Genomic DNA, 53304 nt, shown 5'->3' on the forward strand with positions numbered 1-53304 from the left:
AGCACCGACAGCCACGGAAACAGCGCATAGCCCTGGAACACCACGCCCTGGTTGCGGTTGATGCCCGCGAGCGGCTGGCCGTTGATGGCGATGCGTCCGCCGGTGCGTTCGGTCAACCCGGCCAGGATGCCGAGAAAGGTCGACTTGCCGCAGCCCGAAGGCCCGAGCACCGAGAGGAATTCGCCGTCGCGCACGTCGAGGTCGAAGCCTTCGAGCACCCGCACGCGCTCGCTCGCGCCGCGCGCCGCATAGTCCATCCTCACGTCGCGGGCCGAGATCTTGATGCTCATGGCGCTTGCCGGATCAGGACTTCGCGGCCTGCTGCTGCGCGAAGGGGTTGAACTCGTTGGTGTAGACGTCCTTCACCGCGACCTTGCCGGCGGCGAGCTTGCCTTCGGACTGCAGGATGTCGATGTAGTACTGGATCGGCGGCTCGGTCACCACGAGGTCGTCGACGTAGGCGTAGCGGTCGACGTTCTTCAGGTCCATGTTGATGCGCTTGGCCACCAGCTTGCGTGCTTCTTCGGTGTTGGCGTTGACCCAGTTGCCGGCCTTGGCCAGCGCCGCGACCACGTCGCGCACCGCCTCGGGGTGCTGGCGGATGAACTGGCCGTGCGCGCTGTACGGCGCCATGCCGCCAAGGCCGCCGTCGAGGTCGAAGTCGCTCCACAGCCGCACCAGCGACTCGGCGTTGTCGGCGCGGCCCGAGAAGGGCGCGTGGATGATCGCCAGGTCGGTGTTGCCGGTCACCAGCGTCTGCTCGGCCTGCTCGTCGGGGATGACGACGAAGTTGATCTTCGTCACGTCCACGTCGTGCTGGCGCAGGTACTTCTTGGTCACGAATTCGGCGCAAGCGCCGAAGCTGTTGAAGCCGATGGTCTTGCCTTCGAGGTCCTTGGGGTTGCGGATACCCGAGTCCTTGCGGACGAAGTACTTCATGTGTGGCGCTTCCTGCAGCGTCTTGCCGCCTGCAGCCACCACCTTGAGGTCCGCACCCGACGCAATGGCCGAGATCACCAGCGGCACCATGCGGCTGCCGAAGTCGATCTCGCCCGTGCCCACCAGCGGAATGATCTGCGGCGCGGCGATCTTGCCGACGTACTCCGGGCGGGTGTTTGTGCCCTCGAAGTAGCCGAGCTCGTCGGCCAGGTAGATCAGGTCGAACGACGGGTTGTTCGGGTACTTGAACGCCACCTTGTCGCCGGTCTTCTTCACCACGGCCGGGCCGCCGGCCGCGGCGGACTTGCTGCCATCTTCGCGCGAGCAGCCCGCGAGTGCCAGGCCGCCGATGGCGGCGACGGATGCGAGAGAGGCGAAGGTCTTGAGTGCCAGGCGCCTCGAAGGCGGGGCGCTGGCAAGGGAAGTGGAGGGCGTCTCGATGGGCATGAGGGCGCGCTCCGGCACGGGAGCGGTCTGGCTGATTGCGAAGCGCCGATCGTAGGAAGCCCTGCCCGCCTCATCAACGAAGAAAACCGCGCATGGTTATGCGGAAACAAGGGGCCCCGGAATCCGCATATCCATAGCTGAAATGCTTCTAGAGCCCGTGCGTCAAAAGGTCCGCGCGGCCTGCACATTCGTGGTCTGTCTTTCTTTTCTCTTCTCACCATGACTCAAAGACTCAAGATCGTCGCCGTCTCCGGCGGCCTGCAACGCCCCTCGCGCACGCTCGCGCTGGTCGAGGAACTGCTGGAGGGACTGACCGACGCCTGGCCCGCCGAGACGCGCCTGATCGAACTCGGCCAGCTGGTGCCGAAGTTCGGCGGCGTGCTGCAGCGCGGCCAGCTTCCGGCTGAGGTCGAGCAGTCGCTCAAGGATGTGGAATCCGCCGACCTGCTGCTGGTGGCGAGCCCGATCTATCGCGGTTCGTACACAGGGCTCTTCAAGCATTTCTTCGACTTCGTCCATCACGAATCGCTGATCGACGTCCCGGTGCTGCTTGCGGCCACCGGCGGCAGCGACCGCCACGCACTGGCGATCGACCACCAGCTGCGCCCGCTGTTCAGCTTCTTCCAGGCCTACACGCTGCCCATCGGCGTCTATGCGACCGACAAGGAATTCGAGAACTATCGCGTGAGCGGCGATGCGCTGCGTGCACGCATCGCACTGGCCGTCCAGCGGGCGCTGCCGGTGCTGCGCCAGCGTGCCAGCAAACCGGTCGAGGTGCCCTCGCTGGCGATGGCCTGAACGATTCCCCGATGTCCTCCCTGCCTGAACCTCTTTCCGGTGGCCTCGCCATCCCGCGCAAGCCGCGCGACCCCGATCCCGCGCGCGTGCGGCGCATCCGCGGCGACGACGAAGCGCTGGAGGCCGCGCACCGGCTTGCCGCGCTGTTCGCCCCCGGCGCTTCCGCGCGCGATCGCGAGCGGCGCCTGCCCTGGGACGAGCTCGATCTCTGGTCCGAGAGCGGTCTCGGCGGCATCACCGTGCCGCGCGCGCATGGTGGCGCCGATGTGTCCTACGCCACGCTGGCCGAGATCTTCGTGATCCTGTCGGCCGCCGACGGCTCGCTCGGCCAGATCCCGCAGAACCACTTCGGTGTGCTGGGCGTGCTCCGCGAGATCGGCACCGAGGCGCAGAAGACCCGCTTCCATGCCGAGGTGCTGGCGGGCCGGCGCCTTGGCAATGCCGGCCCGGAGAGGCGATCGAAAACCATTGCGGGCGGCGTCACACGGCTGCGCCGCACGCCCCAGGGCCTGCGCCTGGACGGCGAGCGCTTCTATTCGACCGGTGCACTCTTCGCTCACCGCGTGCCGGCGCGTGCGCTCGACGACCAGGGCCGCGTCGTGCAGGTGTGGGTGCCGCGCGATACGCCGGGGCTCACGGTGGTTGATGACTGGTCCTCCTTCGGACAGCGCACCACCGCCAGCGGCACGGTGCGCTTCGAGTCCGTGCCGGTCGACGAGGCGGACGTGTTGCCGCTCTGGCAACTGGCCGACCGGCCCGGCCTCTTCGGGCCGGGCTCGCAGCTCCTGCAGGCGGCCATCGACCAGGGCATCGCGCAGGCGGCGCTCGCCGAGGCGATCGCCTTCGTGCGCGAGCATGCGCGCCCCTGGACCGATTCCGGTGTGGCCCGCGCGGCGGACGACCCGTACATCATCCAGGACGTAGGCCGTCTCGAGGTGGACCTGCATGCCGCACACGAGGTGTTGCTGGAGAGCGGCCGCACGCTCGATGCGGTGGCGGCACAGCCCGTCACGGCCGAATCCAGCGCGCGCGCCTCGGTCGCCGTGGCCGAGGCCAAGGTCCTGACCACGCGCATCGCGCTCGAAGCCACCGAGAAGCTGTTCGAGCTCGCCGGCTCTTCATCCACGCGGGAAGCCCGCAACCTGGGCCGGCACTGGCGCAATGCCCGCACCCACACCCTGCACGACCCGGTGCGCTGGAAGGCGCACCTGATCGGCAACTACCTGCTCAACCATGTGCCGCCGCCGCGGCATTCCTGGAACTGACCGATGCCGCTTACCGCTCTTTTTCCCGATCGCGCATCCGAGGCGCCGGCAGCGCGCGTTCCTGGCTTGCCAGTGGCAAAGCCCGCGCCCATTCCTGCGCAGAAACCGCTGCGCATCCGCGACGACGCGCAGGCCCTGGAGATTGCGTGCGAGCTCGCTGTCGACTTTGCGGGGGGCGCTGCGGCGCGCGATCGCGAGCGGCGCCTGCCCTGGGCCGAGCTGGAGCGCTTCACCGCCAGCGGCCTCTGGGCGATCACCGTGCCGCGCGAGCACGGCGGCGCTGGCGTTTCGTTGCGCACGCTGGCGGAGGTGATCGCCATCATCTCGGCCGCCGACGGCTCGCTCGGCCAGATTCCGCAGAACCACTACTACGCACTGGAGGTGCTGCGCGTCGGGGGCACCGAGGCCCAGAAAAGCTTTTTCTACCGCCGCGTGCTCGAAGGCGAGCGCTTCGGCAATGCGCTCGCGGAGATCGGCCACAAGGACTTCAAGCGTCGCACGCGCCTGCAGGAGGAAGGCGGCAGCCTTCAGATCGACGGGCAGAAGTTCTATTGCACCGGTGCGCTCTTCGCGCACTGGATTCCCACGCTGGTCGCGGCACAGGAGGGCGCCCGCGAAGTGACCAAGCTCGCCTTCGTGCCGCGCCGCGCCGAGGGCGTGAGCATCGTGGACGACTGGGACGGATTCGGCCAGCGCGTGACGGGCAGCGGCTCGGTGCGCTTCGAGGGGGTGCAGATCGACCCGGCCTGGGTCATTCCCTTCCTGGCCTCCTTCGAGCGGCCCACCACCATCGGCCCGTTCGCGCAGCTGCTGCATGCGGCCATCGACTTGGGGCTGGGGCGCGGCGCCTTCGAGGCCACGCTGCCCTTCGTGCGCGAACGCGCCCGGCCATGGATCGATGCCGGTGTGGAACGCGCCAGCGAAGACCCGCTCGCGATCCAGCTGACCGGCGAGGTGGCGGTGCGCCTGCGCGCTGCCGAGGCCTTGCTGCGCCGCGCCGCCCGCTTCGTCGAGGCGGCCCAGCGCGCACCCGGCGAGCACAGCGTGGGCGCGGCCTCGATCGCGGTGGCCGAGGCCCGCGTGCTGAGCACCACCGCCTCGCTCGACGCCGGCAACCGCCTGTTCGAGCTGGCCGGCACCAGCGCCACGCTCGACGGCCTGGGCCTGGACCGCTTCTGGCGCAACGCGCGCACCCACACGCTGCACGACCCGGTGCGCTGGAAGTACCACCACATCGGCAACTACCACCTCAACGACCGCCTCCCGCCGCGGCACGGCGCCCTGTGAGCGCCGGGCCTCTTTCTTCCCTCTTTCGTTCTTTCTTCGGAGTCTCTCTTGAGCCGTTTCTCATCGCTTCCCGCCGCGCTGTCCCGGCGCCGCCTGCTGCAGCTCGCCTCGGCCGCCGCCACGGGCAGTGCAGGCCTGCCCGTTTTCGCGGCCCTCAAGGAGCACCCCGGCACCACCAAGGTCCTGAAGGTTGGCGTCACGACCGGACCGCATGAGCAGACCTTCGAGGTCGTCAAGCGCGTGGCCGAGCGCGACTACGGCCTCAAGATCCAGATCGTCCCCTTCACCGACTACAGCCGGCCCAACGCCGCGCTGGATGCTGGCGACCTGGATGCCAACAGCTTCCAGCACCGGCCCTTCCTCGCGGCGCAGGTGCGTTCGCGCGGCTACAAGATCGTGGGCTTCGGCCGCACCTGGATTGGGCCGATCGCGATCTATTCGCGCAAGTACAAGGCCTTCAAGGACCTGCCGGAGGGCGCGAGCATTGCCATTCCCAATGACCCGTCGAACGAAAGCCGGGTGCTGTTGCTGCTGCAGAAGGCCGGCGTCATCAAGCTCAAGAGCGGCATCGACCCGATCGCGGGCATCAATGCCACGCCGCGCGACATCACCGAGAACCCCCGGAAGTTCCGCTTCGTCGAGATCGAGGCCGCCCAGCTGCCGCGCACCCTCGACGACACCGACGCCTCGGCCGTCAATGCCGACTATGCCAACAAGGCCGGCCTCAATCCGGCCCGGGACGGCATCCTGGTCGAGGACAAGGAAGGTCCCTACGCCTGCCTGATTGCGGTGCGCGAGCAGGACAAGGAGCAGCCCTGGGTCGGGCAGCTCGTCAAGGCCTACCAGACCGACGAGGTGCGCGACTTCATCGTCAAGACCTTCGCCGGCGGCGTGCTGCCGGCGTTCTGACATGGCGCAGAAGAACCAGATTCTGCTCAACGCATTCAACATGAACTGCGTAGGCCACATCAACCACGGCCTGTGGACCCATCCGCGCGACCGCTCGCTCGAGTACAACACGCTCGAATACTGGACCGACATGGCGCGAACCTTGGAACGGGGCCTCTTCGACGGCCTGTTCATTGCCGACATCGTGGGCGTCTACGACATCTACCAGCACAACGTCGACGTGACGCTGCGCGAGTCGATCCAGTTGCCGGTGAACGACCCGCTGCTGCTGGTGTCGGCCATGGCGGCGGCAACCCGGCATCTGGGCTTTGGCGTCACCGTCAATCTGACCTACGAGCAGCCTTACCTGCTGGCGCGGCGCTTCTCGACGCTGGACCATCTCACGCGCGGACGCATCGGCTGGAACATCGTCACCGGCTATCTCGACAGCGCCGCGCGCGCGATGGGCCTGGCGAAGCAGATCGCGCATGACGAGCGCTACGAACGGGCCGACGAGTACCTGGAAGTGCTCTACAAGTTGTGGGAGGGAAGCTGGGAAGATGCAGCCGTGCGGCGCGACAAGGCCGCGCGCGTGTTCGCGGACCCGGCCCGGGTGCACAAGGTGCGGCACGAGGGCCGGTACCACCAGGTCGAGGGGTATCACCTGGCTGAACCCTCGCCCCAGCGCACGCCTGTGTTGTTCCAGGCTGGCAGTTCGGGCCGTGGCCAGCGCTTTGCCGCGCGGCATGCCGAGTGCGTCTTCATCTCGCCGCCCAGCAAGGAAGCGGCGCGCAAGAGCGTGCAGGCGCTGCGGGAGCAACTGGTACTGGCCGGCCGGCGTCCCGACGACGTCAAGGTGTTCGTCGGTGCCGCGGTGGTGCCGGGCGCGAACGCGAAGGAGGCGCAGGGAAAGTACGCGGACTATCGGCACTACGCGAGCCGCGAGGCGGGCTTGGCCCATTTCTCTGCCAGCACCGGCATCGACTACGCGCGCTACGACCTGGACGAACCGATCGACTACGGGAAGACCAATGCCATCGAATCGGCCACCCGCACCGCCGAGCAGCAGGGCTGGACGCGCCGCAAGCTGCTGGACCTTTTCGAACTCGGTGGGCGCTATCCGGCCATCGTCGGCGATGCGTCGCAAGTGGCGGACGAACTGCAGTCGTGGATCGACGAGACCGGCGTGGATGGCTTCAACCTGAGCCGTACCGTGGTGCCCGAGAGCTATGAGGATTTCGTGGACCTAGTCGTGCCCGAGCTGCAGAACCGTGGCGTCTACAAGACCGCCTATGCCGAGGGCAGCCTGCGGCGCAAGTTGTTCGACGCCGGCGACCGGCTGCCCGCACGTCACACCGCAGCGCAGTTCCGTCATGGCGCCGGCGAAACCTGATCAACTTTCGGTCCGGGTCCCCACTGCCCAATAGAAGGTCGGTCGGGTCCCGTTGAGCGCGTGGTCACCGACCGTGCGCGCCTTGTAGATCACCGGGTTGTGCGAGGCCAGCGTGCGCGCGTTGCGCCAGTGGCGATCCAGCCGCCGGTCTTCCTGCAGCGCCGAGGCACCCCCGATGTCGAACAGGCGCGTCGCAGCGTTCAGCACGGTGTCGACGATGCCCACCTGCGCCTTGGCGGTGCGCAGCTCCACGTCGACGATCAGGCTTTCGGGAACGGGCTCGCCACGCTGGCGCAGGCGGTCGATGTCGCCCAGTCCGCGAGCCACTGCGGCCACGGCCGCTGCCGCCGTGAAGGCCGCGCTGGAAAGCTGCCCCACCACTTGCTGCACCAGAGGATCTTCCCGCGGTGTGGTGCCGCTGCCGTGGCTGTACACGCGCTTGCGCGGCTGCACGAAGGCCACTGCGTCGCGTTCGATCGCGCGTGCAATGCCGGCCAGCGTGGCCAGGTGGGTGAGCTGGAAATGGGCGGTGAGCGGCGTGGGCCGTTCGCGGTCGTAGGACAGCACATGGCCTGGCTCGACAGCGACGCGGCGAAAGCGCGTGGTGCCCGACCCGGTCAGGCGCTGGCCGAAACCGCGCCAATCGTCGATGCGCTCCACGCCGCGCGCCTCCGCGGGCACGAGCACCAGCACGCGGCCTTGCTTGCTCGTGTCGTCCGCGCGCTGGGCTGTCACGGGAATCCAGTCGGCGTAGAGAGTGCCTGTGCTGTAGTACTTGTCGCCATCGAGCAGCCAGCCTTTGCCGTCACGCGTGAGCTTGGTCTGCAGCGTGCCCACCTCGGCTTCGCCCAGCTCGGTGGTGGCATTGCCGAAGATCGCGCCGTCGGCGGCGCGCCGCAGCCAGGGTGCATGCAGTTCGGGATCGATCTCGGCGTAGAGCCGTTCGATGAAACCGAAGTGCGCGCGCAGGATCTGCGGAAGGTTGGAATCGGCAGCGCCAAGCTCGATGAGCAAGTCGAACAGCTGCTCGACCGAGGCGCCAAGGCCGCCGTGGGCGAGCGGCACGCGCAACGCGCCGAAGTTCGCGTCGCGCAGCCAGGTGACGGCATCGTAGGCCAGTGCGCGCTCGTTCTCGCGTTGGGCGGCATGTTCGGCGATGCGGGCGAACACGGGGCGGAAGCGCTCGGCGAGTTGTTCGTAGGCAGGGGGTTGCGGGGGCATGAACGATGGCGGAACAAGAAAGGTGGGGAACGCGGTCACGCGATAGCGGCCGGATGCGCTTGGCGGGCCGAATGCGCGCGATGCACGGGCCGCTGCAAACCCAGGTGCTCGCGCAGCGTTCGGCCTTCGTACTCGGTGCGGAACAGGCCGCGCCGCCGCAGCTCGGGCAGCACGAGCTCGATGAAGTCGTCCAGCCCGCCCGGGAACCACGGCGCCATGATGTTGAAGCCGTCCGCGCCGCCTTCCTCGAACCACTGCTGCAGCTGGTCGGCAATGCTGGCGGGCGTGCCCACCACCTGCTGGTGGCCGCGCGCGCCGGCAATGCGCAGATAGAGATCCCGGATGCTGAGGTTTTCGCGGCGCGCCAGGTCCAGCAGCAGCCGTTGGCGGCTCTTGGGGCCGTTGGTTTCCGGCAGTTCGGGCAGCGGGGCGTCGACCGGCAGGCTGGAGAAGTCGAAGCCTCCGATCACGTTCGACAGCAGCGACACGCCGACCACCGGATGCACGAGTTCCTGCAGTTGCTCGAACTTCTCCTCGGCCTCTGCCTGCGTGCGGCCGACCACCGGGAAGATGCCGGGCATGATCTTCACCTCGTCGGGGTGGCGGCCATGGCGTGGCAGCCGGCCCTTGACGTCGGCGTAGAAGGCCTTCGCCTCCTCGACGGTCTGATGCGCGACGAAGATCACTTCGGCCGTGCGCGCGGCAAGGTCCCGGCCTGCTTCCGAAGCACCGGCCTGCACCACCACCGGCCGTCCCTGCGGCGAGCGCGCGACGTTGAGCGGACCGCGCACCGAGAAGTGCGCGCCCTTGTGACCCAGCACGTGCAGCTTGTGCTCGTCGAAGTAGAGGCCGCTTGGCTTGTCGCGCACGAAGCTGTCGTCCTCCCAGCTGTCCCACAAGCCCGTGACCACGTCGTGGAATTCGGCCGCGCGCTCGTAGCGCAGCGCGTGCTCGAAATGCTCGTCGCGGTTGAAGTTCTGCGCCTCGCCGGTGCCGCTGGAGGTCACCAGGTTCCAGCCCGAGCGCCCGCCGCTGATCTGGTCGAGTGAAGCGAACTTGCGCGCTACGTTGAAGGGCTCGTTGAAGCTCGTCGACACCGTGGCGATGAGCCCGATGCGCTCGGTCAGCGCCGCGATGGCGGAGAGCAGCGTGAGCGGCTCGAAGTGGTCGGCGCGTGCCGTGCGCGAGAGCGAAGGCAGGTCGCTGTTGCGCACGCCAACGGAATCGGCGAGGAAGACGGCGTCGAACTTGGCCGCTTCCGCCTTCTGCGCGAGCTCGACGTAGTGGCGAAAGTTGCTCCCGGCATCGGCCTGCGCGCCTGGATGGCGCCAGGCCGCGATGTGGTGGCCGGTCTGCATGAGGAAGGCGCCGAGCTTGAACTGGCGCGTGGATGAAGCCATGGGGCGAATGCCTTGGAAAAAAGGGGAAGGGGTTGCGGCGCTCACCACGCCAGCTGCAGCCGCTGCGGCAGGCCGGCTTCGGCCGATTTGGGTTGTTGCGGCGCGGCGACCGGTGCGCGATCGGCACCGACGTCGAGGAAGTCGCTGAGCACGTCGTCGCGCAAGGCGATGAAGGCCGGGTCGCTTCGGTTGCGCGGGTGCGGCAGGTCGACCTCGACCGTGCGCCGGATGCGGCCGGGCGAGGGCTGCATCACCACCACGCGATCGCCGAGAAAGACGGCTTCCTCGACATCGTGGGTCACCAGCAGCATCGTGATGCGCTCCTTCTGCCAGATGCGCTGAAGCTCGTTCTGCAGCCGCGAGCGTGTGAGCGCATCGAGCGCGCCGAAGGGCTCGTCGAGCAGCAGCACGCGCGGCCGGTTCACCAGGCCGCGCGCGATGGCAACGCGCTGCGCCATGCCGCCGGAGATCTGGTGCGGCCAGGACTTCTCGAAGCCCTCGAGCCCGACCAGGGCGACGTGCTCGGCCACCCGTTCGCGCTTCTCCTTGGCGCTGAAAGGCGCATTGCGCAGGCCCACGGCGATGTTCTGCTCCACCGTGAGCCAAGGGAAGAGGCGGTGGTCCTGGAACACGATGCCGCGCTCGCGGCCGGTGCCCGAGATCGGTTCGCCATCCAGCAGGATTTTTCCCTCGTACTGCGCATCGAGGCCGAGGATGAGTCGCAGCAGCGTGGACTTGCCGCACCCGCTGGCACCGACGATGCTCACGAAGCGGCCAGCCGGAACATGCAGGTCGATGCCTTCGAGCACCTGCAGTTCGCCGCCGCTGGCCTGCGTGTTCGCATAGCGCTTGCCGAGGCCGCGAATGTCGAGTTCGTTGGAGGGGTTCGCGAGGAGGGAGGTCATGGGAGGAAAGTTCTTTCTGCGTCGTTCATGCGCGCCCGGTCCAGCGCGCCAGGCGGCGCTCCAGCGCGCGGGCCGAGGCGTTCATGAGCCAGCCGACGAGGCCGATCACGAACATGCCGAAAATGACCAGGTCCATCTGGAAATGCTCGCTGCCCTCGATCAGCGTGTTGCCGATGCCGCGGCCGGCCACCAGCAGGTATTCGGCGCCGATGGTCGCGAGCCAGGAATAGATGAGCGCCAGGTAGACGCCCGTGAAGATCGAGGGCAGGGCGGCCGGCAGCACCACCTGCGTGACGGTCTGCCAGCGCGTGTAGCCGTAGACGCGTGCCACCTCGAGCAGGCCGGCCGGTGCGGTGCGAATGCCGTCGCAGGTGTTGACCACCACTGGCACCAGCGCGGCCAGCGAGAGAAACACCACCTTGGCCACGTCGCCGAGGCCGAACCAGACAGAAATCAGCGGAATCCACGCGAACAGCGAGATCTGCTTGAAGGTGTTGAAGCTCGGGCCGACGATACGGTTGAAGAGCGGCGACAGCCCCAGCAGCGCACCGAGTACGAGGCCCGACGCGGTGCCGATCAGAAAGCCCGTCGCTTCGCGAGCCAGGCTGGCGCTGAGGGCGCGCCAGAGACGTCCGCTCGCCACCTGGTCGACCGCGGTGTCGAAGACCTTGGCCGGCGAGACCAGCAGCGCCGAGTTCACGACATCGAGCGACGACAGCAGCCACCACAGCACGACCGCCGCCACAGGCAGCACGAAGCCGCGCCAGCGGCTGCGCTGCTCCGGCCGAAGGGGCTGCACGGCGGCCAGCTCGGCCGCGTCCCGCGTGGCCGTGCTCATCGCGCGGCTCCGCCGGGTTGGCGCTGGTGCACCGCGGTTTCGAGGCGGTCGAGCAGGCGGTCGATGGCATAGCCGATGGCGCCCACCACGATCACGGCCGCCATCACCAGGTCGAGCTGGAACAGCTGCCGCCCATAGACGATGAGGTAGCCCAGCCCTTCGCTGGAAGCCACCAGCTCCACCACGACCAACGAGAGCCAGGCCTTGGTGAAGCCCAGCCGCACGCCGGTGAAGAGCGTGGGCACGGCGTGTGGCAACACGATCTCCAGCACCTGCTGGCGCCGGGTGTAGCCGTAGACCTGGCCGACTTCGCGCAGCGCGAATGAGGTCTGCCGAAAGCCCTGCAGCGTGTTGAGCGCCACCGGCACCAGCGCCGCCTTGGCGATGAGGATGTACTTCAGCGGTTCGCCGATGCCCACGATCAGCAGCACGAACGGCAGCCAGGCCAGCACCGGGATCTGCACCAGCGCATTGAAGGTGGGCAGCACATAGGCCTCGAAGCTGCGCGACAGGCCCATGGCCGAGCCCAGCGCCAGTCCCAGAAGTGTTCCGGCCGCGAAGCCGACCCCCACGCGCGTGAAACTGGTGCTCACGTGCAACCAGAGATCTCCGCTCGTGGCCAGGTCGCGCAGCGTTTCCCACACGAACTGCGGCGGCGGCAGCACCTGCGGCGAGATCCAGCCCTGCTCGGCGCCCGTGTACCAGAGCGCGAGCAGGGCAATGGGCAGCAGCCAGGGGAGCGCGCGATCGCCGATGCGGCGCCAGGGCAGCCGCGCCAGCACTGGCACGAACGTGCGCGCCGCGGACGCGGGCGCACCTTCGCGCGGACGCAAGACAGCCGCCAATTCTGCTTCCGCGCTCATCGTGAAGCGACCGACTGGCCCACCTTCGGCTGTCCCTTGGCGTCGTAGGCCGTCCAGTAGTTGTCCAGCCCTTGCTTCTTCAGTGCGTTCTTAAGGTAGCGCGTGTCGAACCAGTCGTCGACCGACACCTCGCGGCGGATCAGCTTGAGCTTGAGCGCGTCGGCCACCACGGCCTTGTAGCGCCCGATGATGAAGTCGTCGGCCAGCGGCGAGTTGCGCACCGCGAGTTGCTGCTGGTCGAACTCCGCCGCCCAGGACGCGACCGGCGTGCCGCTGCGCGCCCAGATGCGGAAGAGCTCATCGCGGTTCTTCTCGTCCGACGACCAGCGCGCCGCCCGCACGAACACGTCGACCACGCGCTGCACCTCGGCCGGGTTGGCCTGCTCGAAGTCTGCGCGCACCAGAAGCGAGGCCTGGCGTGTGAAGGCCGGATCCTGTCCCTGCGTGGAATACACGACTTTGGCCAGGCCCTGGTCGCGCACCTTGAACCACTCGTAGCCACCGAAGGCCGCATCCACGCCGTTCGACACCAGTGCGGCCTGCGCGCTGCCGGTGTCGAGGTTCACGCCCTTGATGTCGCGCTCGGCCAGTCCGTTGGCGGCCAGCACGTTGATGGCCACGAGGTGGCCGTTGGTGCCCCGGAAGATCGAGACCGTGCGGTCCTTCAGGTCCTTGATCGAGCGGATGTCGGACTTGGGCGGCGCCACCAGGTACAGGTTGTTGCGCGCGCCGCTCGCCAGCAGCAGCTTGGTCTTCAGGCCGTTGGAGCGTCCGACGATCGAGGGCAGATCGCCCTGGTAGGCGAAGTCGATGTGCTTGTTCGACAGCGCCTCGTTCACCGCCGGCCCGGCGCCCTTGAAGAACAGCCATTCGACCTTGATGCCCGTCGCCTTGAACTCGTCCTCCAGCCAGTTGTTGACGCGTGCGACGCCGCCCGGCGAGCCGCCCCAGGTGACTGGATCGCCGCCGCCCGCGGTCGCAACGCCGATGCGGATGGTGTCCGGGGCCGCCTGTGCAGGCAACGCACCGGCCATCAGCGCGAGAAGGCCAAGCGGTGCCGCCCAACGGCGCAGGCGAGCGAGCAGGGGGCGTGCCGTGCCGTTCACTTCGCGCCTTTCAGGCCGAGCTTGCGCCCGACTTCGGTGCCTTCGAAGAAGCGCGGATTGGCTTCGGTGTAGAAGCGGTGCGGGTTGTCGAAGACAAAGGCCTTGAAGTCCGCGGCCGAGATCAAGCCCTGCTGCACCAGGTCCCAGGTTTCTGCCAGCGGCTCGGTGAACTCGGGCACGTCCCAGTGGCCCACGTCGGACGACCAGATCGCGTTGATCTTCGTGCCCAGCGGATTCACCTTGGTGTTGAAGGCCGCGGCCACCGTGCGGTCGTCGGCCTCGGAGCCGAAGTAGAAGTTGTTGACCCAGCGGTCGCGGATGTCCTCGACCTTCTCGATGCCGGCGAGCGCGAAGTCGTCGATCTCCGATTCATTCGGCTCGCGGCTGTGCGGCAGCGCCGAAATGCCGAGGCTGTCGCGCAGCAGCTTCGACTTGTCGAGCGTGCGGCCCTTGAGCAAGTTGGCGCCGTAGCGTTCGAACAGCGAGGCGAGCAGCTCGACGTCGGCTTCCGCGGGATCGTAGTTGCGCACCGCCTTCTTGTTGCGCTTTTCCCAGCGGTCCACGAGGTGCGTGTAGACGTGCGCGCCCCAGTCGGCCCCGCCTTCGAGCAGGCCCACGCGCAGGCCCGGAAAGCGCCGCGTGACGCCGCCAAAAAACAGCGCCTTGGCAAAGGCCTGCGAGCCATCGGCGAAGTGGCCGATGTGGTTGTTCATGTAGTTGCTGATCGACTGCCGGCCCGTCCATCCCTGGCTGCCGTAGTGCGTGGTGACGGGCACGCCGAGCTCCACCACCTTGGCCCAGAAGGGGTCGTAGTCGTGCTCGCTGTCGATGCCGTAGAAGTCGATGTAGCCGGTCTGCTTCGCGATCTCCGGGTGCTCCTTCGCCGGATATTTCTCGGCGATGGCGCGGATCGGACGACGCACTCCTCCCGCGATGTTGATCACCTTCAGGCCGAGCGTCTTGACCGCGAATTCCAGTTCCTCGATGCCTTCCTGCGGCGTGTGCAGCGGGATGCCCGCCACCGGCGTCAGGCGGTCGGCGTACGGTCGGTACTGGTCAGCATGGAAGTGGTTGATCGCGCGGTGCAGCGGCTGGCGGTATTCGCTGCCGGCCGCGGCCGGCGAGAGCACGTCGTTGGGAAACAGGATCGAGTAGTCCGAGCCTTGCTCGCCCAGGCGCTCGTAGAGCAGCGCGGGCAATGTATAGGTAGCCAGGTCGTAGGTGTTGCGCGTCACGCGGGCCCACCACGGCGCGCGCAGCGTGCGGTGGAACTGGCGTTCCTCGGGCGTCTGCTGGTACCAGTCCTTGCCGCCGCCGTTGCGCGTGACGAAGCGCCCGCCCAGGGCCTTGCGCAGCGCGTCGACCAGCTTGTTGCCGCCGTACTGCGCCACGTAATCCTCGAGCACGGGAGCGTAGTCGTTGACGTGGACATCCGTGTCGATCACGGGATGGTCGAGGCCGGCTTTCACGGCGGCGGAGCGCGATGCGTGCACGCGGTTCAAACGATCGTTCATCTGCGGGTTCCTTGGAGGGGAAGGGGACGCCGCAGGCTACGCGCGGGCTGCGCGCTCGGCAAAGAAGGCTTTCGGAATTGCATAGCCGGCGGGCGCATAAGGGGCGGCCGCACGGCCCTTGGCTCTTCGATCGCCCGCGGGCGAGGACTGGCTATCGGCTATCGGGTCGGCCTGGTTGCGCCTGTGCTCGCGCTGCTGCTGGTGCCGCTAACCCTTGGCGTGCATGCGCCATGGCTCGCGGACGCCGCGTCGTTTCAGAGTGAGCTGAATCATTGCTTGGCCAACCTTGCGTTCATCGGTGGCTTGTTGTGCACCGCGGTCGCGCCGGTCGGCAGATTTTCCATCGATGCGCACCGACGCATCGGCGCGAACAGGAGATAGGACATGGGTAGCGGAAGTAGCGGCAATAGAGGCGGTTCTCGCAAGAAAGCGCTGATCGGCGCATTCCTCGCGCTCGGTGCTTTGACCGCAAGTGGTGTGAACGCGCAGATCATCTCTGGCGGCAACGAGACAAAACAGTTGTCGATCGCGTCTGTCGATGGCGCGGCCGGCGAGACGAAGCATCGGCAGGCCTTCGTGAACGGGGTGCGACTGCACTACTTGTATGCCGGCAAAGGACCGGCGGTCGTCCTTCTGCACGGCTGGGCCAACACCGCCCATGCCTGGCACCATGTGATTCCTGCGCTCGCCTCCCGATACACCGTGATCGCACCCGATCTGCGCGGCATGGGCGACTCCTCGAAGCCCTTGACGGGCTACGACCGGGAGACCGTGGCCAAGGACATCCTCGACCTGCTGGATCAACTCGGGGTCGAGCGTGCGCTCGTCGTTGGCCATGACCTCGGTGCGCGCGTCGGGTTCGAGCTGGCCGCACACCATCCCGAGCGGGTGAGCAAGCTCGTGGTGCTGGACGGGGTGGTTCCAGGAAGGGCTCGTCGTGCCCAAGGATATGCAACGTGTTGTGAGTCTTTCGGCCGAGTAGCTGCTTCAGACGGATGGCAGAAGGCTCGAGGCGGAGGAGACCGGTGCTTTCTCCTGGTCGAGGAGCAGGAAAGGCTGGCGCGGCTCACGCCCCGACGTGCTAACCCATCATCGCCGCAGCTGCCTTGATGGCTTCGCGGATGCGGCCGTAGGTGCCGCAGCGGCACACGTTCTCGATGGCATCGATGTCGGCGTCCGTGGGATTGCGGGTGCGCCGCAACAGATCGACTGCCGCCATGATCTGTCCTGGTTGGCAGAAGCCGCATTGCGGCACGTCGAGGTTCATCCAGGCCTGCTGTACCGGATGCAGCGTGGTTCCGTTGGCCAGACCTTCGATGGTCGTCACCTGCCGGCCACGCACGTCGGCCACCCGTGTCGAGCAGGCGGTGACCGCCTTGCCGTCCACATGACAGGTGCAGGCCTTGCACACGTTGATGCCGCAGCCGTACTTCGGGCCAGTGATGCCGAGCTTGTCGCGCAGCACCCACAGCAACGCCATGTCGTCGGGTGCCTCGACGTCGACGTTGCCGCCGTTCACCTTGAAAGATTGCACAGGCATGATGGAGCTCCTCAGGTGCGGACCGGCACGGTGACCGGCGTGGGCAGCTTGCCCGGGGGGATGGGGGTGAAATCGACGGGAAAGTTCAGCGGAAAACTTCGCGGCTTCTTGCCGGTTGCGCGTGCATAGGCATTGGCGATTGCGCCCGAGCTGGCCGACAAGCCGACTTCGCCCAGACCGCCAATGGCCTCGCCACTGCTGGGCGGCATGATGATGACCTTGACGTCCTTCGGGTAGTTCTTCATTCGCGCAAAGTGGTACTGCGAGTAGCTGCCTTCCAGCGGCAAGCCGTTCTGAATGTGCAGGCCGGCCGTCAGCACGATGGAGATCGATTCGCACAAGCCGCCCTGCATCTGCGCCTCGATGCCCGAGGGGTTGATGGGCGTGCCGACATCGATCGCGATGGTGGCGCGCGTCACCTTGAGGTCGGTCGGCACCCGCGCGTCGATCTCGACGATACAGGCCGTGAAAGACTTCGACTCCTGGTGCACACCCACGCCCTGCGCAAAGCCCGCCGGCATGGCCTTGCCCCATTGCGCAGCCGCAGCTACCGCCTTGAGCACCGCGCGTGCGCGCGGCAGGCGCAAGTATTCAAGACGGAAGGCGACCGGATCCTTGCTCAACGCCCGGGCCATCTCGTCGACCAGGATCTCTTCCACCAGGCGCGAAGGCTGGATGTGCACCGAACGGTAGGAGCAGGTGTTGATGTCCATTGCCACTGGCGTCAGCAGCTTGGTGGTGACGCCGAAGTTGTACGGCGAGCTGACCATGGTCTTGAACATGGTCTGCTCGACGGCGAAGTTGCCTACCGTCTGCGGAAAGCCATTGGGCAGCGCGATGGCCGCGGCTCCCAGCATCTCGCCGAAGCCATGGCGCGTATCGAGCCGCACGCCGGCGATGCGCTGCTCGAAAGAGATGACCTGGCCCAGCAGCATCGTCGCGCGCGCCCGATGAAACATGGGCGGGCGCACGCGGCCATGGCGCATGTCGTCGGTGCGGTGGTACATCAGGCGGCAGGGGCGGCCCAGCGCCTTGGAGATCTGTACCGCTTGCAGCGTCGCGTCCCAGAACAGCCGGCGCCCGAAGGAGCCACCCGAGGGCACAGCATGCACCTTGACCTTGTCTAGCGGCAAGCCCAGATCGGCTGCCACCGCTTGCTGCGTGACGATCGGGCTCTGCAGGCCGGACCAGATCTCGGCCCGGTCGGCGCGCACATCGGCGATGGCGCATTCTGTTTCCATCGGGCAATGCGAGACCGCCGCGAACTCGAACTCGCCCTCGACGGTCAAAGCGCCCAGCGGCGGCAGCAGGAAGGGCAGCAGCGCGGATTTCAGCTTCTGCTGGATGCTGGCGTTGGACTCGCCGGCGACCGCGCCTGCGGTCCAGGTGACGTCGAGCGCATTCACCGCGGCCCAGGCCTGCCCGAATGTCTCGGCCATCACCGCCACGCCGGGCGGCGTGGGCACGATGCCGTTCGTGGCGGGAATCGGCGCGATGCCCAGAACGCCCGGCATGCCCATCACCGCGGTCGTGTTGTTGATACGTACGAACTGGCCGTTGATGGTCGGTGGCCGGCACACCATGGTGGGCTTCGCGTCGGGCACGGCTTGGTCGAGCGTGAACTTCTTGCGTCCGGTCACGATGTCCAGCGCGTCGAGCCGCGTCACGCGCTGGCCGACCACCGCGCTTCCGGAGCCCGAGGGCTGCCCACCCAAACCGCCGAGCAGCGGCATGCCCGCATGCAGCGACCGCACGCTCGACGAGCCGCCGGTGAGTTGGTTGTAGAACAGCTCGGGGCTGGCGTCGGCGGAGCCGACCTCGATCGCGTTCAGCGGCAGCCCCAGCTTGTCCGCCAGCATCATGGCGGCGGCGGTCGCGATGCCCTGGCCCGATTCGAAGCGCGGTAGCTCCAGACGGACGCGGCCGTTCCCGATGTTGCTGACCTTGACCAGCGGCATGGTCGGCAGTGCGGTCACCGTCACTGCATCGCCGATGTCGAGCTGGTCGGTCGTGTCGGGTGGCGTCATCGGCAGTATCGCGGCGTGGGCGGACGACGGGGCAGCCAGCCCGCCGAGTCCGGCGGCGGCCGACAGCAGAGGCGCTGAAGCCGCGTAGCCCAGCAGATTGCGCCTGCGCATGCCCGGCGATTCGTCATCGTGATGCGGTGCACTCGTGGGGCCCGCGTCGGATTCCGGATGTTCCATCCTTGTCTCCTGTCTTCTGGTTGTGGCGAACAGGAGTCAATATGTCATGATCGCGGCGCCAAAAATGTCGTTTCAGAGACATTACTTACGGGCGTGCTCGCCGGCCTCCATGAAGGCCCGGCGCGCACAGAGGAGCGAGCAACCAACATGCGAGTGGGGAAGCGCGTATGCCGTCGAAGGCCATGGAGAGCATGCTCCGCGAGAGCTTATGGGCGCAGACCCTGACGGCCGAGGAGCTCGACCGCGTGGTGCGCGAATCGCACGAGCGCGAGGTGCCGGTCGGCGGCTTCGTCATGCGCCAGGGCGGGCCGGCCGATCTCTGGTTCGGCATCATCGAAGGCCTCGTGAAGATGTCGGTCTCGCAGGCGGATGGCCGCGTCTCCACTTTCACGGGCGTGACCTCCGGCGGCTGGGCCGGCGAAGGCTCGCTGCTGAATCCCGGCCCGTGGCGGTACGACGGCGTGGCCATGCGCCCGACGCGCGTGGCCTGCGTACCGCGCCACACCTTCGAGCGCCTGGTGTCGACGAACCTCGATTTCAATCGGTTCCTGCTGTCGCACATCAACGCTCGCCTGAGCCTGTTCATCGGGCTCATGGAGTTCGACCGCTTGCTGGGCCCCGACGCGCGTGTCGCCCGCTGCCTGGCCAGTCTGTTCGACCCGATTCTTTACCCGCAGGCGAACAGCTTCGTGCGCCTGAACCAGGATGAGATCGGGCTCTTGTCGGCCGTCTCTCGCCAGCGCGCCAACAGGGCGCTGCATGAACTCGAGCGCGCAGGCTTGCTGCGGGTGGAGCATGGCGGCGTCGAGGTGATCGACCTTGGAGGCCTGCGCAGCTACCTTGGGGAAGAAGGAGCCAGGAAGCTTGCCAGGGTTTACTCCAACAGATGAGTTTCAAATTTCCATTGACATGATCCGATCATCTTCTTAACCTTCAGCCTCACGACAGCAACCGGTTAGGTTAGTTTGCCGTCGGGCAGCAACAGCGCTGCTTCACATACCGGCTATTGAAGCCCTCGATTTACGCGAAAGCGTCGTCGAGGGCTTTTTCGTTTTTGGAGCTCAGATGACGATGGTTCGAACCGCCGAAGAGGCGAATGTCTTCCCAGACGTGAAGGTGGCCAGCCTCCAGATGGCACCGCGGATTGGCGACAAGGCTGCCAACCTCCAGCGGTCGGTCGCCCTCATCGAGGAGGCGGCGCGGCACGGCGCGGTGGTTGCGGTGTTGCCCGAGCTGGCGAACACCGGCTACGTGTTCGCCTCGCGGCAGGAGGCTTTCGCCCTGGCCGAGCCGGTGCCGGACGGCGAGAGCTCGCAGGTGTGGCTCGAGGTGGCGCGCCGCTGCAAGATCCACGTCGTTGCTGGCATCGCGGAGCGCGTCGGCGACCGGCTCTTCAACGCCGCACTCGTGGCCGGCCCCCATGGCTACATCGGCACTTACCGCAAGCTGCATCTCTGGGGTGACGAGCATCTTTTCTTTGAGTCCGGCGACCTCGGCCTGCCGGTCTTTCATACCGAGATCGGACGATTGGGCGCCATCATCTGCTACGACGGGTGGTTCCCCGAGGTCTACCGGCTGCTGGCCATGCAGGGCGCGGACTTCGTGTGCATGCCGACCAACTGGGTGCCCATGCCGGGTCAGGTCGAAGGGCATGCGGCAATGGCCAATACGTTGGCGATGGCAAATGCGCACAGCAACGGCCTGAACATCATTTGCGCCGACCGGGTCGGCACCGAGCGCGGCCAGCCTTTCATCGGCCAGAGCCTGATCGTCGGTGCGCAAGGTTGGCCTGTCGCAGGCCCGGCCAGCCGCGACAGCGAAGAGATTCTGTATGCGTCGATCAACCTCAGGAAGTCGCGCAGCGCGCGACATCTCAACGTCTTCAACGATGTCCTGCGAGACCGCAGAGACGACATCTACGACCCCATGCTCGGCACCGGCTGGAAACTGCCGCGCCACTGATTTCCCGTTCCACCCACTCGTCATTCAACCCGCTCTTCACTCAACGAGGTTTCGTCATGCAAACATTCCAACGCCTTTTTCGCCTGAGCGCCGTCGCCGCCATGGCCGCCATCACCGCGGGTGCCTACGCGGCGGACCCTATCAAGATTGGCGTGGCCGTCGGTCTTTCCGGTGCCAACAGTGTCGTCGCGCCGGCCGTCGTGCAGTCGTCGCAACTGGCGGTGGAAGAGATCAATGCTGCCGGCGGCATCCTCGGGCGCAAGGTCGAACTGGAGATCGTCGACGACGCATCGGGTGCCGTCGGCGCACAGAAGGCCTTCGACACGCTGGTGTTCCAGAAGAAGGTTGCCGCCATCATCGCCATGGAAACCAGCGCCGCGCGCAATGCCGCGCTGCCGATCGTGAGCAAGGGCAAGGTGCCCTACATCTACACGTCGTTCTACGAAGGCCGTTCCTGCAACAACGCGATGTACGTCAACGGCTGGGTGCCGGAGCAGCAGGTGGCGCCGGTGGTCGATTATTTCCTGGCGAGCAAGAGCGCCAAGACCTTCTTCCTCGTCGGCAACGACTATTCGTTCGGGCGTGGCATGCTGAACTTCACGAAGAAGTACATCGAGCAGAAGGGCGGCAAGGTCATTGGCGAAGAGTTCCTGCCGATCGACGGCAGCGACTGGACATCCGTCATTTCGAAGATCCGCTCGGCCAAGCCCGATGCGTTGATCAGCGCGACCGCCGGCGGTGCACCCAATGTTTCGCTGGCCAAGCAGCTCAAGGGAGCCGGCATGACGCTGCCCTACGGCAACCTGGCCATCGATGAAGGCACCGCCAAGACCATGGGCGATGCGGCCAGCGGCATGTACATGTCGGCCTCCTATCTGACGAGCATCGATACGCCCGAGAACAAGAAATTCGTGGCTGCCATGACGAAGAAATTCGGCACCGAGTTGAAGACGCCCAACGAGCTGTCCGAGCCGCAATACGAGGCGTTCTACCTGTACAAGGCAGCCGCCGAGAAGGTGGGCTCGACCGATGCGGCCAAGGTGATCCCGGCACTGGCCGAGGCGTCGTTCAACGGTCCGCGCGGCACGGTGCAGATGAACAAGAGCCGCCACACGCCGCTGTCGATGCGCCTCGGCCAGGTTCAGGCGGACGGCTCGGTCAAGATCCTCGAGACCTTCGCCAATGTCGATCCGGGCGCACAGTGCCCGAACCTCAACTGAAGCGGGAACCGTAAAAGTCGCAGGAGACATTCATGGTGCTTCTATTGGACCTGCTGACGACGGCGGCCATGCTGTTCATCGTCACGGCGGGCTTGATGATGATCTTCGGCGTGATGAAGATCGTCAACTTCGCGCATGGAGCTCTGCTCACGCTGGGCGGCTACGCGAGCTATGTCATCACGCAACTGAAGCTCGATCCGTGGCTCAGCTGGCCGCTGGCCTTCGTGGCGGGAACGGTGGTCGGCATGGCCGTCGAACAACTGATCGTTCGGCCGTTGTACAAGCGGCCGCTCGACGCCATCCTCGCGACCTGGGGGCTGGGCATCGTCATCGGCCAGTTGATCGTGATGGCATTCGGCCGTGAGGTGCAGTTCGTCGATTCGCCGATGTCGGGCACCTGGTCGTTGTTCGGCATCGACTACTCTGCGTACCGGCTGCTGCTGGTTCCCGTCGCCATCGTGATGTGCCTGCTGCTGACCGGATTGCTCAACGGCACGCGGTTCGGCATCCGGACCCGCGCCGTGATCATGAATGAAAGCCTGGCCAGCGGTCTCGGCATTCATGCAGGCTGGGTGCGCTTCGTCACCTTCAGTCTCGGCGCAGGGTTGGGCACCCTGGCCGGCACCATGATCACGCCACTGTCGAGCGTCGATCCGAACATGGGAATGACCTGGTTGGTCAGCGCCTTCATGCTGGTCATGGTTTCGGGCCACTCGATGGTGAGCCTGATGTTGACCTGCCTGGTCTTCGGCGCTTGCCAAGTGCTGGTCAGCACCTATGCCAGTCCGGTCCTCGGCGGCCTGACCATCGCGGTTCTCGCGGCCGTCACGCTGCGCATCCGCCCGAAGGGTTTCGCACATGGCTGAAGCCGATCAAAGACCTGCGCGCTCCGCGCGTGGCCTGCTGGTCCTGGGCATCGTGGGCATCCTGCTCATCGCGATCGGGCCGTGGGTCTTCGACACCTACTTGCTCAATATCCTGATCAAGTCGTTCTTCTTCGCCATCGCAGCCATCACCGTCGATGTGCTCTGGGGTTACACGGGCTACCTGACGTTCGGGCAGTCGGCCTTCTTCGGCATCGGCGCCTATGCGGCCGGGCTCGCGTTCACACATGGCGGGTTCTCCGCCTCGACGGTGTTTCTCGCCATCGGCGCGGCCGTGCTGGTGACGGCGGCCGTGGGCGCGCTCGTCGGGTGGCTATCGTTCTATCGCGGTGCATCGCCGTTTTTCGCGACGGTCATCTCTCTGGTGCTGCCGATCGTGCTGACGCAGTTGCTGCTGACCGGCGGCGAGTGGACAGGATCGAGTTCGGGGCTCACCGGCTACCAGACATTCGATCTCTCGCTGGAAGCCTGGTACTGGGTGTCCGGCGGGGTGCTTGTCGCCGCGGCGCTGCTCGCATGGAAGGTGGTTGGCAGCGATGCGGGCCGGGTCCTGGCCGCGATTCGCGACAACGAATCGCGCTGCTCCTACCTCGGCATCGATGCATCGCTCGTGAAGATCGGCCTGCTGGTCGCGACCGCCGTCATCGCGGGATTGGCCGGCTTCGGCTACGGTTCGTTCAGCGGCGTCGTGGCACCCGAACTCACGGGCTTCGTCTTCGGCACCGAACTCATCATCTGGGTGGCGCTCGGGGGGCGCGGCACGCTGTGGGGACCGTTGATCGGCGCGGTGCTGATCAACGTCGCGACCGCCTACCTGAGCGGCAGCATGCCATTCGCGTGGCAACTCATCCTGGGGGTCGCATTCGTGCTTGTCATCGTGCTGTTTCCACAGGGGCTGGTGCCCTTGCTGCTGAAGCCACTGGGCCTGGGCCGGCCGGCTGCGCGGGTGCTCGCGCTGGTCGAGCGACCGGTCCGTGCATGGACGGCAGACGCGGGCAAACAGGCGTTGACGATGCGCGGCGTGGCCAAGAGCTTCGGGAGCCTGAAGGTCTTGCAGGGCATCGACCTGGAGGCGCATGCGGGCCAGTTGGTCGGCCTGATCGGCCCGAACGGTGCGGGCAAGACGACGCTGATGCGCTGCATGAGCGATGGCGCCGATCGCAGCGCGGGTACGGTCGAGTTGTGCGGGAACGACATCGGTCTGCTGCCGCCCAATGCATGCGTGCGTTTCGGGCTGGGCCGCAAGTTCCAGAACGCGAATGTGTTCGAGTCGCTGACCGTCGCAGAATGCCTGCGCATCGCGGGCACCATCCTCGAGTCACCATCGCTCTTGCGCAATGACAGTGCGCTGCGGCTTCCGCCGTATGCACTCGACGTGGTGCGCACCACCGGGCTGGACCACAAGCTGAACGTGGTGGCCAGGGATCTCTCGCATGGCGAGCAGCAAGCGCTGGAGCTGGCGATGGTGCTGGCCTTGGAACCGCGCATCGTGCTGCTCGACGAGCCGACCGCCGGCCTGACCAAGACCGAGCGCACGCAGATCGGCAAGGTGCTCTCGTCGCTCGCGCATCGCTACCACCTCTGTTGCTTGCTTGTGGAGCACGACCTTGACTTTGTCGAAGAGATCGCCACGCGCATCGTGGTGCTGCACCAGGGCACGATCCTCATGCAGGGCAGCTTCCAGGAAGTGGTGAACTCCGACCTCGTCAAGACCATCTATGCCGGCAGCGCGCACGCGGCCAAGGAGGCTGCATGAGCCAGGCTGCCTTGCAAATGAATGCCGTCACCAGCGGCTACAAGGCCTCTGTCGTTCTTCGGAGTGTGTCGCTCACCATTCGGGCCGGCGAGGCCGTGGCGCTACTGGGCAAGAACGGCATGGGCAAGAGCACCTTGCTGAAGACGGTGATGGGCTACCTGCCGAAAAAGTCCGGCGCCATCCAGTTGGCGGGCGGCGACATCACACGCTTTGCGCCGCACAAGATTGCGCGGCTGGGCATTGCCTACGCGGCGCAGGAGCAGGCGCTTTTCGCAGACCTCAGCATCCGCGACAACTTGCGGCTCGGGCTGGTGAAGGAGTCGACCTTCGACGAGCGCTTTACGGAGATCGAGCCTGTGTTCCCGGTGTTCAAGACACGGCTCAGGCAGTACGCCGGCACGCTTTCGGGTGGCGAGCAGAAAATGCTTTTGCTGGCGCGTGCGCTGATGATGCGGCCGTCTGTGATCCTGCTGGACGAGATCACCGAAGGACTGCAACCCTCGGTCATCGATCGGTTGGCCGATGCACTGCTGTGGGAGCGTGAAAAGCGCGGCACGACCATGCTCATCGTCGAGCAGAACGTGCCATTCGCCCTGAAGGTCGTCGACCGGTTCGTCGTGCTGAAGCAGGGAGAAATCGTCGATGAAGGCAACGCCTGCGCCGACGAAGCCATGGAGAAGGTCTTCAATCACCTACGAGTCTGAACTCATGACCAGTTCCAACCGCATGGCGCTACCCGTTTGCCAGTTCATCTCGACCGGCGGCACCATCGCCATGAAGACCGACCCTGCCGGGAACGCGCCGGTGCCGGCGCTGTCCGGCGACGACTTGCTCGCCCGCGTTCCGGGCCTCCAGCGCATCGCGGACCTGCGCGTGCAGAACTTACTCAACGTGCCGTCCGACTACATGGGCCCCGCGGAGTGGGTGGCGCTGCACGGCGCGGTCGAAGCAGCGCTGGCGCAGGACGACGTGGCGGGCGCAATCGTTTCGCACGGCACCGACACGCTGGAAGAAACGGCCTGGTTCCTGGACCTGACGATCGCGAACGACAAGCCCGTGGTGTTGACGGGCGCCCAGCGCAATGCGTCGGATCCCGATGGCGACGGACCGCGCAACCTGCTCAATGCCGCGCGCGTCTGCATTGACCCGGAGGCCCGCGGAAAGGGCGTGATGGTGGTCCTCAACAACCAGATCAATGCGGCGCGCGAAGTCACCAAATCGCACACGTCGGACGTCGAGGCGTTCAAATCCGGAGACTTCGGCTTGCTCGGCACCGTGGACGACGACAAGGTGATGTTCGCCCGCAAGCCGCAGCGGAGGCAGCAACTCCCGCTGGCCGGTACGGCACTGCCGGATGTGGCGATCGTTTCCATGTACGGTGGCGCCGATGGCTCGATGATTCGCCATGCGACAAGCGCCGGGGCCCAAGGCATCGTCGTGCAGGCGCTGGGCTGGGGCAACGTCAACCTGGCCATGTACGAGGCGATCGGGGAGGCCATCGATGCCGGAGTTGCAGTGGTGATCTCCACGCGCGTACCCAACGGACGGGTACGGCCTATCTACGGCTTTACAGGCGGTGGCAAGACGCTCAAGAATGTCGGGGCGACGTTTGCGGACAACCTGAGTCCGCACAAGGCCAGGATCCTCCTGATGCTGGCGCTGCAGACAGCGCAATCCGCCGTCTCGCTGCAGGCCTTGTTCGATCGTTAGGATCACCCAGGATGGCAACCATGAGTACATCAGCCGCCGATTGGCGCATTGGCGTCCTGTTCTCCCGCTCCGGTGCCACTGGGGTGACCGAGTCGGAGCACTTTTTCGGAACGGCCCTGGCGATCGAGGAGATCAACGCGATGGGCGGCGTGCTCGACCGCAAGCTGGCGCCGGTGGTCTACGACCCCAAGGGCGACTCTGCAGAGTACCGGCGCCTGGCGACGCGCTTGCTGATCGACGATGAAGTGAACGTGATCTTCGGCTGCTCCCGGTCGTCGAGCCGCAAGGCGGTGCTGCCTGTCGTCGAACGGAACAACGGCCTGCTCTGGTACTGCTCGTTCTACGAGGGGTTCGAGTATTCACCGAACGTGATCTATACCGGCGCCTGCCTCAACCAGAACAGCATGCAGCTGGCGGCCTACCTGTTGCGCAACAAGGGGTCGCGGTTCTTTCTGGTCGGCGCGGACTACATCTACCCGCGCGAATCCAACCGGGTGATGCGCGACATGGTCGAGCAGCATGGCGGAGAGATCCTCGACGAGGTTTACCTGCCGGTCGAGGCCGGGGAAGCGCAGCTCGAGGAAGTCGTTCGCGACATCGTCCTGCTTCAGCCCAGCGTCGTTTTCTCGACGCTGGTCGGCGAGTCCGCGCGGCAGTTCTATCGCTTGTACCGAAAGCACGGACTCGATCCCAAGAGCATTCCCATTGCCAGCCTGTCCATGGCGGAAGAAGAGATCCGGCTGATCGGCGCCGACCTGTGCGAAGGCCACATCACTTCGGCAACGTACTTCAACTCACTGGACAACGAGAGCAACGAGCGCTTCGTTTCGCTGTGGCACGCCCGCTTCGGCGACCGTCCCACCAGCACCTGGTCCGAAATGGCGTACAGCCAGGTTCACCTGTTCGCGCGCGCGCTGCAGCGCACAGGCAGCCTCGACACGGCGCGCCTGGTGCAGAGCGCCCACGCCGTGACCTTCGATTCGCCCGAGGGCCTGCTGTCCATCGATGCCGACAACAACCACTGCGCCCTGACGCCGCGCATCGGCGTGTGCCGCAGCGACGGCCAGTTCGACATCGTCTGGGAGGGGAAGGAGCCGATCAAGGCGGACCCCTACCTGTCGACCCTCGGCTTTTCCGAGTTCTGGCTGGATTGACGCCATGAGCAGTCTCCGCCGTCTGTATGAAGACCTTCGCAGCATCAGCGTTGCCGTGGTGTACCCGCCCGGCGAGGAACGCGACGTGCTGATCGACCAGCTCAAGCGCATCGGTTGCCGGCTCCACGTCGCCTGGCCGTTTCCCGGTACGCCGCCGACGGCAGACGTCATCTTTTTCCAGGTGTCGCAGGAACTGCAGGGCAGCGCGTCCTGGAGCGCCAGCGTGATCGACGCGACGCTGATCGCACTGTCGGATTACGAGAGCCCGACCACCCTGAAACTGCTGCTCGACACCAGCGCGCATGGCGTGATCACGCGCCCGTTTCGATCGGCAGGTGTGCTGAGCACGCTGGTGCTGGCACGCTCCGCACAGAGTTTCCAGGCACGGCTCCAGAGCAAAGTCCTGAAACTCGAAGACACGATCAAGTCGCGCCGCCAGATTGAAAAAGCCATTCGCCTGCTGTCGGATAGCCAGCAGCTTTCCGAGACGCAGGCCTACGAGCACATGCGCGCTCGCGCGACCAAGCTCCGGATCACCGTGGCCGAGGTTTCCGCGATGATCATCGATGCACACGAGGCCATGGAGAAGCTCGGGTTGGGGAATCCCAATGCCAAGCGCTGATCAACCTTTGGCGGTGCATCAGCCACTTCCAAAGGCGGCAGCGGGACGGCTACATTGCGCACCATGGATCGCCTTGAAAACATAGAGACTTTCGTTCGTGTCGCCGAGACCCAAAGCTTCGCGGAAGCGGCTCGGCAAATGCGTGTTGCAAAGTCGGTCGTGACGAGCCGGATCAAGCAACTCGAAGACTACGTGGGCGCGCCACTGTTTCACAGGAGCACGCGGATGGTCCGCCTGAGCGATGTCGGGCAAGCCTTCCTGGGTGACTGCGTCGGCCTGATCGGACGTGCCAACGATGTGTTCGACCAGATGCGGGGTGCGCGTGCGGGGCCGTCGGGCGTGCTTCGCATCCATGCATTGACGGGCTTCGTGCTGGGTCACTTCGCCTCCTTGCTCAAGGATTTCCAGGTGACCTATCCCGACATTCGCTTGGAGCTGATCGTCAGCGATGTGGTCGTCGACCCCGTCAAGGCCGGGGTGGACTGCGCGCTCCAAATCTTTCCCGCCGCTTCCACCGAGTTGGTCTCGCGACCTCTGTTTCCGGTCAGGCGCGTGTTTTGCGCCACCGCGCAATACCTGCGCGCGGCGGGTTCGCCCGAAAGCCCGCGTGATCTCCACAAGCACGCCCTTGGCCTCTACTCGGGCTATCCGACGCGGGATCGCTGGACGTTCCGCCATGGCGAGGAAGAAGTGACGCTCTACATGAACGCGGCACTGCTGAGCAACAGCGTGCACCTGCTGCGCGAGTACGCGCTCGAGCATGCGGGAATCGTCTGCCTGCCCACGCTGGTGGCCGGCGAGGCGATCCTCAACGGCGAGTTGCAGGTCGTCCTGCCAGATCATCAACTGTCTTCGTTCTCGCTCAGCGCCGTCTACGCGAGCACGTCGCGCAATGCCTTCAAGCTCAAGCTCTTCATCGAGCACATCGCTGCCGCCTTCAGCCGCGTGGCGCCATGGGATGCACGCTTGATCGAGCGCGGCATGCTGCCGCCGACGTTCTTCTCCGACTGAGCGTTCCCGGGGGTTTACCCGCACCATTGACCGGATTTTCCGAACAATGCGGCGGGCGTTTGGTGCCTACCGCGACGCTTCGTTGCTGCCTACAGTTCAGTGCATCCGCAGCACATGCTGCGTCCTTGGACTTCAGCAGGAGATACCCACCCATGACTGCCACCGCCTACCAGACCCGGTTCGGATCGCTCAAGAACTTCGAGAAGGGTCGCGTCGAGCCGATCGCCGACGACGTGCGCCATTATGCGTTCTCGAACTGTTTCGAAATTGCGAGCAACAGCAAGCCGTACGAAAAGGTCGTGTTCGGGCAGAACCAGATCTACGTGCTCGAGACGCTGCGCGCCGAAGGCATCTCGCCCTGGTACACCTGCGCGCACGACGAGTTCGCGCTCGTGATGGACGGGACGGTCGAGGTGCACCTGGTGCAGCTCGATGCCGGCCAGGCCGTGGCCGACGCCGACAAGAACGGTGCGGTGCTCGTGCAGGGTGAGCCCAAGGGCAAGAAGATGGGCTGGATGAAGCTCTCGCGTGGCCACCAGGGCCTGCTGCCCAAGAACACGGCCTATCAGTTCCGCGCGCCGGGCGAGCCCGGCGTGATCGTCCTGCAGAGCTGCAAGGGCGACCTCTCGGTCGAGAAGTGGGCCGACATCTGCCAGACGCACTGAGCCACCAAATCCTGGAGACGCCATCATGAACGCACCCGCAGAACTCGCCAAGGTCATCGCATCGCAGCCGAATGCTTCGCTTGGCTACAAGGATTTTTCGCTCGGCAGCTTCGGCTTCCGCCGGGACGAGTACTTCGTCCACATCAACTGGAAGACGCGCGACGGCCGGCCGATGAGCCACACCATGGACGCCGGCAGCTACCTGCGCGCGCTGATGCGCGACGTGGCCTGGGGCTTCTTCTACGGCTGGGTCAATTTCGACGATGTGTTCGGCACGGTCAACCACTACCAGTCGGTCGACCTGTATGCGGGCAGCTTCAATGGCACGATGAAAGAGGCCGGCATCGACCTGCTGGAGAACTTTCCGACCGCGCAGATCCGCGCCACCTTCGAAGCCATGCTCGACGACTGGACCAACGAGACCTTCGATCCGTTCGCGGCACCGCAGGAAACCGGCTCGCCCTACGGCCGCAAGAACGGCAACAACACCGCCAAGGTGACGCGCGCCCGTGAACTCGCCAAGCGCTGCGTCGGGCTCAAGGGCGACCTGAACCTGCGCAGCGACGCGAGCGGCGCGCCGGTCAATCGCGCGTTCGCCGATGTTTCCCAGGAGCAGCCCGAGCTGCACCCGGAGCCCGGCTTCGAGAACGAGGTGCATGCCTTTAGCCTGTTCGGCTTCCTGAGCCGTTCGCAGGTGACCTGGAACCCGAGCTTCACCTCGGTGGTGAAGCACAGCTTCATGTGCCCGACCACCGAAGAGCACATCCTGCCAATCATCCATGGCAACGACCGCGTCGAGTGGTTCTTCCAGATGACCGACGAGATCCACTGGGACTGCGCCGACAAGAACACCGGCAAGCCGATGGCCCGCGTGATCATGAAGGCCGGCGACATGTCCGCCATGCCGGCCTATTGCCGCCACCAGGGCTTCAGCCCGAAGCGCTCGATGCTCCTCGTCTGGGAGAACGGCTCGCCGACGCTGGTCTACGAGATCCAGAAGGGCGAGAGCCCCGAGGTTCCGGTTCAGTTCTGACAAGCCCGCGGCCCAGCCGGCCGCACCACGAAAGCCATCCATGAATCTCGCGGACCTCCAGGTCGCGGTGGGCATCGTCACGCCCATTCGCCACCAGCTCTTCATCGACGGGCGTTTCGTCGACGCCGAATCGGGCGAGACGCTGGCCACGCTCAATCCGCACGACAACTCGACCATCGCCGACGTCGCGCTCGCAGGCAAGGCCGACGTCGACAAGGCGGTGGCCGCCGCAACCCGCGCTTTCCCGGCCTGGAGCCGCATGGCGGCGGCCGACCGCGGCCGCATCCTGCTGCGGCTGGCCGACCTGATCGAGGCCAACGCCGAAGACCTGGCCCGCCTTGAATCGCTGGACACCGGGCATCCGGTGCGCGACTCGCGCGCGCTCGACGTGCCGCGCACCGCCGCGTGCTTCCGCTACTTCGGCGGCATGGCCGACAAGTTCCAGGGCGAGACCATCCCGGTCGAGGCCGGCTTTCTCAACTACACGCTGCGCGAGCCGGTCGGGGTGGTCGGCCAGATCGTGCCGTGGAACTTCCCGCTGATGTTCACCAGCTGGAAGATGGCGCCCGCGCTCGCCGCCGGCAACTGCATCGTGATGAAGCCGGCGGAGATCACGCCGTTGACCTCGCTGCGCATCGCCGAGCTTATGCAGGAAGCCGGCCTGCCCGACGGCGTCGTCAACATGGTGCCGGGCATCGGCAGCGTGGTGGGCCAGTACATCGCCGAGCATCCGGGCATCGCGAAGGTCGCGTTCACCGGCAGCACGGCCACGGGTCGCCGTGTCGTGCAGGCGAGCGCGGGCAACCTCAAGAAGGTGCAGCTCGAGCTCGGCGGCAAGGGACCGAACATCGTGTTCGAGGATGCGTTCCTGCCGGCCGCCATCAACGGCAGTGCCTGGGCCATCTTCCACAACCAGGGGCAGGCCTGCATCGCCGGCTCGCGGCTGGTGCTGCACGAGAAGATCGCCGACGCGTTCCTCGACAAGTTCATTCCGCTGGCGCAGTCGATCCGGCTTGGCAATCCGCTGGATCCGGCCACCGAGATGGGCCCGCTCACCAGCGCCCAGCACAGCGAGCGCGTGCTCGCCTATGTCGATGTCGCCACCGCGCAGGGCGGCGAGCTGCTCGCGGGCGGCAAGGCGCCCGGCGGTGATCTTGCGCGCGGCTGCTACGTCGAGCCGACCATCGTGCGCGCCCGGTCGTACCGCGATCGTGTGGCGCAGGAGGAAGTGTTCGGCCCGTTCGTGACGGTGCTGACCTTCAAGGACGACGCACAGGCCCTGGAGATCGCCAACGGCACCGAGTACGGCCTGGGCAGCGGGCTGTGGACGTCCAACCTGCAGCGCGCGCACAAGATGGCGCACGACCTGCACGCCGGCATGGTCTGGATCAACAGCTACAAGCGGGTCAATCCCGGCTCGCCGTTTGGCGGCGTGGGCCAGAGCGGCTATGGCCGCGAAATGGGCTTCGACGCGATGCGCGAGTACACCCAGGTCAAGAGCGTGTGGGTCAACGTCGACGCACAGATTCCGCCGCACTTCAAACGCTGACATCTGAAACGAGACACCTATGATCTCCAGCATCTTTCGCTACCTGACCACCTGCGCGCTGCTTCTTTGCGCGGCGGCTCCGATCCAGGCACAGACCTGGCCGATCAAGCCAGTGCGCCTCGTGGTGGCGTTCCCGCCCGGAGGCATCGTCGACAACGTGGCGCGCCAGATCCAGCCACGGCTGCAGGCGGCGCTCGGCCAGCCCGTGATCATCGACAACCGCGGCGGCGCCGGGGGCACGGTGGGCTCGATGGAGGTCGCGCGCGCCGCACCTGACGGCCACACCCTGCTGATGGTGTTCGACAGTTATGCGACCTATCCGCTGGTCTATCCCAAGCTCGGCTTCGATGTCGCCAAGGATCTGCAGCCGGTCACGAAGATCGCGAGCAACCCGCTGGTGCTGGTGGTCAATCCCAAGGTGCCTGCCCCTGATTTCAAGAACTTCGTGGCGCTGCTCAAGTCGCAGCCCGGGCGCTACAACTACGCCAGCGTCGGACCCGGTTCGAGCAACCATTTGACCGCCGAACTGTTCAAGGCCGTGAGCAGCACCTTTGTCACGCACATTCCTTACCGCGGCGGTGGCCCGGCCCAGCAGGACCTGCTGGGCGGGCAGGTCGAGATGATGTTCCTGTCAGCCGTGCTGGCGCAGCCGAACGTCAAGGCCGGCAAGCTGCGCGCGCTGGCGCAGACCGGGGCACGGCGCGTGAGCGCCTACCCGGACACGCCGACCGTCGCCGAAAGCGGCTACCCCGGCTTCGAGGTGAACTCGTGGGTCGGCCTGCTGGCCCCGGCCGGCACGCCGCGCCCGGTCATCGACCGTCTCCAGGCGGAGGTGCGCAAGATCGTCACCGATCCGGCCTTTGCCGCGCACCTGCAGGAGCAGGGCCTGACCGGCATCGCCAGTACGCCCGAGCAGTTCGCGGCGGCGCTCAAGATCGAGCAGGACAAGTGGACGCGGCTGGTGCGCGAGCGCCAGCTCAGCCTTGAGTAGGGCCGGGCCATGACCGTGCGCGACTTCATCCATACCAGCCAGCCGCAGCGCGTGGTGTTCGGCGCGGGTTCGCTGCAGCACCTGGCGCGCGAGATCGACGCGCTGGGCGCGCGCCGCGCGCTGGTGCTCAGCACGCCCGAGCAGCGAGCCCAGGCCGAGCGTGTGGCCGACATGCTGGGTGCGAAGGCCGCGGGCGTGTTCGACCGTGCCGTGATGCATGTACCGATCGAGACCGCCCGCGAGGCGCGCGAGGTTGCCAGGCGCCTGGGCGCGGACTGTGCCGTGGCGATCGGCGGCGGCTCGACCACGGGACTGGGCAAAGCCATCGCGCTCGATTCGGGATTGCCGATCCTGGCCATTCCGACCACCTATGCGGGCAGCGAGATGACGCCGATCTACGGGCTCACCGAAGGCGGCCTGAAGAAGACGGGCAAGGACTTCCGCGTCCTGCCGCGCACCGTGATCTACGACCCCGAGCTGTCGCGCACGCTGCCGGTGGGTCTCTCGGTGACCAGTGGCATCAATGCCATCGCACATGCGGCCGAAGGGCTCTACGCGCAGGACAGCAACCCTGTGATGGATCTGATGGCGCAGGAGGGGATCGCGGCGCTGGCGCGGGCGCTGCCGGCGATCCGGGCCCGGGCCGACGACATCGAGGCGCGCGGCGACGCGCTCTACGGGGCCTGGCTCTGTGGCAGCGTGCTCGGCAACGTCGGCATGGCGCTGCACCACAAGCTGTGTCACACGCTGGGCGGCAGCTTCAATCTGCCGCATGCCGAGGTGCACACCATCGTGCTGCCGCACGCACTGGCCTTCAACGCCGCGGCTGCGCCGCAGGCCATGGCGCGCATCGCCAGGGCGCTGGGCACGCCGGCGGCTCCACAGGGGATGCAGGATCTGGCCCGCCAGAACGGCGCGCCGGTCGCGTTGCGCGACATCGGCATGGAGGAGGCCGGCCTGGACAGCGCGGCCGACATCGCGGTGCGCAACCCCTACTGGAATCCGCGGCCCTTCGGCCCACCAGAGCGCGACGTGATCCGCGCGCTGCTCCAGCGCGCCTGGGCCGGCGAGCCGCCGGGTTGATCCCCCCAGTTTTTCCGGCAAATCCAACGAGAAGGAGACATCCATGACGCTCAATCGCAGACAGTTCACTCAGGCCGCGGCCGCGTGGGCCGCCGCCGGCACCGCGCCGCTGGCGTTCGCGGCCGACACGCTCAAGATCGGCTACGTGTCGCCCCAGACCGGCCCGCTCGCACCGTTCGGCGAAGCCGACAAATGGGTCATCGAGCAGATGAAAACAGCGTTCAAGGACGGCATCAGTGTCGGCGGCAAGAAGTACGCGGTGCAGATCGTTCTGAAAGACAGCCAGTCCAACCCGAACCGCGCCGGCGAGGTCGCCAACGACCTGATCCTCAAGGACAAGGTGGCGCTGATGCTGACGGCCGGCACGCCCGAGACCGCCAATCCGGTCAGCGATGCCTGCGAACTCAACGAGGTGCCCTGCGTGTCGAGCGTGGTGCCCTGGCAGCCCTGGTTCTTTGGCCGCAAGGGCGACCCGGCCAAAGGCTTCAACTGGACGTACCACCTGTTCTGGGGCCTGGAGGACGTCATCGGCGCTTTCACCAGCGGCTGGAAGACCGTTGCGACCAACAAGAAGGTCGGCGGCCTGTTCCCGAACGATGGCGACGGCAACGCCTGGGGCGACAAGGAGCTGGGTTTTCCGAAGCCGCTCTCGCAGATGGGCTTCACGCTCACCGACCCCGGCCGGTTCCAGAACGGCACGCAGGATTTTTCCGCGCAGATTGCGGCGTTCAAGAAGGATGGCATCGAGATCGTCACTGGCGTGGTGATCCCGCCCGATGCCAAGACCTTCCTGACCCAGGCCAGGCAGCAGGGCTTCAAGCCCAAGGTCATCACGCTCGGCAAGGCACTGCTGTTCCCGGGCGCGATCGAGGCGCTCGGCGATCTCGGGCAAGGCCTTTCGACCGAGGTGTGGTGGAGCCCGTCGCACCCTTTCACCTCGAGCCTGACCAAGCAGAGCGCCAAGGCGCTGGCCGAGGCCTACGAGGCCGGCACCAAGAAGCAGTGGACGCAGCCGATCGGTTTTGCGCACGCGCTGTTCGAAGTGGCGTCCAACGCACTGTCGCGCGCCAAGTCGCTGAAGCCGGCCGACGTGCGCGATGCCGTCGCCGCAACCTCGATCGATTCCGTGGTGGGGCCGGTGAAATGGGGTGGCCCCGGCCCGATGAAGAACGTCAGCAAGACGCCGCTCGTGCTCGGCCAGTGGAACAAGGGCAGCAAGTACAAGGTCGAGCTGACCATCGTCAACAACGAGCTGGCCAAGAACATCCCGACCGGCGGCACGCTGAAGCTGCTCTGACATGGCGCTTCTCGCTCTTCATGCCGTCAGCAAGGCCTACGGCGCGCTCAAGGTCACCGACAGCATCACGCTGGCGGTCGACGAGGGCGAGACGCTGGGCATCCTCGGGCCGAACGGCGCGGGCAAGACCACGCTGTTCAACCTGATCTCGGGCGACGTGCGCGTGGACGCGGGCCGCGTGGAATACGAGGGGCGCGACGTCACCGGCCTCAAGCCGCACCAGCGCTGCCATGCAGGCATCGGGCGCAGCTACCAGGTGCCGCAGCCGTTCGGCAACATGAGCGTGTTCGAGAACCTCGTGACGGCCGCCTGCTTCGGCGGAAAGCAGTGCGAGCGCGAGGCCTGGCAGACCGCCCACGAAGTGCTGGAGCAGACCGGGCTCATGCCGCATGCCAACCGGCCGGCCGGCGGCCTGACGCTGCTCGACCGCAAGCGGCTCGAACTGGCGCGGGCACTGGCCACACGGCCCCGGCTGCTGCTGCTCGACGAGATCGCAGGCGGGCTGACCGAACACGAGGCCGGTGTGTTGGTCGACGAACTGCGGCGCATCAAGGCACGCGGCGTGACGATGATCTGGATCGAGCACGTCGTGCACGCGCTGCTGTCGCTGGCCGACCGGCTGTTCGTGATCAACTTCGGCCAGAAGCTCGCCGAGGGCGAGCCGCAGGCCGTCATGGCCAACGCCGAGGTGCGGCGCGTGTACATGGGGATGGAAGCATGACCCGGCTGCTTGCAACCCGTGGCCTGCAGGCCTTCTACGGCGACGCGCAGGCGCTGTTCGGCATCGACTTCGAGCTTGCGAAGGGCGAGCTCGTCGCCATCATCGGCGCCAACGGCGCCGGCAAGTCGACGTTCCTCAAATGCCTGAGCGGCCTGGTGCGCGCGCCACGCACCGCGATCGAGTTCAAGGGCGAAGCGATCGGGGGCATGCCCGCGGGCGAGATTGTGCGGCGCGGCCTGGCGCTGGTGCCCGAGGGCCGGCGTCTGTTTCCGAGCCTGAGCGTGGAGGAGAACCTTCTGATGGGAGGCCTCACGCAGCGGCCGGGCCCGTGGAATCTGCCGCGCCTCTATGCGCTGTTTCCGATCCTGGCCGAGAAGCGGCAGCTTCCAGCCACCTCGCTTTCGGGCGGCCAGCAGCAGATGGTGGCACTCGGTCGCGCCCTGATGAGCAACCCCGAGGTGCTGCTGTGCGACGAACTGTCGCTCGGGCTGGCGCCGATCGTCATCCGCGAGATCTACGCTGCCATGCCTGCCATCACCGGCGAAGGCATGACGGTGGTGATCGTGGAGCAGGACGTGACCATGGCGCAGCGCGTGTCGCAGCGCATCTACTGTCTGCAGGAGGGCCGCGTCTCGCTGCAGGGGCGCTCCGACGCGTTCACGCGCGAGCAGATCTCCCAGGCCTACTTCGGCCTCTGAACCGGGCCCGACACCATGCTCGAAACCCTCGTTCAAGGCCTGCTGCTCGGCGGCCTCTACACCCTGTTCGCCCTGGGCCAGTCGCTCATGTTCGGCGTGATGCGGCTGACCAACACGGCGCAGGGCGACTTCATCATCCTGGCCGCGTTCACCGCCATCGGCGGCATCGCGTTGACGGGCGGGGCGCCCGGGCTGGTCGCGCTGGCCGTGCTGCCGCTCGCTTTCGGCTTCGGCTATGCGCTGCAGCGCTACGTGCTCAACGGCACGCTGGGAAAGGATCCGCTGCCTTCGCTGGTGGTGACCTTCGGCCTGTCGATCGTGATCCAGAACCTGTTGCTCGAGGTGTTCTCGGCCGACCCGCGCGCGATCGAGATCGGCGGCCTCGCGACGCAGGGCGTGCAGGTGGGCGACGCGCTCTCGCTGGGCGTGCTGCCGCTGGTCGTGCTGGCGGTGGCGGTGGCCGCGACCGCGGCACTGCAGTGGCTGTTTGCACACACGGCGTTGGGCCGCTCGTTCCGGGCCGTGTCGGACGACCGCGAGATCGCCGAGCTGATGGGCCTGGACGCCCGAAAAGTCTATGCGCTCGCGACCGCCATGGCCTTCGTTCTGATCGCCATCGCAGGCGTGCTGCAGGGCATGCGCACGACGGTGTCGCCATCAGACGGGCCACTGCTGCTGCTGTTCGCGTTCGAGGCCGTGATCATCGGCGGCATGGGGTCGTTCTGGGGCACGCTGGCCGGCGCCATGATCCTCGGGCTGACGCAGCAGATCGGCTTTCGGCTCGATCCGGGCTGGGGCATCTGGTTCGGGCACATCGTTTTTCTGGCAGTGCTGGTGCTGCGCCCGCAAGGCCTTTTTCCGAAGACCAAAGGCTAACCATGGGCAACGACATTGCAATGACGAACCCCGCATTCGACGTGGCACGCGGCAACCGCGCCAGCCATGCCGCGCTGGCGATTGGTGCGGCGCTCGTGCTGCTGGCGGCCAGCCTGCCCTGGTGGGGCGAGTCGAGCTGGATGCGCGAGTTCGTCGAGATCGCCTGCTATTTCATCTTTGCCATGATGTGGAACCTGCTCGCCGGCTACGGCGGCATGGTGAGCATCGGGCAACAGGCCTTCTTCGGGTTCGGCGGCTACGTGATGTTGATGCTGGGCAACTTCGCGGGGGTCAACCCGTTCGTCGCGATCCCGCTGGGCGCATTGGCGGCCGCACTGGTAGCGGTGCCGGTGTCGTTCGTCGCGTTCCGGCTGTCGGGTGGTTATTTCGCGATCGGTACCTGGGTGATTGCGGAAGTGTTCCGGCTCTCGTTCGCCAATGTGTCGGCGGTAGGCGGCGGCTCCGGCACCACGCTCACCGCCTTGCGCGGCATCGAGAAAGCCACGCGCGAGAGCGTGACCTACTGGATGGCGCTGGCCTGCGTGGTCGCGGCCATTGCGCTGGTGTACCTGTTCCTGCGCAGCAAGCGCGGCCTGGCACTGCTGGCGATCCGCGACAACGAGGTCGCGGCGGAGTCGCAGGGCGTGCCGGTTCAACGCATGAAGCTCGCGGTGTACGTGGTGGCCGCTTTCGGCGCCGGGCTGGCCGGGGCGCTGTACTTCGTCGGCAACCTGCGCATCAGCCCCGATGCGGCCTTCAGCGTCAACTGGTCGGCCTTCGCGATCTTCATGGTGGTGATCGGCGGCATCGGCCGCATCGAAGGCCCGCTGGTGGGCGCGCTCATCTTCTGGGCGCTCAACAAGTTCCTGAGCGACTACGGCACCTGGTACCTGCTCGGGTTGGGCTTGCTCGCGATCGTCGTCACGCTGTTCTTCAAGCAGGGCCTCTGGGGCTATGCCCAGCAGCGCTGGGGCTGGTCGCTGTTTCCGACCCAGCGAAAGCTGGTTCGGCCCGACGCCTGAACGCTGCCGTTGCGATCCCGAACCATCCGTCACCACAAAAGAGGCATCCATGCGGAACATCAACGAGAACACCATCACACCCGCGGTACTCGCGAGCCTCGCAGGCTGCCCTGATCCCCGGCTTCTGGAGGTCTTGTCGGCGCTGGTGCGCCACATGCACGATTTCGCGCGGGAGGTGAGGCTGACGGAGGCGGAATGGATGGCGGGAATCGAATTCCTGACCGCGACCGGACAGAAGTGCGACGGCAAGCGGCAGGAGTTCATTCTGCTGTCGGACACGCTCGGCCTGTCCACGCTGAACGTCGCGCTCAATCACGCCAAGGGTTCGCAGGCGACCGAGGCCACGGTGTTCGGTCCTTTTCACGTGCCCGGCGCACCGGAATTCGAACTCGGCGATGACATCTCCGGCGGCGCGGCCGGCGAACCGCTGTTCGTGCAGGCCACGGTTCGCGGGCCGAAGGGCGAGCCCATCGCCAACGCGAAGGTGGACGTCTGGCAGGCCGATGCCGAAGGGTTCTACGACGTTCAACGCGCAGAGCTCTCGGCGGCGCAAGGCCGGGGCGTGCTGCGCACGGACGCCTCAGGCCGGTTGTGGTTTCGCGGTGTGATGCCGGTGGCCTATCCCATTCCCACGGACGGCCCGGTTGGGCGCATGCTGAACGCGACGGCCCGCCACCCCTGGCGGCCTGCGCATGTGCACTTCATGATCGTGGCGCCGGGCTATGAAACCCTGATCACCCACGTCTTCAGCGATGGCGACCGATACCTCGACAGCGATGCCGTGTTCGGCGTTCGCAGTTCGCTGATCGGCGATTTCGTCCGCCATCCGCCGGGCAAGGCACCTGATGGCAGCGAGCAATCAACTCACTTCCACGTGCTCGACTTCGACTTCGTATTGGAGCTTGTGGTGCAAACGAGCAGGCAGGGCGATGCCCGGATCATATGAAGCCGACACGTCACTTCGTCATCTTCTCCACGGATCGGCCTGGCACGGAGTCTCTCCGACAAGAGAATCGCGAGCGGCACCGCGCATACATCAGGCAGCCTGATGCGAATGGCGTTACAGCGGTTCTTGGGGGGCCAACTTTGGACGCGGCGGGTCAGATGAACGGCACCATGCTCGTTGTCGTGGCTGAAGACGAGACTGCCGCAAGAGCTTTTTTTGCCTCGGATCCCTATGTGGTGAGCGGGCTGTTTGGGGAAGTAATAGTCCGAGAGTGGAGTTGGGGGCTCGGCCGCGATGAGTTGAAGCCGCTTGGCATCTCAGGCGTAAGCCCAGCCGCGCCTCAACGTCTGTGATGGCGCCTCGCCGAATTGCCTTCGATACGCCCCGGCAAAGTCCCCGACATGGGTGAAGCCGTACTCGAGAGCGATGTCGGCCACGCGAATTCCGCCGCGGCTCGGCTTTTGCAGCGCGCCCCGCGCCGCTTCCAATCGTCTTTCTCGCAGCCACGTCATCGGACCTACACCGTGGCAAGACTGAAAGGCGGCGAACAGCGTGCGACGAGACACGCCGCATTCGATGCAAAGCTCGTTCACCGAAACGTGGGCTTGCAGCCGCCGCATCATCAGCTCCTCGGCCTGCCTGACAACCCGCAACGAAGCTGAAAAGGTTGCATCTGCATGGAGCGCGGACTGCTGGTTGTGGGCATGCTGGGTCAGCAGAAGCGAGGCCAAAGCGTCCGCCAGCGATGCTTGCGCGAATTGCCGCGCCTTGCCGGCAAGCGGGAGCGCCGACGCGATGCCAGCCAGGGCGACGATGCCATGCCACGCCTGGATCAGCGGCGGTCGCGCAGGCAGGGGCATGTCGAAAACCAAGGGTGCCGTCAGCGGCCGCCCGGTCAGCCCCTGCCAGGCATCTGCAATCAATGAGCTATCAACGCGGATCAGCAGTTGGTCATATCCCTCGTGCACTTCCATCGAGAAGGCGCGAATTGGACTGAACACGCCTGGGCTCTGCGCAGCCAGCTGGTGCAATTCGCCGCCCTGTCGTACTTGCGCGGCTCCTCGAGTCGGCAGGCTGATCAGGTAGTAGCCCTGCAAGGCCTCTGATACAGGTTGGAGCGAAACACGCGCGCCCCAGCGTGTGCGGTTGAATGACACCGGCCCCATTGGCACGCAGTCGAGCGTGCCATGGAACACATCGTCAAGCCGCAGTCGCTGAAGCCGGCATTCGCCAAAAAAAGGCGCGGTTTGCAGGGGAGATTCGTCGACATCATGGCTGTCCGCCAAACGGAAGCCCTGCATGCTTGTGCCTCCATGATCGAACTCGATGGGAGGGAAGGGCGTTGTGGAGTTCACTGGAAACGACGATGGTCCGGCGGTAGTCGACTCACAAGAGGGTAATCCCAATTCAACGATTTGCTTGCACGCAATCCGCTGAATTGCGCTGAGGCAGTAGGGCCAATGCCGCACACCACCGATGCTCCAGAGCCTCATCCACGGAGACATCGCGATGCTTCTTTCTCGACGCGCCATCATCTCATCTGCCCTTGCAGCCTCCGGTGCGGCCTTAACCGGCTGCTCGGGAACGCGCGCAGAACAGGCGCCAGCGCTCTCGCCAAAAAAAAGCCCATTCCTGCTGGTTCACGGGGCCTGGCACGGCACCTGGTGCTGGGGCAAGATCAGCCCATTGCTGGCTGCCGCCGGCCACCCGGTGCTGGCGATCGACTTGCCGGGACATGGCCTCAATGCGGCATTCCCGGCGGCGTTCGACGTTCAGCCTCGGACGGCGGCACTGGCGACTGAACTCTCACCGGTCGCGGGTATCACATTGGCCGACTACGCTCGGGCCGTGGCCAATGCCGTTGACTCCCTGCTGGCCGCCGGCTTCCCGGCGCCGATCGTCGTGGGTCACAGCATGGGCGGCGGTGCAATGCATGCTGCCGCTGAACTGCTGGGCGCCGGGAAGATTGCGCGCCTGGTTTACCTCGCCGCATTCATGCCCAAGGACGGCCAGCCGATGGTGGCATTCCCCCCAGATGAACAGGCACCGCCATCGCTTTTGACACCGCTGCTGCGCAGCGATCCTGGCGTCACCGGCGCCCTGCGACTCGACCCCGCATCCACGGACGATAGCTATCGCGCGGGGCTTATCAACCTGTTCTACGGGAAAGTGGACCCTGTAGCAGCGCGCGCCGCTCTCAATCTGCTGTCGCCGGACATTCCGATAGGTGCGATGGTCACGCCAATTGCGACGTCGGTGCAGCGCTGGGGAGCCATCCCGCGTACTTACATCCGGACCAGTTCGGACAACACCATCCCGCCGGCGCTCCAGGACCTGATGGTGGCGCAGGCGGACACCGCGACGCCTGCCAACAAGACGCAGGTGCTGCACCTGGACTCGGATCACAGCCCGTTTCTGTCCATGCCGCAGCAGTTGGTTCGAGCACTGCTCTCGGTGGCTTAAAGCGGCGGCGCAAGCGATGCTCCAGGGCCGAATGCATCGCCCGATCACCATGTCTACAATGGGATGTCGACCGTCATCCAGATGGTCGGATTGCATGGGGGCATTTGCCTTGGGACATTCGCAGGCCGAAAAAGCGCAAAGTCGAGAGCGGATACTGAAGGAGGCCGCCGACCAGATTCGAGACGGCGGACTCGAGTCGGTGAGCGTGGGCAAGCTCATGAAGAGCGTGAACCTCACGCATGGCGGCTTCTACGGCCATTTTGCATCTCGTGCGGACTTGCTCGCCCAGGCGCTCAGGCGCGCCCTGGTTGATGGTGTGCGTCGGTCGGCGGTGAGGCAGAAATCAGCGCGTCCGCTCGGCTTCGCCGGCTTCGTCAGCGACTATCTGAGCACCAGGCATCGGGACTCCCGCAGCACTGGGTGCGCAGTCTCGGCGTTGATCTCCGATGTCGGACGCGCCGATGACCAGTCCAAGTCGATCATGGCCGGCTCTATCGAGGACTATATTGCCGCCGCTCGGCGCCACCTTGGCGACGACGACGATTCCAGAGCGATGTTGGCCGTCAGCGCCATGGTGGGTGCTCTGGCCCTGTCGCGGGCGATGACAGACCCCGCCCGTTCGGACGACCTGCTCCGTAGCGTGCGCGAGCAGCTGGTGGCGGCTAACGAGCCCAATGTGCGGGCGCTCTCAGGCAAGCAGGACAAAGCCTGAGCCGCGACCTTGGCCGCGCCGCGTTTCCTTTGGCGCACATCACACCTAGTCGATCCGGATGTCGAGTCGCTTGACCAGTGCGCCGTACACCTGGCGCTCTTCGCTCTGCAGCTTGCGCAATCCGTCGGCGGAGGTGGGATCAGGTTTGGCGCCTTGCACACGCAGCACGTCGACGAACGCCTTGTCCTGCATGGCCTTGTGCACGGCACTCGTCAGTTCGTCCACCTTCGCAGCAGATGTGCCGGCCGGCGCATACAGCGCCTGCCAGAGCCCCATCGACAGGTCGACGCCCAGTTCCTTGAGTGTGGGAATCTGCGGCAACAGGTCCAGGCGCGTGGCCGTTGCACTCGCCAGAATCCTGGCCCGGCCATCCTTGGATCCGGCGTCGGCGGCGCCCGCAGGAACGAACATCATGTCCACCTGTTTGCTGAGCACGGCTTGCACGGCGGGTGCTTGGCCCGAAAAAGGCACGTGGAGCAGTGCAAGGCCCAAGGCCGTTGCCAGCCGTTCCATGGCGAGATGGACGATGCTGCCCACGCCCCAGCTCGCATAGCTGATGCCGCCGGGCCGGCTCTTGGCCAGCCGGGTCAAATCCGCGACATTACGGATCTGGTCCAGTGATTGGCCCACCATCAGCACGATGGGAATATGGGAGATCAAACTCACCGGGCGCAAATCGGTTTCAGGGTTGTAAGGCAGTTTGCGGTAGATGAACTGAATAATCGACTGCGTATCGACGATGCCCAGAAGCAAGGTGTTGCCGTCAGGTGCCGACCGAGCGACATAACCGGCACCGATGCTGCCGCCCGCACCCGGTCTGTTCTCCACAATTACGTTTTGGTGCAGCAGGTCGCCCAGTGGTTTAGCCAAGGCTCGTGCCAATACGTCATTAACCCCGCCCGCGTTAAAAGGCGAAACGATCTTGAGCGCTTGGTCGGCCCGCGCCAAGGTCCAGGGTGTGGCGCTCATGCAGCCGATGGCCGATGCGCATGCCGTTTTGAGAGCGGTTCTTCGGGGGATGGACATGAAAATTCCTAAACAAAATAGGGGTTGAAATTCACATCACTGCATGCGAGAAGCATGCAAGCCGGCACTCGTAAACTTGCACGGTAGCTTGCATAAAAACCCAGTTCCCGGCGCGCGGCCTCGCTCGGATTGAACGTCACCAGTTGATTAAAGCCATAGAGCAGCGTGTTGCCGTCGGGTGCTGCTTTGGCGACAGCGGCCAAGTCCACAACACCGGAGGCACCAGGCTTTCGATGCATCCCGTCTGCGGGGTAACCAGTGCCGGTGAAACAGTTCTTGGCCAAGCAACGCGATAGACAGGATGATGGTTGTCATGCAGAATGGGGCATGAACAGTGGATGGTGTCGGCAGTTGCCGACCCCACAGACCGCTGGACGAACAACTGCGCCACCGGCTTGACGGCGCACCATGGAGACAGCGCAATGGCCCAGGTGCGGATCTTTTCCTACCTGCCCAATCCTCGTGTGTGGAAGGCGGTCATCGCCGCGCGAATCGGCGGTGTCGAGTTGGAAGTGCGGGGCGCTGCGGGCGGCGAACTCGTGGACTGGCTATGGGACTTCGATGCCCGTCCGTTGGGCGAAGTTTCCGTCGAGGAACGCGCCGCCGCTGAACGTATGGGCCGCATCGGGTTCAAGGGCCGCAAGCTCTACAAGACCGACGCCTTTCTTGTAGCTCAGCCGTTCGGAACGGTGCCCGCGGCTTTCAGCGGGGACGGGCAGGTCGGCATTTTCGAATCCAACAGCATCATGCGCGCAGTCGCGCGCCAGGCTAAACGAAGCGGGCTATATGGCCGCGATCCGTTCGAGGCCTCGCGGATCGACAGCTTTCTGGATGTCAGCCTGGTGTTCGGTCGCGATGCGCAGATTTACCTTCTCGCCATGCAAGGCTCCGAACTCGCAGCGGACGTCCACGCTCGCGCCGACGAGGCGTTCACGACCTACATGACCGGGATCGACCGTGCGTTGGAGCCGGCTCGCCGGGCGCTTGTCGGCGAGGAGGTGAGTTTGGCCGACATCTGCTTCGCCTGTGAACTCGCCCTTTTCCACAATGAACTGGGCCGCAGCGAAGCGCTGGTTGCGCTTGGCAAGGCGCCGTTCCTGGACAACGCCCGTGAGCGGTTTCCCCGCGCCATGGCGCACTTCGATCGCCTCGCCAACGATCCGGCCTTTGCGCCGGAGTTCGGCCCCTATCTCACGAAGTTCGCAATCGAGCGCTGAGCCGGCCGCGGACGCTAAACATCATTCACAACCACGGATTGCATCAAAGGAACCCCGAATGAAAACGATCGACTTCTACTTCGACTATCGCAGCCCCTACAGCTTCCTGGCACTGTCTCAGGTCCGGAAAATGGATGTCGCGATCGCCTTCCATCCGTTCGAAATTGGGGCCCTGATGAAAGCGGTGGGGAACGTGCCGACGAGCATCACCTGCGCACCCAAAGGCCGCTACGTGATGACCGACATGGGCCGATGGGCTGCCCACTATGGGGTTCCACTCAACCGGCATCCCCAGGGCTCGGAGATCGACGCCAGCCGGCTTTTGCGCGCCACCCTCGTGGCCGGACAAATGGGCGCGATGCCCGCGGCGGTGGACGCGATCTTCAACGCGTTTTGGTCGGCTCCGGCGCCGCTGGCGACGGCGGCCGAGGTCGCGGCCCTATTGGGCGCCGCAGGACTCGACGCTCAGGCGCTTGAATCGCGGATGGACTCGCCGGCCGCGCAGGCCCTGCTGGACGAGGCAACTACAGGGGCGGCGTCGCGCGGCGTGTTCGGCGCGCCGACCCTGTTCGTAGGGGACGACATGTTCTTCGGCAATGACCGCCTGCACTTCGTGCAAGCTCGCCTGGAGCAGGCCGCATGAGGCCGCTTGTCATCATCACCGGCGTAGGCCCGGGCACCGGCTCGGCAATGGTCCGGAGGTTCCACGATGGCGGCTACCAGGTGGCCATGCTCGCGCGCACAGCCGAGCGCTTGACCGATCTCGAGCGCGAACTTCCAAACGCTTTTGCGGTTCCCTGCGATGTGGCCGACCCTGCGGCGCTGGCGGCCGCCCTCGATGCCATCGAACAACGTGCCGGTGTCCCCAAGGTGGTGATCCACAACGCCGTGGGTGGCGCCTTTGGCAACTTCCTCGACATCGACCCGCAAGTCCTCCAGCAGAATTTCCAGATCAATGTCATGGCCCTGCTGCACCTGGCCCGGTGGGCGGCGCCGCGGATGGAGGCAGCAGGGGGCGGCGCCTTGCTGGTCACCGGCAACACGTCAGCCGTTCGTGGCAAGGCCGCCTTTGCCGGCTTTGCGCCAAGCAAGGCAGCGCAGCGCATTCTGGCCGAGTCTATCGCCCGCGAGATGGGGCCCCGGGGCGTGCACGTGTCCTTCATGATGATCGATGCTGTCATCGACGTGCCTTGGGCCCGCGCGCGGATGGCGGATAAGCCGGATGAGTTTTTCATCAAGCCATCCGACATCGCCGAAGAGGTCTGGCACGTCACCCACCAGCCACGTTCGGCCTGGTCGTTCCTGACCGAAGTGCGGCCGTTCCGCGAGTCCTGGTGATCGGAGGCGTTCAGCTTCCATGAACCCGACTTCGTCCAACTCACAAGACACTCACATGCCGCTGCAACTCCGCTCCATCGTCCGCACCGGCGGCGAGCTTGAACTCTCGCTCGCCGAGGTGCCGATGCCCGAACCGAAAGCCGACGAGGTGCTCGTGCGCATCGACGCGGCCCCGATGAATCCGTCGGACCTGATGGTGCTATTCGGCATGGCCGACATGTCGACCGCGAAGGCTTCCGGCACGGCCGACCGCCCGGTCATCACCGCCACCGTGCCGCCGCGCATGCTGGCGGCCGTGGCGGGCCGTCTGAACGAGTCGGTGCCGGTCGGCTACGAAGGCGCCGGCGTCGTGGTCGGCGCCGGGCGTTCACCGGCCGCGCAGGCCTTGCTCGGCAAGACTGTGGGCGTGATCGGGGGCGCGATGTATTCGCAGTACTGCGCAGTCAACGTCGGGCAGTGCCTGCCACTGCCCGAGGGCACGACAGCCGCCGAGGGCGCCTCATGGTTCGTCAATCCGGTCACCTCCCTCGGCATGATCGAGACGATGAAGCGGGAAGGCCACACCGCGCTGGTCCACACCGCGGCGGCGTCGAACCTGGGGCAGATGCTCAACAAGGTCTGCCTGAAAGACGGGATCGGCCTCGTCAACATCGTGCGCAAGCCCGAGCACGAGACGCTGCTGCGCGAACTCGGCGCGAAGCATGTCTGCAACAGCACGTCGCCGACCTTCATGGACGACCTGACGAATGCGCTGGCCGAGACCGGCGCAACGCTGGCCTTCGACGCCATCGGCGGCGGCAAGCTGGCCGGCCAGATCCTCATGGCGATGGAAGCCGCCGCGAACCGCAACGCGAAGGAATACAGCCGCTACGGCTCGACCGTGCACAAGCAGGTCTACATCTACGGCAGCCTCGATCGGGGGGCGACGGAATTCACCCGCGGCTTCGGCATGATGTGGGGCATGGGCGGCTGGCTGCTGTTCCCGTTTCTGCAGAAGGTCGGCGCGGCCGAGGCCGAGCGGCTGAAGCAACGCGTGGCATCCGAACTCAAGACCACCTTCGCGAGCCACCACACGCGCAAGGTGTCGATGGCTGAAGCGCTGCAGCTCGACGCCATCGCGGTCTACGGCAAGGCGGCAACGGGCGAGAAATACCTGGTCAACCCGAACAAGGATCTGGGCTGACCAAGGGCGGTTCATGGCTTGGCACGGGTAGCTCCCGGCTTCGATGTCGCTTGGGTCCAATCATCGTGACTCGATCGTCCTAGGAGTAGAACTTACGGTCGCGTCTACTTGAGGGGACCCCACCAGCGCGTTTCCGGCATGCCAGCTCGCTCGGAAAGCCATCCTCCATTACCGTCCTATTTCCCCGGGAATCATCGAATGTCGACAACGCCAAAGGCATCACCCCCTGAAGTTGATCTGAAAACGCTGCGTAAGGTGATCTTCGCGGCATCGTTCGGCAATTTCGTTGAATGGTTCGACTTTGCCGCATATGGATTTCTCGCAACCATTCTCACGCGGGAGTTTTTCCCGAGCAGCGATCCGGCAGTCGGGCTGCTCAAGACCTTCGCAGTTTTCGCGGTGGCATTCGCATTCCGGCCGCTGGGCGGCATATTTTTTGGCGTGGTTGGTGACCGCATTGGCCGCAAGCGCACTCTCGCGCTGACCATCCTGATGATGGCCGGGGCAACCACGCTGATCGGTTTGTTGCCGACGTATGCCGCGATCGGCGCGTTCGCGCCATTCCTGCTCACGGTCCTCCGCTGCGTTCAGGGTTTCTCCGCCGGCGGCGAATATGCCGGCGCGTGCGCCTACGTGATGGAGCATGCGCCACAGCACAAGCGGGCCAGTTACGGTAGCTTTCTACCCATATCGACGTTCACGTCCTTCGCGTTGGCTGCGGTCGTGGCCTACGCGCTCGATGCTTCGCTTTCCGCGGATGCCATGAGCACCTGGGGCTGGCGTATACCGTTTCTGGCCGCCGCGCCCACCGGGCTGATCGGTCTTTACCTACGGATGAATCTCAGCGAAACCCCGGCTTTTCGCGCGCTCGAAGGCGAGCACAAGGTGGCGCATGCGCCGTTGCGCGACACGCTGCGCACACAGGCAGCGGGCATTCTGAAACTGGGCGCGTTCATCTCGGTGACGGCGGTGTCGTTCTACATGTTCACCACCTACTTCGCGACCCACCTGCAAGTGGCGGGCGGGTTGAATCGAGCGACGTCGCTGCTGATCACGGTGATTGCGTTGTTGTTCGCGGCGGCGCTGTGTCCGCTCGCAGGTCTGTATTCGGACTGGGCAGGCCGCCGGAAAACCATGTTGACCGCGTGCGCCATCCTGATCGTAACGGTCTATCCATCGTTCTCGCTGGTGGGTTCGGGGCATTTTTCGCCGTCGGTAATGGGCGTGTGCTTGCTGGCGATTGGCGCGGTGTTGGCGAACGTGGTCACGCCGCCGTTGCTATCCGAGGTGTTCCCAACGCGCACGCGCTATACCGCTTCGGCGACGACCTTCAACCTGGCCTTCACGGTGTTTGGCGGCACGGCGCCGCTCGTCGCCACCTGGCTGATCACGACGACGGGCAACAACATGTCGCCTGCGTTGTATTTGGTCGTGATCGCGGTGATGGGATTGATGGGTGGATTGATGTTGCCGGAAACCGCGAAGATATCGTTGCATGACGCGGGTAAGAATTTTCCCGATGCGACCACCGCCGCTGAGTTGAAAAACGCACCGGAGCCCGCGGCTTAAACGCTGCGTTTTTTTCCATCCCTCACTATGCAGAAGGCGCGGAGAAGAGATTGCCGTTCATGTATTTGAGGCCCGTATCCGATGCGACCGTGACGACTGTTGCATCGGGTCCAAGTTCACGAGCGAGCTGTATTGCCGCGGTCACGTTCAGGCCGGTCGATGTCCCGGCAAGCAATCCTTCTTCGCTCGCCAGGCGCCGGCACATCCGACGCGCCTCGTCTTCGGAGATTGCCCGTACTTCGTCATAGAGCTCTCGATCCAGCAGCGGTGGAACGAAGCCGATGCCAATCCCCTCGACATGGTGCTCGCCGGCATGGCCGCGAGATATAAGGGGCGAAGTAGCAGGCTCGAGGACGACAATTCGCGTACCTTGGGCAGCTGCTTTGAGGGCTCTCGACACCCCCATTACCATGCCCGCAACTCCTACTGCTCCGCAGAAGGCCGAAATGCCGTTTGGAAACTGCTTGGCGAGTTCGACCCCGATCTGCTCGTACCCAATGAGTGCATCACGGTTGTTGAACTGATCCGTCAGATAGCAATTGCCCTCGTCGGCGATCGCTTTCGATCGCTGAATCATCGAAGGAATCAAGTCTGCCGAGATCTTGCCAGACGGACTGTGAATCAGCTCAACCTCTGCGCCGAACGCAGCCATCGTTTTCAGTTTCTCTTGGGCAAATGCGTTGGATGAAACGATGCGAAATCGATAGCCCTTGACGGCACAGACAAACGCAAGAGACGAACCGGTGCTTCCCCCGCTTGCTTCGACGACAGTCATGCCTGGCTTGAGAGTCCCTCGGGCCTCTGCTTGCTCGATCATTGTCTTCGCCATGCGATCCTTGTATGAACCTGTTGGATTGAAGTACTCCAACTTCACGTATACAGATGCACTGCCGCCCGGTACCACTCGGCGAAGTTTTACGACGGGTGTATTTCCAATTGAGCCCAGAGCTGATTCCGATGGAGGAGGCTGGCTCATAGGCATTCCTTGTTGCATAGAGAAGGATAGTCGTTTTCACCGCCTGAACGTGGTCGCGGCAAGAGGATCTGACGCCTTTTGCAAGCTCTCGTTGATGATGAGAAATCGCCTGCACTGGCTGAGGGCATCGCCGGAGTAGGCGCGCACTCGTTCAAGCGCATTGCGCAAGCGCCCAACCCATCTGCGCAAGCGGCCGCGCACCGGCGCTCGCTTGCCTTGCCTGCGCGCTCGACGCTGTCCCCGTCTCCACACGTTTGGCAATTCCTTGCAGGATGCCGGCGAGGCGGAACATGTTGTAGGCGAGGTAGAAGTTCCAATCGGCCATCACGGCGTCGGGATCGGCGCGGCCGGTTCGCTCGCAGTAGCGGCGCACATAGCTCTTCTCGTCGGGGATGCCGAGGGCAGCGAGGTCGAGGCCGCGAATGCCGAGAGTAGGGCCCGGCTGGATGTGCCACGACATGCAGTGGTAGCTCAAGTCGGCCAGCGGATGGCCGATGGTCGAGAGCTCCCAGTCGAGCACTGCAATCGCGCGAGGCTCGGTGGCGTGGAACATCAGATTGTCGAGCCGGTAGTCGCCGTGCACGATCGACACCTGACTCTCGTCGCGCGCGCTGGCCGGTATGTGCGCGGGGAGCCAGTCCATCAACTTGTCCATCTCGGGAATCGGCTGCGTGATCGAAGCCTGGTACTGCTTCGTCCAGCGGCCGATCTGGCGCTCGAAATAGTTGCCCGGTTTGCCGTAGTTCTCGAGACCCGCTGCCTTGACATCCACGTTGTGCAGCGCGGCGATCACGCGGTTCATCTCGTCGTAGATTCGGGTCCGCCGCGTGTGGTCGCCATCGGGGATCGATTGGTCCCACATCACGCGGCCGGCCAGGTACTCCATCACGTAGAAGGCGCAGCCGATCACAGATTCATCTTCGCACAGCAGGTACATGTCCGGGACCGGCACGTCGGTCGCGCGCAGCGCCCGCATCACCGTGAATTCACGATCGATCGCATGCGCCGAGGTCAGCAGCTTCGCCGCCGGGCCGGGCTTGCAGCGCATCACGTAAGAGCGCTCCGGCGTGCTGAGCTTGTAGGTTGGGTTCGATTGCCCGCCCTTGAATTGCTCGACCGTGAGTGGGCCCTGGAAGCCGTCGACCCGCGGCTCGAGATAGGCCAGCAGCGCAGCCACGTCGAATGCATGAGACTCGGGGATGGGCTTGGTGCCGGTTTGAGCTTCTGTCATGTCTATGGTCTCGGGTCACCGTTCAATCAGATAGGTGCTGGGCAGCAGCTTCCAGGAAGGCAGTTCAGCCTTAGGTCGTCCGAAGGTAGATGCCCGGCTCGGCCGACAAGCCCTGCTTGACTTGCCGGGTGATCTCGTCGGCCAGCACCTCCTCGTCCCCGGCTTCGAGGGCGTCGAGGCTGCGGCGCACCACCTCCTCGGGGCTGGACTTGGGCTGATCGTTGCCGCGCGCCATGTCGGTGTCCACGAACCCCATGTGCAAGCCCAGTACCTGGGTGCCCTGGGCGCGTAGCTCGTGGCGCAGACTGTTGGTCAGTGACCAGGCGGCCGATTTGGTGGCGGCATAGGTTGCGAGACGGGGCGCCGTGATCCAGCTCGCGAGCGACAGGACGTTCAGGATCGCGCCGCCACCGTGCCCGGCGAGCACTGGCGCGAAGGCGAGCGCCATCCGCAGCGGGCCAAAAAAATTGGTCTCGAACTGAGCGCGGGCGGCCTCGACACTGCCCTCGGCGAGGAATCCCCCGAGCGTCGCGATACCGGCGTTGTTGATCAGCAGCGTGACGTCGCCGCAATGGCGTGCCGCCGCGGCAATCTCATCGGGCCGGGTGACGTCGAGGCGAATCGGTTCGACGCCGGCCAACGTGACATTGGCGGGGTCGCGCGCTCCAGCGTAGACCTTGCGCGCGCCGCGGGCCAGAGCGGCGCGGGCGAAAGCGAGACCGATGCCGCGGTTGGCACCGGTGACGAGGACGGTGGCGTTGTCGAGTTTCATGGTCGGGTCCTTGGAGGAAGTGGAAGAGGCTGGGGTGCAGCGGTGAAGCGCGGGTGAATACGACGTTCGTAAGCTTCATCGCTCTAGATCTGCGCAATGCCACCGTCGACGAACAGCTCGATGCCGGTGACGAAGCTCGATGCGTCCGAGGCCAGGAAGACTGCGGCCTTGCCGATTTCATCGGGTTCCCCGACCCGGCCCATCGGGATCTGGCCTGCAAAGCCGTCGAGCAGCCCCTGCTGATGTTCGACCGGCACCAGGCCCACCAGCCCAGGCGTCTTCGTCGGTCCGGGGCTGAGGACATTGATCCGAATGTTGCGACCTTTGAGATCCAGAATCCAGCTGCGAGCGAAGTTCCGAATTGCCGCCTTGGATGCGCTGTAGACGCTGAATGCAGGTACGCCATGTATCGAACTGGTCGAACCAACCAAGATGACTGTCGCGCCATCCGCCAACAGGGGAAGTGCCTTTTGAACTGTGAAGAGCACCCCCTTCACGTTGGTGCTGAACGTCTGGTCGAACAGCTCTTCCGTGATCGCGCCAAGCGGAGCCATGCTGCCGCCTCCCGCATTGGCGACCAAGACGTCGATGTGTCCATGGTGTTGCTTGACGGTCTGGAAGAGGGCATCGAGATCCAGCAGGCTGGAGACATCCGCGCGAACGCCGGAGGCTTGATCCCCGATGTCGGCGACCGCGACGTCAAGTTCTTTCTGGCGCCGGCCGGTGATTACGACGTTTGCGCCTTCGGCTGCAAACCGTTTGGCAATGGCCAAACCGATGCCGGTGCTTGCGCCCGTCACGACTGCAATCTTGCCTTGGAGGGAGAGGGTCATCGATGAGCCTTTGGAATGGTCAAACATGGGGATGCACGGAACGGGCGCTACTCAACAGCCTTGCCCATGTCCTCGACCACCTTCTTCGCATCCCCAAAGACCATCATGGTCTTGTCCATGTAGAACAGCTCGTTGTCCAGGCCCGCATAGCCCGCGGCCATGGAGCGCTTGTTCAC

At 65.5% G+C, this 53304-nt stretch carries 55 protein-coding genes (1 of these 55 only partly in view); 36 read left to right on the forward strand and 19 right to left on the reverse strand.

Features of this window, described 5'->3' with window-relative positions; all coding sequences use genetic code 11:
* Nucleotides 1-290, reverse strand: partial view of an ABC transporter ATP-binding protein gene (locus BLR24_RS26745; RefSeq protein ID WP_093023091.1) — the start only. 520 nt of this gene lie to the left of the window's left edge; the window shows 290 of its 810 coding nt (coding positions 1-290); the start codon lies at nt 288-290; the stop codon falls past the left edge of the window.
* 13 nt (nt 291-303) lie between these two features.
* Nucleotides 304-1386, reverse strand: coding sequence for an ABC transporter substrate-binding protein (locus tag BLR24_RS26750; RefSeq protein WP_093023093.1), 1083 nt, complete (start codon nt 1384-1386; stop codon nt 304-306).
* Between the two features lie 219 nt (nt 1387-1605).
* Between BLR24_RS26750 and msuE the strand changes: the two genes are divergently transcribed.
* Genes msuE through BLR24_RS26775 form a run of 5 tightly spaced genes read left to right on the forward strand, consistent with a single transcriptional unit; the run spans nt 1606 to nt 7017 of the window.
* A complete protein-coding gene (gene msuE / locus BLR24_RS26755; protein ID WP_093023095.1) occupies nt 1606-2184 on the forward strand; it encodes an FMN reductase in 579 nt (192 codons plus the stop codon).
* A gap of 11 nt (nt 2185-2195) precedes the next feature.
* Nucleotides 2196-3449 carry an SfnB family sulfur acquisition oxidoreductase gene (locus BLR24_RS26760; protein WP_093023097.1) on the forward strand — a complete coding sequence of 418 codons (1254 nt, stop codon included), beginning with the start codon at nt 2196-2198 and terminating at the stop codon, nt 3447-3449.
* A 3-nt stretch (nt 3450-3452) separates the two neighbouring features.
* Nucleotides 3453-4736 carry an SfnB family sulfur acquisition oxidoreductase gene (locus BLR24_RS26765; protein WP_254787598.1) on the forward strand — a complete coding sequence of 428 codons (1284 nt, stop codon included), beginning with the start codon at nt 3453-3455 and terminating at the stop codon, nt 4734-4736.
* A gap of 48 nt (nt 4737-4784) precedes the next feature.
* Complete coding sequence (locus BLR24_RS26770) at nt 4785-5645, forward strand: MetQ/NlpA family ABC transporter substrate-binding protein (protein ID WP_093023098.1); 861 nt, start codon at nt 4785-4787, stop codon at nt 5643-5645.
* A gap of 1 nt (nt 5646) precedes the next feature.
* A complete protein-coding gene (locus BLR24_RS26775) occupies nt 5647-7017 on the forward strand; it encodes an LLM class flavin-dependent oxidoreductase (RefSeq protein WP_093023100.1) in 1371 nt (456 codons plus the stop codon).
* Here the strand turns inward: BLR24_RS26775 and BLR24_RS26780 are convergent, their stop codons facing one another.
* The 7 genes from BLR24_RS26780 to BLR24_RS26810 form a co-directional block, all read right to left on the reverse strand.
* Nucleotides 7018-8238 (reverse strand): acyl-CoA dehydrogenase family protein, encoded by a 1221-nt coding sequence (locus tag BLR24_RS26780; protein WP_093023102.1) that lies wholly within the window; start codon nt 8236-8238, stop codon nt 7018-7020.
* A gap of 35 nt (nt 8239-8273) precedes the next feature.
* Complete coding sequence (locus BLR24_RS26785; protein ID WP_093023104.1) at nt 8274-9638, reverse strand: LLM class flavin-dependent oxidoreductase; 1365 nt, start codon at nt 9636-9638, stop codon at nt 8274-8276.
* 41 nt (nt 9639-9679) lie between these two features.
* The gene (locus BLR24_RS26790) at nt 9680-10543 is read right to left on the reverse strand and encodes an ABC transporter ATP-binding protein (RefSeq protein WP_093023106.1); all 864 of its coding nucleotides are present in this window, start codon (nt 10541-10543) and stop codon (nt 9680-9682) included.
* Nucleotides 10544-10568: 25 nt separating this feature from the next.
* Complete coding sequence (locus BLR24_RS26795; protein ID WP_093023107.1) at nt 10569-11381, reverse strand: ABC transporter permease; 813 nt, start codon at nt 11379-11381, stop codon at nt 10569-10571.
* On the reverse strand, nt 11378-12244 hold the full coding sequence (locus BLR24_RS26800; RefSeq protein ID WP_093023109.1) for an ABC transporter permease: 867 nt from the start codon (nt 12242-12244) through the stop codon (nt 11378-11380). Before BLR24_RS26800 ends, BLR24_RS26795 begins: the two co-directional genes overlap by 4 nt.
* Complete coding sequence (locus tag BLR24_RS26805; RefSeq protein WP_093023111.1) at nt 12241-13278, reverse strand: ABC transporter substrate-binding protein; 1038 nt, start codon at nt 13276-13278, stop codon at nt 12241-12243. Before BLR24_RS26805 ends, BLR24_RS26800 begins: the two co-directional genes overlap by 4 nt.
* Nucleotides 13279-13346: 68 nt before the next feature.
* Nucleotides 13347-14864, reverse strand: coding sequence for an amidohydrolase family protein (locus tag BLR24_RS26810; protein WP_093023113.1), 1518 nt, complete (start codon nt 14862-14864; stop codon nt 13347-13349).
* Nucleotides 14865-15047: 183 nt separating this feature from the next.
* Here BLR24_RS26810 and BLR24_RS26815 point away from each other — a divergent pair, with 183 nt between their 5' ends.
* Complete coding sequence (locus BLR24_RS26815; RefSeq protein ID WP_093023115.1) at nt 15048-15245, forward strand: hypothetical protein; 198 nt, start codon at nt 15048-15050, stop codon at nt 15243-15245.
* 3 nt (nt 15246-15248) lie between these two features.
* Entirely contained in the window at nt 15249-15974 is a 726-nt protein-coding gene (locus BLR24_RS26820; RefSeq protein ID WP_093023117.1) for an alpha/beta fold hydrolase, read from the forward strand.
* Here the strand turns inward: BLR24_RS26820 and BLR24_RS26825 are convergent.
* A complete protein-coding gene (locus tag BLR24_RS26825; protein WP_093023119.1) occupies nt 15946-16404 on the reverse strand; it encodes a (2Fe-2S)-binding protein in 459 nt (152 codons plus the stop codon). The genes BLR24_RS26820 and BLR24_RS26825 overlap by 29 nt on opposite strands.
* An 11-nt stretch (nt 16405-16415) precedes the next feature.
* The gene (locus tag BLR24_RS26830) at nt 16416-18608 is read right to left on the reverse strand and encodes a xanthine dehydrogenase family protein molybdopterin-binding subunit (RefSeq protein WP_093023121.1); all 2193 of its coding nucleotides are present in this window, start codon (nt 18606-18608) and stop codon (nt 16416-16418) included.
* A gap of 182 nt (nt 18609-18790) precedes the next feature.
* On the opposite strand from BLR24_RS26830, the gene BLR24_RS26835 reads away from it, so the two are divergent.
* The 22 genes from BLR24_RS26835 (at nt 18791) to BLR24_RS26940 (ending at nt 40161) form a co-directional block, all read left to right on the forward strand.
* Nucleotides 18791-19498, forward strand: a complete 708-nt coding sequence (locus BLR24_RS26835) for a Crp/Fnr family transcriptional regulator (protein ID WP_254787600.1) — start codon at nt 18791-18793, stop codon at nt 19496-19498.
* A gap of 175 nt (nt 19499-19673) precedes the next feature.
* A complete protein-coding gene (locus BLR24_RS26840; RefSeq protein WP_093023125.1) occupies nt 19674-20570 on the forward strand; it encodes a nitrilase family protein in 897 nt (298 codons plus the stop codon).
* Nucleotides 20571-20626: 56 nt separating this feature from the next.
* Nucleotides 20627-21790: a substrate-binding protein gene (locus BLR24_RS26845; RefSeq protein ID WP_093023127.1), complete on the forward strand. Its 1164-nt coding sequence runs from the start codon at nt 20627-20629 to the stop codon at nt 21788-21790.
* A gap of 32 nt (nt 21791-21822) precedes the next feature.
* The gene (locus BLR24_RS26850; protein ID WP_093023129.1) at nt 21823-22656 is read left to right on the forward strand and encodes a branched-chain amino acid ABC transporter permease; all 834 of its coding nucleotides are present in this window, start codon (nt 21823-21825) and stop codon (nt 22654-22656) included.
* The gene (locus BLR24_RS26855; protein WP_093023131.1) at nt 22649-24430 is read left to right on the forward strand and encodes an ABC transporter permease subunit; all 1782 of its coding nucleotides are present in this window, start codon (nt 22649-22651) and stop codon (nt 24428-24430) included. The genes BLR24_RS26850 and BLR24_RS26855 overlap by 8 nt, the downstream gene beginning before the upstream one ends.
* Nucleotides 24427-25134 (forward strand): branched-chain amino acid ABC transporter ATP-binding protein, encoded by a 708-nt coding sequence (locus BLR24_RS26860; protein ID WP_093023133.1) that lies wholly within the window; start codon nt 24427-24429, stop codon nt 25132-25134. The genes BLR24_RS26855 and BLR24_RS26860 overlap by 4 nt, the downstream gene beginning before the upstream one ends.
* A 4-nt stretch (nt 25135-25138) precedes the next feature.
* Nucleotides 25139-26140, forward strand: a complete 1002-nt coding sequence (locus BLR24_RS26865) for an asparaginase (protein WP_093023136.1) — start codon at nt 25139-25141, stop codon at nt 26138-26140.
* A 20-nt stretch (nt 26141-26160) separates the two neighbouring features.
* Nucleotides 26161-27294, forward strand: coding sequence for a transporter substrate-binding domain-containing protein (locus tag BLR24_RS26870; protein ID WP_254787602.1), 1134 nt, complete (start codon nt 26161-26163; stop codon nt 27292-27294).
* A gap of 4 nt (nt 27295-27298) precedes the next feature.
* A complete protein-coding gene (locus tag BLR24_RS26875; protein WP_093023140.1) occupies nt 27299-27916 on the forward strand; it encodes an ANTAR domain-containing response regulator in 618 nt (205 codons plus the stop codon).
* A 63-nt stretch (nt 27917-27979) separates the two neighbouring features.
* Nucleotides 27980-28927, forward strand: a complete 948-nt coding sequence (locus tag BLR24_RS26880; RefSeq protein WP_093023142.1) for a LysR family transcriptional regulator — start codon at nt 27980-27982, stop codon at nt 28925-28927.
* 152 nt (nt 28928-29079) lie between these two features.
* Nucleotides 29080-29592: a cupin domain-containing protein gene (locus BLR24_RS26885; protein WP_093023144.1), complete on the forward strand. Its 513-nt coding sequence runs from the start codon at nt 29080-29082 to the stop codon at nt 29590-29592.
* Nucleotides 29593-29617: 25 nt separating this feature from the next.
* Nucleotides 29618-30625: a hydroxyquinol 1,2-dioxygenase gene (locus tag BLR24_RS26890; RefSeq protein ID WP_093023146.1), complete on the forward strand. Its 1008-nt coding sequence runs from the start codon at nt 29618-29620 to the stop codon at nt 30623-30625.
* Between the two features lie 85 nt (nt 30626-30710).
* Nucleotides 30711-32174 (forward strand): aldehyde dehydrogenase family protein, encoded by a 1464-nt coding sequence (locus tag BLR24_RS26895; RefSeq protein ID WP_093023203.1) that lies wholly within the window; start codon nt 30711-30713, stop codon nt 32172-32174.
* 19 nt (nt 32175-32193) lie between these two features.
* On the forward strand, nt 32194-33165 hold the full coding sequence (locus tag BLR24_RS26900) for a Bug family tripartite tricarboxylate transporter substrate binding protein (RefSeq protein ID WP_093023148.1): 972 nt from the start codon (nt 32194-32196) through the stop codon (nt 33163-33165).
* Between the two features lie 9 nt (nt 33166-33174).
* Nucleotides 33175-34248, forward strand: coding sequence for a maleylacetate reductase (locus BLR24_RS26905; RefSeq protein ID WP_093023150.1), 1074 nt, complete (start codon nt 33175-33177; stop codon nt 34246-34248).
* A gap of 43 nt (nt 34249-34291) precedes the next feature.
* Nucleotides 34292-35545, forward strand: a complete 1254-nt coding sequence (locus BLR24_RS26910; RefSeq protein WP_093023152.1) for an ABC transporter substrate-binding protein — start codon at nt 34292-34294, stop codon at nt 35543-35545.
* Nucleotide 35546: 1 nt separating this feature from the next.
* A complete protein-coding gene (locus BLR24_RS26915) occupies nt 35547-36266 on the forward strand; it encodes an ABC transporter ATP-binding protein (protein WP_093023154.1) in 720 nt (239 codons plus the stop codon).
* Complete coding sequence (locus BLR24_RS26920) at nt 36263-36964, forward strand: ABC transporter ATP-binding protein (RefSeq protein WP_093023156.1); 702 nt, start codon at nt 36263-36265, stop codon at nt 36962-36964. Before BLR24_RS26915 ends, BLR24_RS26920 begins: the two co-directional genes overlap by 4 nt.
* A gap of 15 nt (nt 36965-36979) precedes the next feature.
* Nucleotides 36980-37840, forward strand: coding sequence for a branched-chain amino acid ABC transporter permease (locus tag BLR24_RS26925; RefSeq protein ID WP_093023158.1), 861 nt, complete (start codon nt 36980-36982; stop codon nt 37838-37840).
* A gap of 20 nt (nt 37841-37860) precedes the next feature.
* Nucleotides 37861-38862, forward strand: coding sequence for a branched-chain amino acid ABC transporter permease (locus BLR24_RS26930; protein WP_093023205.1), 1002 nt, complete (start codon nt 37861-37863; stop codon nt 38860-38862).
* 49 nt (nt 38863-38911) lie between these two features.
* Nucleotides 38912-39808 carry an intradiol ring-cleavage dioxygenase gene (locus tag BLR24_RS26935; RefSeq protein ID WP_093023160.1) on the forward strand — a complete coding sequence of 299 codons (897 nt, stop codon included), beginning with the start codon at nt 38912-38914 and terminating at the stop codon, nt 39806-39808.
* Entirely contained in the window at nt 39805-40161 is a 357-nt protein-coding gene (locus tag BLR24_RS26940; RefSeq protein WP_093023163.1) for a YciI family protein, read from the forward strand. The genes BLR24_RS26935 and BLR24_RS26940 overlap by 4 nt, the downstream gene beginning before the upstream one ends.
* Here BLR24_RS26940 and BLR24_RS26950 read toward each other — a convergent pair.
* The gene (locus BLR24_RS26950) at nt 40126-41109 is read right to left on the reverse strand and encodes an AraC family transcriptional regulator (RefSeq protein WP_175543358.1); all 984 of its coding nucleotides are present in this window, start codon (nt 41107-41109) and stop codon (nt 40126-40128) included. The two genes, BLR24_RS26940 and BLR24_RS26950, sit on opposite strands and share 36 nt — an antisense overlap.
* 175 nt (nt 41110-41284) lie before the next feature.
* Here BLR24_RS26950 and BLR24_RS26955 point away from each other — a divergent pair, with 175 nt between their 5' ends.
* Entirely contained in the window at nt 41285-42271 is a 987-nt protein-coding gene (locus BLR24_RS26955; RefSeq protein ID WP_093023165.1) for an alpha/beta fold hydrolase, read from the forward strand.
* 94 nt (nt 42272-42365) lie between these two features.
* Complete coding sequence (locus tag BLR24_RS26960; protein ID WP_175543359.1) at nt 42366-42983, forward strand: TetR/AcrR family transcriptional regulator; 618 nt, start codon at nt 42366-42368, stop codon at nt 42981-42983.
* A gap of 45 nt (nt 42984-43028) precedes the next feature.
* Here BLR24_RS26960 and BLR24_RS26965 read toward each other — a convergent pair whose 3' ends face one another.
* Both BLR24_RS26965 and BLR24_RS30510 read right to left on the reverse strand, forming a co-directional pair.
* The gene (locus tag BLR24_RS26965) at nt 43029-44009 is read right to left on the reverse strand and encodes a Bug family tripartite tricarboxylate transporter substrate binding protein (protein ID WP_093023167.1); all 981 of its coding nucleotides are present in this window, start codon (nt 44007-44009) and stop codon (nt 43029-43031) included.
* An 8-nt stretch (nt 44010-44017) separates the two neighbouring features.
* Complete coding sequence (locus BLR24_RS30510) at nt 44018-44212, reverse strand: hypothetical protein (protein WP_139188804.1); 195 nt, start codon at nt 44210-44212, stop codon at nt 44018-44020.
* Between the two features lie 219 nt (nt 44213-44431).
* Between BLR24_RS30510 and BLR24_RS26970 the strand changes: the two genes are divergently transcribed.
* The 5 genes from BLR24_RS26970 to BLR24_RS26990 all read left to right on the forward strand — a co-directional run bounded on the left by BLR24_RS26970 (nt 44432) and on the right by BLR24_RS26990 (nt 49316).
* Entirely contained in the window at nt 44432-45226 is a 795-nt protein-coding gene (locus BLR24_RS26970; RefSeq protein WP_093023211.1) for a glutathione S-transferase family protein, read from the forward strand.
* 58 nt (nt 45227-45284) lie between these two features.
* On the forward strand, nt 45285-45869 hold the full coding sequence (locus BLR24_RS26975) for a 2-hydroxychromene-2-carboxylate isomerase (protein ID WP_093023170.1): 585 nt from the start codon (nt 45285-45287) through the stop codon (nt 45867-45869).
* Entirely contained in the window at nt 45866-46564 is a 699-nt protein-coding gene (locus BLR24_RS26980; RefSeq protein WP_093023172.1) for an SDR family NAD(P)-dependent oxidoreductase, read from the forward strand. Before BLR24_RS26975 ends, BLR24_RS26980 begins: the two co-directional genes overlap by 4 nt.
* Nucleotides 46565-46619: 55 nt before the next feature.
* Entirely contained in the window at nt 46620-47747 is a 1128-nt protein-coding gene (locus BLR24_RS26985; protein ID WP_093023175.1) for a zinc-binding dehydrogenase, read from the forward strand.
* 198 nt (nt 47748-47945) lie between these two features.
* Nucleotides 47946-49316 carry an MFS transporter gene (locus BLR24_RS26990; protein ID WP_093023177.1) on the forward strand — a complete coding sequence of 457 codons (1371 nt, stop codon included), beginning with the start codon at nt 47946-47948 and terminating at the stop codon, nt 49314-49316.
* A 25-nt stretch (nt 49317-49341) separates the two neighbouring features.
* On the opposite strand, the gene BLR24_RS26995 is transcribed toward BLR24_RS26990, so the two are convergent.
* The 5 genes from BLR24_RS26995 to BLR24_RS27015 all read right to left on the reverse strand — a co-directional run.
* Nucleotides 49342-50292, reverse strand: coding sequence for a PLP-dependent cysteine synthase family protein (locus tag BLR24_RS26995; RefSeq protein ID WP_217636343.1), 951 nt, complete (start codon nt 50290-50292; stop codon nt 49342-49344).
* A gap of 151 nt (nt 50293-50443) precedes the next feature.
* Nucleotides 50444-51523 carry a phosphotransferase gene (locus BLR24_RS27000; protein WP_093023181.1) on the reverse strand — a complete coding sequence of 360 codons (1080 nt, stop codon included), beginning with the start codon at nt 51521-51523 and terminating at the stop codon, nt 50444-50446.
* A 70-nt stretch (nt 51524-51593) separates the two neighbouring features.
* Entirely contained in the window at nt 51594-52295 is a 702-nt protein-coding gene (locus BLR24_RS27005) for an SDR family oxidoreductase (protein ID WP_093023183.1), read from the reverse strand.
* Between the two features lie 83 nt (nt 52296-52378).
* Nucleotides 52379-53128 carry an SDR family NAD(P)-dependent oxidoreductase gene (locus tag BLR24_RS27010; protein WP_093023185.1) on the reverse strand — a complete coding sequence of 250 codons (750 nt, stop codon included), beginning with the start codon at nt 53126-53128 and terminating at the stop codon, nt 52379-52381.
* Between the two features lie 47 nt (nt 53129-53175).
* Nucleotides 53176-53304 (reverse strand): NAD(P)(+) transhydrogenase (Re/Si-specific) subunit beta (locus tag BLR24_RS27015; RefSeq protein ID WP_139188805.1); only part of this gene is annotated, 129 nt, incomplete at its 5' end.

It is taken from the genome of Variovorax sp. OV700 (genome assembly GCF_900099805.1).
Classification (GTDB): Bacteria; Pseudomonadota; Gammaproteobacteria; order Burkholderiales; family Burkholderiaceae_C; genus Variovorax.

What these genes read in the sequence shown, in the direction of transcription:
- BLR24_RS26750 (WP_093023093.1), bottom strand. Translation starts at nt 1,386, where the DNA reads ATGCCCATCGAGACGCCCTCCACTTCCCTTGCCAGCGCCCCGCCTTCG.
- msuE (WP_093023095.1), top strand. Translation starts at nt 1,606, where the DNA reads ATGACTCAAAGACTCAAGATCGTCGCCGTCTCCGGCGGCCTGCAACGC.
- BLR24_RS26760 (WP_093023097.1), top strand. Translation starts at nt 2,196, where the DNA reads ATGTCCTCCCTGCCTGAACCTCTTTCCGGTGGCCTCGCCATCCCGCGC.
- BLR24_RS26765 (WP_254787598.1), top strand. Translation starts at nt 3,453, where the DNA reads ATGCCGCTTACCGCTCTTTTTCCCGATCGCGCATCCGAGGCGCCGGCA.
- BLR24_RS26775 (WP_093023100.1), top strand. Translation starts at nt 5,647, where the DNA reads ATGGCGCAGAAGAACCAGATTCTGCTCAACGCATTCAACATGAACTGC.
- BLR24_RS26780 (WP_093023102.1), bottom strand. Translation starts at nt 8,238, where the DNA reads ATGCCCCCGCAACCCCCTGCCTACGAACAACTCGCCGAGCGCTTCCGC.
- BLR24_RS26785 (WP_093023104.1), bottom strand. Translation starts at nt 9,638, where the DNA reads ATGGCTTCATCCACGCGCCAGTTCAAGCTCGGCGCCTTCCTCATGCAG.
- BLR24_RS26790 (WP_093023106.1), bottom strand. Translation starts at nt 10,543, where the DNA reads ATGACCTCCCTCCTCGCGAACCCCTCCAACGAACTCGACATTCGCGGC.
- BLR24_RS26795 (WP_093023107.1), bottom strand. Translation starts at nt 11,381, where the DNA reads ATGAGCACGGCCACGCGGGACGCGGCCGAGCTGGCCGCCGTGCAGCCC.
- BLR24_RS26800 (WP_093023109.1), bottom strand. Translation starts at nt 12,244, where the DNA reads ATGAGCGCGGAAGCAGAATTGGCGGCTGTCTTGCGTCCGCGCGAAGGT.
- BLR24_RS26805 (WP_093023111.1), bottom strand. Translation starts at nt 13,278, where the DNA reads ATGGCCGGTGCGTTGCCTGCACAGGCGGCCCCGGACACCATCCGCATC.
- BLR24_RS26810 (WP_093023113.1), bottom strand. Translation starts at nt 14,864, where the DNA reads ATGAACGATCGTTTGAACCGCGTGCACGCATCGCGCTCCGCCGCCGTG.
- BLR24_RS26820 (WP_093023117.1), top strand. Translation starts at nt 15,249, where the DNA reads ATGGGTAGCGGAAGTAGCGGCAATAGAGGCGGTTCTCGCAAGAAAGCG.
- BLR24_RS26825 (WP_093023119.1), bottom strand. Translation starts at nt 16,404, where the DNA reads ATGCCTGTGCAATCTTTCAAGGTGAACGGCGGCAACGTCGACGTCGAG.
- BLR24_RS26830 (WP_093023121.1), bottom strand. Translation starts at nt 18,608, where the DNA reads ATGGAACATCCGGAATCCGACGCGGGCCCCACGAGTGCACCGCATCAC.
- BLR24_RS26835 (WP_254787600.1), top strand. Translation starts at nt 18,791, where the DNA reads ATGGAGAGCATGCTCCGCGAGAGCTTATGGGCGCAGACCCTGACGGCC.
- BLR24_RS26840 (WP_093023125.1), top strand. Translation starts at nt 19,674, where the DNA reads ATGACGATGGTTCGAACCGCCGAAGAGGCGAATGTCTTCCCAGACGTG.
- BLR24_RS26845 (WP_093023127.1), top strand. Translation starts at nt 20,627, where the DNA reads ATGCAAACATTCCAACGCCTTTTTCGCCTGAGCGCCGTCGCCGCCATG.
- BLR24_RS26850 (WP_093023129.1), top strand. Translation starts at nt 21,823, where the DNA reads ATGGTGCTTCTATTGGACCTGCTGACGACGGCGGCCATGCTGTTCATC.
- BLR24_RS26855 (WP_093023131.1), top strand. Translation starts at nt 22,649, where the DNA reads ATGGCTGAAGCCGATCAAAGACCTGCGCGCTCCGCGCGTGGCCTGCTG.
- BLR24_RS26860 (WP_093023133.1), top strand. Translation starts at nt 24,427, where the DNA reads ATGAGCCAGGCTGCCTTGCAAATGAATGCCGTCACCAGCGGCTACAAG.
- BLR24_RS26865 (WP_093023136.1), top strand. Translation starts at nt 25,139, where the DNA reads ATGACCAGTTCCAACCGCATGGCGCTACCCGTTTGCCAGTTCATCTCG.
- BLR24_RS26870 (WP_254787602.1), top strand. Translation starts at nt 26,161, where the DNA reads ATGAGTACATCAGCCGCCGATTGGCGCATTGGCGTCCTGTTCTCCCGC.
- BLR24_RS26875 (WP_093023140.1), top strand. Translation starts at nt 27,299, where the DNA reads ATGAGCAGTCTCCGCCGTCTGTATGAAGACCTTCGCAGCATCAGCGTT.
- BLR24_RS26880 (WP_093023142.1), top strand. Translation starts at nt 27,980, where the DNA reads ATGGATCGCCTTGAAAACATAGAGACTTTCGTTCGTGTCGCCGAGACC.
- BLR24_RS26885 (WP_093023144.1), top strand. Translation starts at nt 29,080, where the DNA reads ATGACTGCCACCGCCTACCAGACCCGGTTCGGATCGCTCAAGAACTTC.
- BLR24_RS26890 (WP_093023146.1), top strand. Translation starts at nt 29,618, where the DNA reads ATGAACGCACCCGCAGAACTCGCCAAGGTCATCGCATCGCAGCCGAAT.
- BLR24_RS26900 (WP_093023148.1), top strand. Translation starts at nt 32,194, where the DNA reads ATGATCTCCAGCATCTTTCGCTACCTGACCACCTGCGCGCTGCTTCTT.
- BLR24_RS26905 (WP_093023150.1), top strand. Translation starts at nt 33,175, where the DNA reads ATGACCGTGCGCGACTTCATCCATACCAGCCAGCCGCAGCGCGTGGTG.
- BLR24_RS26910 (WP_093023152.1), top strand. Translation starts at nt 34,292, where the DNA reads ATGACGCTCAATCGCAGACAGTTCACTCAGGCCGCGGCCGCGTGGGCC.
- BLR24_RS26915 (WP_093023154.1), top strand. Translation starts at nt 35,547, where the DNA reads ATGGCGCTTCTCGCTCTTCATGCCGTCAGCAAGGCCTACGGCGCGCTC.
- BLR24_RS26920 (WP_093023156.1), top strand. Translation starts at nt 36,263, where the DNA reads ATGACCCGGCTGCTTGCAACCCGTGGCCTGCAGGCCTTCTACGGCGAC.
- BLR24_RS26925 (WP_093023158.1), top strand. Translation starts at nt 36,980, where the DNA reads ATGCTCGAAACCCTCGTTCAAGGCCTGCTGCTCGGCGGCCTCTACACC.
- BLR24_RS26930 (WP_093023205.1), top strand. Translation starts at nt 37,861, where the DNA reads ATGACGAACCCCGCATTCGACGTGGCACGCGGCAACCGCGCCAGCCAT.
- BLR24_RS26935 (WP_093023160.1), top strand. Translation starts at nt 38,912, where the DNA reads ATGCGGAACATCAACGAGAACACCATCACACCCGCGGTACTCGCGAGC.
- BLR24_RS26940 (WP_093023163.1), top strand. Translation starts at nt 39,805, where the DNA reads ATGAAGCCGACACGTCACTTCGTCATCTTCTCCACGGATCGGCCTGGC.
- BLR24_RS26950 (WP_175543358.1), bottom strand. Translation starts at nt 41,109, where the DNA reads ATGCAGGGCTTCCGTTTGGCGGACAGCCATGATGTCGACGAATCTCCC.
- BLR24_RS26955 (WP_093023165.1), top strand. Translation starts at nt 41,285, where the DNA reads ATGCTCCAGAGCCTCATCCACGGAGACATCGCGATGCTTCTTTCTCGA.
- BLR24_RS26960 (WP_175543359.1), top strand. Translation starts at nt 42,366, where the DNA reads ATGGGGGCATTTGCCTTGGGACATTCGCAGGCCGAAAAAGCGCAAAGT.
- BLR24_RS26965 (WP_093023167.1), bottom strand. Translation starts at nt 44,009, where the DNA reads ATGTCCATCCCCCGAAGAACCGCTCTCAAAACGGCATGCGCATCGGCC.
- BLR24_RS26970 (WP_093023211.1), top strand. Translation starts at nt 44,432, where the DNA reads ATGGCCCAGGTGCGGATCTTTTCCTACCTGCCCAATCCTCGTGTGTGG.
- BLR24_RS26975 (WP_093023170.1), top strand. Translation starts at nt 45,285, where the DNA reads ATGAAAACGATCGACTTCTACTTCGACTATCGCAGCCCCTACAGCTTC.
- BLR24_RS26980 (WP_093023172.1), top strand. Translation starts at nt 45,866, where the DNA reads ATGAGGCCGCTTGTCATCATCACCGGCGTAGGCCCGGGCACCGGCTCG.
- BLR24_RS26985 (WP_093023175.1), top strand. Translation starts at nt 46,620, where the DNA reads ATGCCGCTGCAACTCCGCTCCATCGTCCGCACCGGCGGCGAGCTTGAA.
- BLR24_RS26990 (WP_093023177.1), top strand. Translation starts at nt 47,946, where the DNA reads ATGTCGACAACGCCAAAGGCATCACCCCCTGAAGTTGATCTGAAAACG.
- BLR24_RS26995 (WP_217636343.1), bottom strand. Translation starts at nt 50,292, where the DNA reads ATGAGCCAGCCTCCTCCATCGGAATCAGCTCTGGGCTCAATTGGAAAT.
- BLR24_RS27000 (WP_093023181.1), bottom strand. Translation starts at nt 51,523, where the DNA reads ATGACAGAAGCTCAAACCGGCACCAAGCCCATCCCCGAGTCTCATGCA.
- BLR24_RS27005 (WP_093023183.1), bottom strand. Translation starts at nt 52,295, where the DNA reads ATGAAACTCGACAACGCCACCGTCCTCGTCACCGGTGCCAACCGCGGC.
- BLR24_RS27010 (WP_093023185.1), bottom strand. Translation starts at nt 53,128, where the DNA reads ATGACCCTCTCCCTCCAAGGCAAGATTGCAGTCGTGACGGGCGCAAGC.